The sequence below is a fragment of the Rhizobacter koreensis genome (genome assembly GCF_013366375.1).
In the GTDB taxonomy this organism is placed as follows: Bacteria; Pseudomonadota; Gammaproteobacteria; order Burkholderiales; family Burkholderiaceae_C; genus Schlegelella_A; species Schlegelella_A koreensis.
On record NZ_JABWMJ010000005.1, the window covers coordinates 108,105 to 165,775 of the forward strand.

Here is a 57,671-nt window from a genome sequence, read left to right on the forward strand (position 1 = left end):
CGCGTGCGCAGCTCGAGTGCGTGCTCTTCCTCGATGGTCGCGCGGTCGGCCGGGTCGGGAACGATCGAGGTGTCCTCGCGCAGGTGCTCGGTGGTCTCGCCGGCGTTGCTGAGCAGGTCGTCCTTGAGCGCCTGCAGCTTCGCGCGGAAGAACTCGAGCTGCTTGTCGTTCATGTACTCGGCTTCGGGCATCGCCAGCACTTCGGCCTCGGTGAGCTCACGGCCGGCCTTGCTCTTCCACGCGTTGGCGAGTTTCGGATCGGCCTTGTGCGCCTGGCGCGGCGTGTCGACTTCCAGGTTGTTCATCTGGCGGGTCGGCGGACGCGGCGGCGCGAAGCGGTCGGCGAAGCGCGAGGTCGGCGCCGGCACGGGCGTTTCCGCCTGCGGCACGAAATACTTGGCGGCCGCGCGCGACGGCTTGCGCGGCGTGGGCGGCGTGACACCGGTGAGCGGCGCCTTCAGCGTCTCGGGGGAGACCGGCTCCGGCGCGGGCGCGGCCGCGACCGCCGTCGGTGCGCTCACGTGCTCGTCGGCCGCGGCCTGGGGCGAGGCAACCTTCTTGGCTGCAGGCGTGCTCTTGGGCATGGTGGCGACGTCGGCTTTCTCGTTCAAGGCTTGCTGGAGCGGTTCCGCGCCCGCGGCCGGGCGCCGTTCGGGGTGGCGCGGGAGACCGGCCGGGATTTCGGGAAGCGGCGGATTGTAGTCACGTGGCGCGCGCCGCGGAAACCCGCCGCGCCGCGCCGGAAAACGGCGCGTCGGGGCCGCGTCCGGCGGTCAGACGAGGCACTGGCGCAGGCCCTGCTCGAGGATCTCGCGCGGCAGGTCGATGCCGATGAAGACCATCTTGCTGTTCTTCTTCTCGCCCGCTGCCCACTTCGGACCCATGTCGCTGCCCATCAACTGGTGCACGCCCTGGAAGATCACCTTGCGGTCGGCCCCCTTCATCCAGAGCACGCCCTTGTAGCGCAGCAGCTTGGGGCCGTAGACCTGAAGGATGGCAGCCAGGAAGTCTTCCAGCTTGGCCGGATCGAACGCTTTGTCGGCGCGGAACACGAACGATTTCACGTCGTCGTCGTGCGCGTGATGGTGCGGGTGGTCGCAGTGCTCGCCGTGCTCGTGGTCGTGATCGTGGTGATGGTGGTCGTGATCGGCGTCGGCGTTCAGGAACTCGGGGTCGATGTCGAGCTTGGCGTTGAGGTTGAAGCCCTTGAGGTCGAACACCTCGGCGATCGGCACCTCGCCGAAGTTGACGCGGCGCTGCGGCGCGCGCGGGTTCATGTGCTTGACGCGGTGGCTGAGCGCCTCGACCGACTCGGCGTCGACCAGATCGGCCTTGCTGATGAAGATCTGGTCGGCGAAGCCGACCTGGCGCCGCGCCTCCTGGCGCTCGTCGAGCTGCTGGTCGCCGTGCTTGGCGTCGACGAGGGTCAGGATCGAGTCCAGTGAGTAGCTTTCGGCGACCTCGTCGTCCATGAAGAAGGTCTGGGCGACCGGGCCGGGGTCCGCCAGCCCGGTGGTCTCGATGACGACGCGGTCGAACGAGAGCTCGCCCTTGCGGCGCTTCTCGGCAAGGTCCGAAAGGGTGGTGCGCAGGTCCTCGCGGATCGTGCAGCAGACGCAGCCGTTGTTGAGCTGGATGATCTGCTCCTGGGCGTCCTGCACCAGGATCTCGTTGTCGATGTTCTCCTCGCCGAACTCGTTCTCGACGACGGCGATCTTCTGGCCGTGCGCCTCGCTCAGCACGCGCTTGAGCAGGGTCGTCTTGCCCGAGCCGAGGAAGCCGGTCAGGATGGTGGCGGGAATCAGACTCATGCGAAGGGACCTCGGGGAAAGCGATCGAGCGATCGCGAGATGCGTGAATGGGGATCCCACCGCCGACTGGCGCATGCAAGGCGCGGCGCTGCCGGGCGGGAAGACGCCGCAAATGGGGGCCGAGGACTGTCTTTCAAGCGGCGGGCGGTGTCAAGCAGGGGTGAGGGCGCTTCGAGTAAGCTTGCGGCGCGTGCCGTACCGCTCATCGAACACCCGCTTGCCAGGTCATGGCTGACCCGCACCACGCCCGCGTCGCCCGCGGCGGCGACCGTGCCCCGATGCCGGCGCCCGAGCGCCGCACCCTGCTGCAGAAGCTGATCGAGTTCGTCCTGCCGGGGCCCGATTCGCGCGACCAGCTGATCGAGGCGCTCGCGGACGCCGAGCACAAGGAGCTGATCGAGCCCGAGTCGCGGATGATGCTCGAGGGCGTGATCCGGATGGCCGACATGACGGCGGGCGACGTCATGGTCGCCGCGCCGCACATGGACCAGCTCGACATCGACGCGCCGTACGAGGAGCTCCTGCGCACGGTGATCGCGACCGGCCACTCGCGCTTTCCGGTGTTCGAGGACCGCCGCGACAACGTGATCGGCATCCTGCTCACCAAGGACCTGCTCAAGCTGCAGCGCTCGCCCGGGCTCAACCTGCGCACCCTGCTGCGGCCGGCGGCCTTCATCCCCGAGTCGAAGAAGCTGAACGAGCTGCTGCGCGAGTTCCGCTCGAACCGCAACCACCTCGCGATCGTGATCGACGAGTTCGGCAGCACCGCCGGGCTGATCACCATCGAGGACGTGCTGGAAGAGATCGTCGGCGAGATCGAGGACGAGTTCGACGAGAAGGACGGCGAGTCGGGCATCTACACGCTCGCCGATGGCAGCCAGCGCGTCGCCGGCGACGTCGAGATCGACGCGGTCAACGAGGCGTTCGACGCCAGGCTGCCGACCGACGAGTTCGACACCATCGGCGGCCTCGTGGCCCAGGAGTTCGGACGCGTGCCGCGGCGCGGCGAGGCCGTCACGGTCGGCGGCCTCGTCTTTACGGTGATGCTGACGCGCGGCGGCGCCGTGCGCTGGTTCAAGGTCACCCGCGCACCCGAAGCGGCACTCGGCGCCGACGGCGCTTGAACGCGCCCGGCGCCCGCGCGCTCGCCGCCCCGCTGCAGCGTTCGATCCCGGCCTGGGCCGACGCGCTCGGCGTCGCTCTCGTCGGGGCGCTGCAGACGCTCTGCCACGTCCACACCGGGGCCTGGCCGCTGCACCTGGCCGCGATCGCGCTCCTCGCCTGGCGCGTCGCGGTCGCGACGCCACGCCGTGCCGCGCTGCTCGGGTTCGCGTTCGGCGTCGCCTGGCTCGCCGCCGGAACCTGGTGGCTCTTCGTCAGCATGCACCGCTATGGCGGGCTCCCGGCGCCGCTCGCAATCGCGGCCGTCGCGGCGCTGAGTGCGGCGCTGTCGCTGTACCTGGCGGCCGCGATGGGGCTCCACGCGCGCTGGCGCGCCGGGCCGGCGTGGCGGCGCAGCCTGCTGTTCGCCGCGCTCTGGCTGCTCGCCGAGCTCGCCCGTGGCGTCGTCTTCACCGGCTTTCCATGGGTGGCGAGCGGCTACGCGTATGTCGACGCGCCGCTCGCGGGACTAGCGCCCTGGCTCGGCGTGTACGGCATCGGCTTCGCGGCGGCAGCGCTGGCGGCGTTCATCGCCGAGCACCTGGTGGCGCCGGGTCAGGTCGGGCGCGCAGGCGTGGCGCCGCGAGACCTCGGCGCCGGCGGTGCCGCGGGCGCCGCGGCGCCGCCGGCAGCGGTCGCCGATCCTCGAGCGCGCGCGGCGGCCGCGAGCCGGCCGGCTCCGCTGCGCGCGCGCGTGCTGCCGCCGGTCGTCGCTGGCGTCGGCGTGCTCGCGCTCGGTGTCGTCGCCGGCCTTCCGACCTTCAGCGCGCCGAGCGGTCGCCTGTCGGTGAGCCTGCTGCAGGGCAACGTGCCGCAGGAGGAGAAGTTCGCGCAGGAGCACGTCGGCAATGCGCTGGCGTGGACCGCGCGAGCGCTGCACGCGGCGCGCGGCGAGCTCGTCGTCGGCCCGGAAACGGTGATCCCGCTGCTGCCGCAGCAGCTCGAGCCGGCGTTCTGGGACGAGCTGTTCGCGCCGTTCCGGAGCGGCACGCGCGCTGCGTTGCTCGGCGCGCCGATGGGCAGCGAGGCCGAGGGCTACACCAACTCGGCGCTCGGCGTGTCGATGGCGAGCGCGCGCCAGCCGGGCGGCGTGTACCGCTACGACAAGCACCACCTGGTGCCGTTCGGCGAGTTCATCCCGACCGGCTTCAAGTGGTTCACCCGGCTCATGAACATTCCGCTCGGCGACTTCAACCGCGGCCCGCTCGGCGCGCCGGCGTTCGCGGTCGGCGCCGAGCGCGTCGCCCCGAACATCTGTTACGAGGACCTGTTCGGCGAAGAACTCGCGGTGCATTTCGTCGAAGGCCGCGAGGCGCCGACGATCCTCGCCAACCTCAGCAACATCGGCTGGTTCGGCCGCACCGTGGCGGTCGAGCAGCACCTGCAGATCTCGCGCATGCGCACGCTCGAGCTCGAGCGGCCGATGCTGCGCGCGACCAACACCGGCACCACGGCCGTCATCGACCACCGCGGCGTCGTCACCGCACGCCTCGAGCCGTTCACCCAGGGCGTGCTCGATGCCAGCGTCGAAGGACGTACCGGAACGACGCCGTTCGCGTGGTGGGCGGGGCGTCTTGACCTCTGGCCGCTGTGGCTCGTCGGGGCCGCGCTCGCCCTGCTGCTCAGAGGGCGGAGCTCACGCTGACTGCACCCTAAAATCGCGCCGCTGCTTCGGGTTCGCCGGGGCCGATGGGACACGCGAGCCGATGCTGACCTTCCAGCAAATCATCCTGCGCCTGCAAGAGTACTGGGCGCGCCAAGGCTGTGCCTTGCTGCAGCCGTACGACATGGAAGTCGGCGCCGGTACCAGCCACACCGCGACCTTCCTGCGCGCGCTCGGGCCCGAGCCGTGGAAGGCCGCCTACGTGCAGCCGAGCCGGCGCCCCAAGGACGGCCGCTACGGCGACAACCCGAACCGGCTGCAGCACTACTACCAGTACCAGGTGCTGCTCAAGCCGGCACCAGCCGACATCCTCGACCTCTATCTCGGCTCGCTCGAGGCGCTCGGCTTCGACCTCAAGGCCAACGACATCCGCTTCGTCGAGGACGACTGGGAGAACCCGACGCTCGGCGCCTGGGGCCTCGGCTGGGAGGTCTGGCTGAACGGCATGGAAGTGACCCAGTTCACCTACTTCCAGCAGGTCGGCGGCATCGACTGCCGGCCCGCGAGCGGCGAGATCACCTACGGCCTCGAGCGCCTCGCGATGTACCTGCAGGGCGTCGACAACGTCTACAAGCTGACCTGGACCGAAGGTCTCAGCTATGGCGACGTCTACCACCAGAACGAGGTCGAGCAGAGCGCCTACAACTTCGAGCACAGCGACGTCGAGTTCCTGCTCACCGCCTTCGCGGCGCACGAGCGCCAGGCCAAGGCGCTGATCGAGTCCGAGCTCGCGCTGCCCGCGTACGAGCAGGTGCTCAAGGCGGCGCACGGCTTCAACCTGCTCGATGCGCGCGGTGCGATCAGCGTGACCGAGCGCGCCGCCTACATCGGCCGCATCCGCGCACTCGCCCGGGCGGTGGCGCAGAGCTACGTCGACAGCCGGGCACGCCTGGGCTTTCCGATGGCGCCGCCCGCATGGCGCGACGCCGCGCTGGCGCAGATCGAACAGCGCAAGGTGGCCACGGCATGAGCGCTTCCGCACGGCCGCCCGAAGGAAGCGCGCCCTCCCGCGGGGAGGTGGTTGCGCAGCGACCGGAGGGCTTCGAATGAGCGCCACCCAGAGCTTGCTGGTCGAACTGCAGGTCGAGGAACTGCCGCCCAAGGCGCTGAAGGCGCTCGGCGAGGCGTTCGCGACCGAGCTGGCGCGAGGTCTCGACGAACGACGCCTGCTCGCCGCCGGCTGGGTCGCGACGCCGTACGCGTCGCCGCGCCGGCTGGCGGTGCACGTCACGCAGGTACTCGCGATGTCGGCGCCGCGCGACCGCGTCGACAAGCTGATGCCGGCGAGCGTCGCGTTCGGCGCCGACGGCCAGCCCACCCCTGCGCTGCGCAAGCGGCTCGAGAAAGCCGGCCGCGCCGAGCTCGCCGACCAATGGCCCGGTCCCTGGGCGGGCACCGACCATTTGACGGTCGAGAGCGACGGCAAGACCGAGGTCTGCTTCCTGCACGTCACGACGCCGGGCGAGCCGCTCGCCGACGCGCTGCAGGCCGCGCTCGACGCCGCGATCGCGCGCCTGCCGGTGCCGAAGCAGATGCGCTACCAGCTCGCCGACGGCTGGACCAGCATCGACTTCGTGCGCCCGGTGCACGGCGTGATCGCGCTGCACGACAGCGTCGTGGTGCCGGTGCGCGCGCTCGGTCACGAAGCGGGTCGCACGACGCGCGGCCATCGCTTCGAGGCCGCGCGCCCGACGATCGAGATCCGCAGCGCCGACAGCTACGCCGGGCAGCTGCGCGACGAGGGCGCGGTGATCGCGAGCTTCGCCGAGCGACGCGCCGAGATCGTGCGCCAGCTCACCGCAGCCGCCGAGGTCGAGGGCCTCGCGCCGGTCGACGACGCCGCGCTGCTCGACGAGGTCACCGGCCTCGTCGAACGCCCGCACGTGCTGGTCTGCCGCTTCGAGGACGACTTCCTCGCGGTGCCGCCCGAGTGCCTGGTGCTGACCATGAAGGCGAACCAGAAGTACTTTCCGCTGCTCGACGCGGACGGGCGCCTCACCAACCGCTTTCTCGTCGTCAGCAACATCGACCCGGCCGACCCGAGCCGGGTGATCGAGGGCAACGAGCGCGTGGTGCGGCCGCGCCTGGCCGATGCCAAGTTCTTCTTCGACACCGACCGCAAGAAGACGCTGGCGTCGCGCGTCGAAGGGCTCGGCCGCATCGTCTATCACAACAAGCTCGGCACCCAGCTCGAGCGCACCGAGCGGGTTCGCGCGATCGCGCGCCGGCTCGCCGGGCAGGTCGCCGACGCGCGCGCGGCCGACGGCGCCAGCTTCGTCGGCCGCGTCGACCGCGCCGCCCAGCTCGCCAAGGCCGACCTGCTGAGCGACATGGTCGGCGAGTTCCCCGAGCTGCAGGGCATCATGGGGCGCTACTACGCGCTGCACGATGGCGAGCACCCCGACGTCGCGCAGGCGATCGAGGACCACTACAAGCCGCGTCAGGCCGGCGGCGAGCTGCCGGCATCGGGCGTGGCCGAGATCGTGGCGCTCGCCGACAAGGTCGAGACGCTGACGGGCCTGTTCGGCATCGGCCAGATCCCGACCGGCGACAAGGACCCGTTTGCGCTGCGCCGCCAGGCGATCGGCGTCATCCGCATCCTGATCGCGCGCGCCGATCTCGGCCTTGACGCGGTGCTCGAAGCCGGCCTGTCCGCGTTCGGCGGCAGCGTCGCCGGTCGCGCTGCCGAGCTGCGCGCGTTCATCGGCGAGCGGCTCGCCGGTCTGATGGCCGACGCCGGCTACAGCCGCGCCGAATGCGACGCGGTGCTGAGCGCGGCGCCCGACCAGCTCGCCGAGGTGCCGCGCCGGCTCGCGGCGGTGCAGGCGTTCCAGAAGCTGCTGGAGGCGCCGGCGCTCGCCGCCGCCAACAAGCGCGTCACCAACATCCTCCGGCAGAGCCGGGCCGCAGGCAGCGAGCCCGCCGCCGAGGTGGACGCGAGCCTCCTGGTCGAGCCGGCCGAGCGCGCCCTGGCCGACGCGGTCGCCGAGGTCGGCCCGGTGGCCGAGCGCCTGTTCGCCAGCGGCGACTACACCGGGTCGCTGTCGGCGCTCGCCGCGCTGAAGGTGCCGGTGGACGCCTTCTTCGACGCCGTGATGGTCAACGCCGACGACGCGCGCCTGCGCGCCAACCGCATCGCGCTGCTCGGCCGCCTCGCCGCGGCGATGAACCGCGTCGCCGACCTCTCGAAGCTCGCGGGCTGAGCGTTCCGACGATGCGGCATCTGGACGACGAGCACGGCGATCCCGCGTATCGCGGCGACCGCATGAAGCTCGTCATCCTCGACCGCGACGGCACGATCAACGAGGACCGCGAGGACTTCATCAAGTCGGCCGACGAGTGGGTGCCGCTGCCTGGCGCGCTCGAGGCGATCTCGCGCCTCAACCACGCCGGATGGCACACCGTGATCGCGACCAATCAGTCGGGCCTCGCGCGGGGCTTCTTCGACATGGCCGCGCTCAACGCGATCCACCTCGCGATGAACCAGGCACTCGCGCAGGTCGGCGGGCGCATCGACGCCGTGTTCTTCTGCCCGCACAACGCGAGCCAGGGCTGCCAGTGCAGGAAGCCCCTGCCGGGCCTGTTCCAGCTGATCAGCGAGCGCTACGGCGTGCAGATGAAGGACGTGCCGGTGGTCGGCGACTCGCTGCGCGACCTGCAGGCAGGCGCTGCGGTCGGCTGCGCGCCGCACCTGGTGCGCACCGGCAAGGCAGGCCGCCTCAGCGATGCCGAGATCGCCGAGATCGTCTCGCAGGTTCCGGGCACGCGCGTGCACGCCGACCTCGCCGCCTTTGCCGCGCACCTGATCCAGAGCGAGCGCGCGGCGCGAGGCAGCCTCGCCGAGGCAACCGACTCGTCGTTCGGCGGACTCACCTGATGCGCCACGCCCTCAACACGCTGCGCTCGGCCCTGTTCGTGCTCTTCATGGCGGTGACCGTGGTGCCGTGGGGCACGACCGTGGTGCTGTACTCGGTGGTCGCGCGCGGCGATCGCATCTACTGGCTGTGCGTGGGGTGGCTGCGCCTCGCGATCTGGGGCGCGCGCGTGATCTGCGGCGTGCGGGCGCGCCTGCACGGCGTCGAGAACCTGCCCGACGAGCCGGTGATCCTGCTGCCCAAGCACCAGTCGACGTGGGAGACCTTCGCGTTCCCCACGTTGATGAAGCATCCGCTCTGCTACGTGTTCAAGCGCGAGCTGCTCTACATCCCGTTCTTCGGCTGGGCGATGGCGCGCATGGACATGATCCACATCGACCGCAGCCGGCGCGCCGACGCGTGGAACCGCATCGCCGAGCAGGGCCGCCGCTTCATGCAGATGGGTCATTGGGTGATCATGTTTCCCGAAGGCACGCGCGCGCCGCGCGGCGGCAAAGGCACCTACAAGGCCGGCGGCACGCGCCTCGCGGTCGAGACGGGTCGCCCGGTGCTGCCGATCGCCGTGACGTCGGCGCGCTGCTGGCCGCGCAAGTCGTTCGTGCTGCAGCCGGGCGTGATCGACGTCTCGTACGGCAAGCCGATCCCCTCGGTGGGCCGCGAGGCGGGCGAGCTGATGCGCGAAGTCGAGGTCTGGATCGAGGCCGAGATGCGCCGGCTCGACCCCGAGGCGTATCCGGCCGCGGTGCCGGCCGGCTCGCTGGCCGGCGAGGCGCCCAGCGTGCGATGAGCGCGCGCCCCGCGGGCGGCGGCGCGCTGCAGCGGGAGCTGTTCGAGGGGCTCGCCGAGGCGGCGTCGATCGCGGAGGAAGACCTCCTCCGCTTCGCGGAGGAGGAACTGGCGCCGACCGCTTGGCCGCCGGCGCCCGAGCCCGGCGGGCTCGGCTCGCCTTCGACGGAGTCGGACGACGACGACGCCGATTCGGCCGAGTCCGACGAACTCGACGACCCCGATGTTCCCGCGGCGGCGGCGATCTTCCGCCACCCCGCAGCCAATCGCGAGATCCGCCTCGGCGGCCACGCGATCGGTTATGCCCTGACGCGTGCATCGCGGCGCAGCGTCGGCCTGCAGATTGGCGCCGAGGGCCTCAGCGTGCGCGCGCCGCGCTGGGTCGCGGTCGCTGACATCGAGTCGGTGCTGCACGCCAAGGCGAGCTGGATCGTTCGCAAGCTCGACGAGCAGCAGCAGAGCGCCGCCGGACGTGCGGCGGCCCGCATCGACTGGCACGACGGCGTCGCGATCCCGTATCTCGGCGGCGTGCTGACCGTGCGGCTCGCCGGCGCAGCGGCGCCCGTGCGTCGGGCCCGATCACGCGCCGTGGCAATGGTCGGACCGAACGATGCCGATGCCGCGAACGTCGCGACATCGGCTGCAGCGGCGCCGCAGGGCTCGACCCTGCGGCTGCCGCTGTGCACCGACGCTGCACCCGAGCAGATCGGCGCCGCGGTGCGCACGTGGCTGCGCGAGGCCGCGCGCGAGCTGTTCGAGGCCCGTCTTGCGCACTACGCCCCGCGCCTGGGCGTGCGACCGACGCGGCTCACCCTGTCGTCGGCGCGCACGCGCTGGGGCAGCGCGAGCGCCAGCGGCGCGATCCGCCTCAACTGGCGTCTGGTCCACTTCGAGATCGAAACGATCGACTACGTGGTCGTTCACGAGCTCGCGCACCTGCGCGAGATGAACCACGGGCCTCGTTTCTGGGCCATCGTGGCGTCGGTGATCCCCGACGTCGCCGCGGCGCGCCGTACCCTCAGGACCGACGCGCTGCCGGCGCTCGACTGAGCCGCGCGTCAGCGCCTGGCGAAGCGGTACACGCCGCTTTCGAGGCGGCGCTCGAGCCGGCCGTCGAGCCAGAGCGCGTGCAGGTGAGCGATCGACTCGCCCATCGCGAAGGTGGTCTGGTGCAGGTCGAGCGGGCGCTTGAACAGCAGCATCAGCAGGTCGGCCGCACTCTGCGGTGCGCGCGCACAGGCGTCGAGCACATCGGCGAAGCGCTCGGCATGGTGGCGCTGCAGCTGGTCGATGCGCGTGTGCAGGCCCTTGAACGGCAGGCCGTGCGAGGGCAGCACCAGCGCGTCGGCCGGCAACGCGCGCATCTTCTCGATCGATCCGAGGTAGAGCGCGAGCGGATTGCCTTCGGGCTCGACGTCGATCACGCTGACGTTGGTCGAGATGCGCGGCAGCACCATGTCGCCGCTGATCAGCACGTTGCGCGCGCGGTTGAAGAGCGCCATGTGCTCGGGGGCGTGGCCATAGCCCGCGAAGCACGTCCACTCGGTGCCCTCGGGACCGTTGCCGATGCGGACCACGCCGCCGTCGACGAGGCGGCGGAACGTGGCCGGCACCTGCGGCACCAGCTTCACGTAATAGTCGCTGCGCGCGGCGATCTGTTCGAGCGCGGCCGGGTCCGAGAGGCCGTGGCTCGCCATGAAGGCGGCCGACTCGGCGCCGCCGAAACCGGCCAGGCCTCGGCACGCGAGGAGCGCGGTGTTGTAGTCGGTCGCGCTGATCCACAACCGCGCGTTCCAGCGCTCGGTGAGCCAGTGGGCGAGGCCGATGTGGTCGGGGTGCATGTGGGTCACGACCACGCGCAGCACCGGCAGGCCGCCCAACTCGTTCGCGAACACCTTCTCCCAGGCGGCGCGCGTGGTCGCGCTCGCGATCCCGCAGTCGACCACGGTCCAGCCCTCGCGGACGCGGCCGTCGTCGTCGATGCGGTCGCGCAGCAGCCAGAGGTTGACATGGTTGAGCGCGAACGGGAGCGTCATCCGGACCCAGCGGATGCCGGGCAGCAGCTCGATCGAGCGACCGAGCTCCGGCACGGCCTCGCCGTGCGCGTAGTCGAGTTCGCGTTCGAGTTCGTTCATGCGGGGCATCCCTTACACTTTTCGGCCCTGGTCCCGGGTCGGTCCGAGTGTAGGCATCGGTGCCGTGCGCTGCCGGCGCGGGGGCTTGGTGGAGAACCCATGAGCAACCTGCCCGGACTCGATTTCCAGCTCGGCGACGACATCGACGCCCTGCGCGAGGCGGTCCGCGAGTTCGCCGCCGCCGAGATCGCGCCGCGCGCCGCCGAGATCGATCGCAGCGACCAGTTCCCGATGGACCTTTGGCCCAAGCTCGGCGCGCTCGGCGTGCTCGGCGTCACGGTCGGCGAGGAATACGGCGGTGCCGGTCTCGGCTACCTCGCGCACATGGTCGCGATGGAGGAGATCAGCCGCGCCAGCGCATCCGTGGGCCTGTCGTACGGCGCGCATTCGAACCTCTGCGTCAACCAGATCCGCCGCAACGGCAACGCCGCGCAGCGCGCAAAGTACCTGCCCAGGCTGATCTCCGGGGAGCACGTCGGCGCGCTCGCGATGAGCGAGCCCGGCGCCGGCTCCGACGTGCTGTCGATGAAGCTCAAGGCCTGCGAACGCGGCGGCGTGTTCGTGCTGAGCGGCAGCAAGATGTGGATCACCAACGGCCCCGACGCCGACACGCTGGTCGTCTACGCAAAGACCGAGCCCGAGCTCGGCGCGCGCGGCGTCACCGCGTTCATTGTCGAGAAGGGCATGCCCGGGTTCTCGGTCGCGCAGAAGCTCGACAAGCTCGGCATGCGCGGCAGTCACACCGGCGAGCTGGTGTTCCGCGACGTCGAGGTGCCGGCCGAGAACGTGCTCGGTGCGCTCAACGGCGGCGCCAAGGTGCTGATGAGCGGGCTCGACTACGAGCGCGCGGTGCTCGCCGCCGGGCCGATCGGCATCATGCAGGCGGTGATGGACAGCGTCGTCCCGTACACGCACGACCGCAGGCAGTTTGGCCAGTCGATCGGCGAGTTCCAGCTGATCCAGGGCAAGCTCGCCGACATGTATACCGTGCTGCAGGCGGCGCGCGCGTTCTGCTACACGGTGGGCAAGAACCTCGACACGCTCGGCGCCGAGCACGTGCGCCGGGTGCGCAAGGATTGCGCAAGCGTGATCCTCTGGTGTGCCGAGAAGGCGACCTGGATGGCCGGCGAGGGCATCCAGATCTTCGGCGGCAACGGCTACATCAACGACTATCCGCTCGGGCGCCTCTGGCGCGATGCCAAGCTCTACGAGATCGGCGCCGGCACCTCCGAGATCCGCCGCATGCTGATCGGCCGCGAGCTGTTCGCCGAAACGATGTGACGCCATGAACGAGAACCCGACCCCCACCGATCGCCCGATGAACGACCTGGAAGAGCTGTTCGAGAAGAACCGCGAATGGGCGCGCGAGACCGAGGCCACCAAGCCCGGCTTCTTCTCGCGCCTGCTGCAGCAGCAGGCCCCGCAATACCTGTGGATCGGCTGCGCCGACAGCCGCGTGCCGGCCAACGAGATCCTCGGCCTCTTGCCGGGCGACGTCTTCGTGCACCGCAACGTCGCGAACGTGGTGGTCCATTCGGACCTCAACGCGCTGAGCGTCATGCAGTTCGCGATCGACATCCTGGCGGTCAAGCACATCTTCGTGGTCGGCCACTACGGCTGCGGCGGCGTCACCGCGGCGCTGCACGACCGTCGCGTCGGCCTCGCCGACAACTGGATCCGGCACGTCAAGGACGTGCGCAACAAGCACTGGGACGTCCTCGCCGAGATCACCGACCCGGCGCTGCAGGTCGATGCGCTCTGCGAGCTGAACGTGCTCGAGCAGGTGCACCACGTGTGCAGCACCACGGTCGTGCAGGACGCGTGGTCGCGCGGCGCTGCGCTCATCGTCCACGGCTGGGTGTACGGCCTGCACGATGGCCTGCTGGTCGACCTCTCGATCAGCGCCGGCAACGCCGAGGCCGTCGAGACGGCATACCAGTCGGCACTCGAGGCACTCAGGGAGCGCTACGCGCACGAGCAGCGCACGCCGCAGGAGACGCGGCGGCGCGCCGCGAGCAACGCGGCGCTGAAGGCGATCGGGGCGGTGCGCGCGGCGACGCCGCGCTGACGATGAACGCACGCGCCTTCCCGCCGGCGCTCACCGACACCCGCGCGTCCGAGATCGCGCAGGCGCTGCTCGAGGGCTTCGATCGTCACTACCGCCTGTTCCGGCAGACCGGCGCGGAAGCCAAGCAGCGCTTCGAGCGTGCCGACTGGCATGGCCAGCAGCGCGCGCAGCGCGAGCGGATCGAGTTCTACGACGTCCGCGTCGACGAGGCCGCCGAGCGCCTGCAGAACGAGTACCAGGCGGCGTCGCTCACCGGCGACGTGTGGCAGCAGGTCAAGCTGCACTACATCGGCCTCCTGATCGACCATCGGCAACCCGAGCTCGCCGAGACCTTCTTCAACTCGGTGACCACGAAGATCCTGCACCGCAGCTACTTCCATAACGACTTCATCTTCGTGCGGCCGGCGGTCTCGACCGAGTACATCGAGACCGACGAGCCGGCGGCGCTGCCGACCTACCGCGCCTATTACCCGACGCAGGAGACGATGCGCGAGACGTGGCTGCGCATCTTCGACAACCTGCAGCTCGAGTGCGAGTTCGAGGACCTCGAGCGCGACATCGACGCGGTGCTCGCGGCGATCGCCGACCAGATCGGCGAGTTCCGCATGCGCACCAACTTCCAGATCCAGGTGCTGTCGTCGCTGTTCTACCGGAACAAGGGCGCCTACCTGGTCGGCAAGATCGTCAACGGCTTCAACGAACTGCCGTTCGCATTGCCGATCCTGCACCGGCGCCAGCCCGATGCGGAGACGGCCGCGACGGACGCCCCCGGCACGCGCCGCAGCCGCTGGCAGCCCGGCACGCGGGCCGCCGACGCGCCGCCGACCAAGCTCGTGATCGACACCGCGCTGTTCGGCGCCGACGACCTGCTGCTGCTGTTCAGCTTCGCGCACGCCTACTTCATGGTCGTGATGGAAGTGCCGTCGGCGTACGTGCAGTTCCTGCACTCGATGATGCCGGACAAGCCGCGCTCGGAGATCTACAGCGCGCTCGGCCTGCAGAAGCAAGGCAAGAACGCGTTCTATCGCGACCTGCTCAGCCACATGCGGCATTCGTCGGACCAGTTCCGCATCGCGCCCGGCATCAAGGGCATGGTGATGCTGGTGTTCGACCTGCCGAGCTTCCCGTACGTGTTCAAGGTCATCAAGGACTTCTACCCCGAGCAGAAGGACACCACGCGCGAGAAGATCAAGTCGAAGTACCGGCTGGTGAAGCAGCACGATCGCGTCGGCCGCATGGCCGACACGCTCGAGTACAGCAATGTGGCGTTCCCGCGCGCGCGCTTCGAGCCCGAGCTCGTCGCCGAGCTGCGCCACTTCTGCCCGAGCCTGCTCGAGGACGACGGCGACGCGCTGGTCATCCGGCACGTGTACATCGAGCGCCGCATGGTGCCGCTCAACATCTACCTGCAGGACGCGCGGCCCGAGCAGATCGAGCACGCCGTCGTCGAGTACGGCAACGCGATCAAGGACCTGGTCGCGGCCAACATCTTTCCCGGCGACATGCTGTGGAAGAACTTCGGCGTGACGCGCCACGCCAAGGTCGTGTTCTACGACTACGACGAGATCGAATACCTCACCGACTGCAACTTCCGCAAGGTACCCGAGCCGCGCAACGAGGAGGAAGAGATGTCGGGCGAGGTCTGGTACCGGGTCGGTCCGAAGGACGTGTTCCCCGAGACCTTCGGCCCGTTCCTGCTCGGCAACGCGGCGGTGCGCGAGGTCTTCATGGCGCATCACGCCGACCTGCTCGACGCCGCGTTCTGGCAGGGTCACAAGGAACGCATCCTTGCCGGCGACGTGCACGACGTCTTCCCGTACGACGAGGCGCGCCGCTTCGAGGTGCGCCGTCAGCTCGCCGCCGGCTGACTTCACCGAACCGCGAGGAGATCCGCATGAGCGATTCCATCGTCATCGTCTCGGCCGCGCGCACGCCGATCGGCGGGCTGCTCGGCGACTTCAGCGCGCTCGCCGCGCATCAGCTCGGCAGCGTCGCGATCCGTGCCGCGGTCGAGCGTGCGGGCGTCCCGGTCGACGCTGTCGACGAGGTGCTGATGGGCAACTGCCTGATGGCCGGACAGGGCCAGGCGCCGGCGCGCCAGGCGACGCTCGGCGCCGGGCTGCCAAACTCGGTCGGCGCGGTCACGCTCTCGAAGATGTGCGGCTCCGGCATGCGCGCGCTGATGTTCGCGCACGACATGCTGCTCGCGCAGTCGGCCGAGGTGGTGGTCGCCGGCGGCATGGAGAGCATGACCAACGCGCCGCACCTCACCTTCATGCGGAAGGGCGTCAAGTACGGCGCGACCGCCGCTTACGACCACATGGCGCTCGACGGCCTCGAAGACGCCTACGAGAAGCTGCCCGGCGGCGTCGGCAAGGCCATGGGCGTGTTCGCCGAGGAATGCGTTGCCGAGTACCGGTTCGGTCGCGACGCCATGGATCGCTTCGCGATCACGTCGACCGAGCGCGCGAAGAGAGCCAACGAGGACGGCAGCTTCGACTGGGAGATCGCCCCGGTCGCGCTGCGGGGCAAGGGCGGCGAGACGCTGGTGCGCCACGACGAGCAGCCGTTCAAGGCCAAGCTCGACAAGATCGCGGGCCTGAAGCCCGCGTTTCTGAAGGAAGGCACGATCACCGCGGCCACCGCGTCGAGCATCTCCGATGGCGCGGCCGCGCTGGTGTTGATGCGCGAGAGCCACGCCTCCGCGCTCGGCTGCACGCCGCTCGCCCGCATCCACGCGCATTCGGTGCACGCGCAGGCGCCGAACCGCTTCGCCACCGCGCCCGCGGGTGCGATCCGCAAGGTGCTCGCGCGTGCGGGCTGGAGTGCCTCCGACGTCGACCTCTGGGAGGTCAACGAGGCATTCGCCGCGGTCACGCTGGCCGCGATGAGCGAGTTCGGGCTGCCGCACGACGTCGTCAACGTGCACGGCGGCGCGGTCGCGCTCGGCCACCCGATCGGCGCGAGCGGCGCGCGCATCGTCGTCACGCTGCTTGGCGCGCTGCGCAAGGCCGGCGCCCGCAAGGGCGTCGCCGCGCTCTGCATCGGCGGCGGCGAGGCGACCGCGCTCGCGATCGAACGCCTCTGAATCGATCGCCGCCGGCCACCGGCGCGACGCTTGCCAGGGCCGACGGCATCCCAGCCTCAAAGGTCAGACCATGAACGTTCTCGTCATCGGCGCATCGCGCGGCATCGGCTTCGAATTCGTGCGGCAGTACCGCGCCGAGGGTGCGACAGTCACCGCCAGCGCACGCAACAACGCCGGCCTCGAGCGCATCCGCGGGCTCGGCGCCGACGCCTCGACGCTCGACGTGACCGACCCGGCGAGCGGCAGCGCGTTCGCAGCCGGGCTCCAGGGCCGCCGCTTCGACGTCATCGTGGTAAACGCCGGCGTCATCGGCGGCCGCGTCGATCCGCCGGCGGTGCCCGAGCAGGCCGACTTCGACCACGTGATGCGCACCAACGTGCTCGGGCCGATGCGCATGATCTCGCTGGTCGCGCCGATGCTCGCACCGGGCGGTCGGCTCGCCGTGCTGTCGTCGCGCATGGCGTCGATCGGCAGCCGCACCAGCGCCGCGAACTGGCTCTACCGTGCCTCCAAGGCGGCGCTCAACTCGGTGCTGATGGACGCCGCGCTGGTGCTCGGCGAGCGCGCGACCTGCGTCGCGCTGCACCCGGGCTGGGTGCGAACCGACATGGGCGGGAGCAGCGCCGACATCGACGTCGAGACCAGCGTCTCCGGCATGCGTCGCGTGATCGCCGCGCTGGTGCCGGGCGAGCGCTGCAGCTTCCGCAACTACGACGGCGAGACGATCCCCTGGTAGGCGCGCGTTGTACGCTGGCTTGACGCCGTGTGTACAACGAATCCAATCGGTGATAACGCGGGGTTCCGGCGCGTGCGCCAGGTGGCTACAACCGCTCGGTGACCCCGCGCGCCGCGCGGGCCGAGCCCACGCAACGCGGCTCGCCGACGCCGCGAGGAGACACCGATGACACAGCGATCGTTCCGACACTTCTGCCTCGCCGCGATCGGCGCGGCTGCGCTCGCGGCCTGCGGTGGCGGCGGCGGCGATGACGACGACGGACCGGTCCTGCAGACGCTGTCGTCACGCCCCGAGCTCGTCTCGGGCGGCGACGTGCTCGTCGAGGCCGCGCTCACCGAGCCCTCGCAGCCGCTCAAGGCAACGCTGAACGGCAGCGACGTCTCGGCGTCGTTCAAGGCCGACCCGAGCCGGCCCGGCCGTTTGGTCGCGCTGCTGACCGGGCTCAAGGTCGGCACCAACGAACTCGTCGCGAGCAACGGCGGCGACTCGACGACCCTGCAGCTCACCAACTACCCGATCACCGGGCCGATGATCTCGGGCCCGCACGAGACGCCGTTCGTCTGCAAGACGCAGGACTTCGCGATGCCGACCGGCGGCACCCTCGGGAACGCGCTCGATGCCAACTGCAGCGTCGCGACGCGCGTGCAGTACCTCTATCGCACCAGCGACACCAACCAGTTCGTCGCCCTGCCGACGCCGACCACCCGGCCCGCGAACCTGGCGATGGCCACCACCAACACCGGCAAGCGGGTGCCGTACATCGTGCGACTCGAGACCGGCACGATCAACCGCTCGATCTACCAGACGGCGATCCTGCACGACCCCGTCAACGACCCGGCCCCGGGGCCGCTCGCCAGGCCTGCCGGCTGGAACGGCAAGCTGATCTATCCGCTCGGCGGCGGCTGCCAAGGCGGCTGGTACACGCAGGGGCCGAGCCTCGTGACGCCGCTCAACGACAGCTATCTCAGCAACGGCTACGGCGTCGCGACGGCGACGCTCAACACCTTCGGGAACAACTGCAACGACCTGCTCTCGTCCGAGACCATCCTGATGGTCAAGGAGCGCTTCGTCGAGAGCTACGGCGTGCCGACCTTCACCATCGGCACCGGCAGCTCGGGCGGTGCCTACCAGAGCAACCACACCGCCGACAACTACCCGGGCACCTTCGACGGCATCGTCACCACCAACAGCTTCCCCGACGCGCTCACGGGAATGATCGGGCTCGGCGACGCCCGCCTGCTCGACATCTACTTCAACACCAAGCGCGCCGGGCAGTTCAGCGCCGACCAGCAGCGCGCCGTGTCGGGCTTCCGGCAGCTCAACGAGATCGCCTTCCTGAGCGATCGCACCGGCACCTCCGGCACCTCGGCGCGCCGCATGGACCCGACCGCGGTCTACCAGGACGGCACCCTCAATGCGGGCGTCGGCCGCAACTTCCGCTACGACCCGGCGACCAACCCCACCGGTGCGCGCGCGACGGTGTACGACCACACCGTCAACGTCTACGGAAAGATCGCCGGCACGCCCGGCTTCGCGCAGCGCCCGCTCGACAACGTCGGCGTGCAGTACGGCCTCAAGGCGTTCAACGACGGCGTCATCACGTTCCAGCAGTTCCTCGACCTCAACCAGAACATCGGCGGCTTCGACATCGACTTCAAGCCGACCGCGGCCCGCACGGTGTTCTATCCCGAGGCGACACGGCGGGCGTACGAGTCGGGGCGCGTGCTCTACACCGGCAACGGCATGGCGTCGATTCCCATCATCACGCGGCACGGCCTCGGCGACGCCGTGACCGGCGGCGACATCCACCTCAAGTACTGGGCGTTCTCGATCCGCGAGCGTCTGATCAAGGCCAACGGTCACGCCGACAACCAGGTGATCGTCGGATCGCGCGCGCCGGTCGAGCTGTTGATCGAGCAGATGGATCGGTGGCTGACCGCGGTCAAGGCCGACACCAGCAACCGCACCGCGATCCAGAAGGTCGTCGCCAACAAGCCGGCCGACGCCGTCGATGCGTGCTGGACCGCGGCAGGGCAGAAGATCGTCGAGCCGATGACGGCCTTCGGCAGCGGCCAGTGCAACACGATCGACCCGACCAGCTCGGCGCCCAACCTCGTCGCCGGCTCACCGCTCGCGGCCGACATCGTGAAGTGCCAGCTCAAGCCGGTCGCCGCGTCCGACTACAAGCAGACGCTCACGGCGGCACAGCTGCAGCAGATCGCCGCGGCGTTCCCCGGCGGTGTGTGCGACTGGAGCAAGCCCGGCGTCGAACAGCGGCCCGCCAAGCCGTGGGTCTCGTTCGGCCCGTCGCCGGTCAACCTGATGTTCGATGTGACGAAGTAGCGCGCGAAGCGCCGGCCAGCCCGGCGTCGTTCAGCTGTCGAGCGAGGCGGTCCGCAGCGACCCCCTCGCTTTCTTTTTTGCTGCACGTGCTGGAGTCATCGGCCCGAGAAGGAAGTGACGCTGGAAGCCACTCGCTCTTGCTGTCGGCAACTTTTACACGGACTCGTTTCACAACAACACATCGCGTTACGCATCAACGACTTGGCGCGCTGGCACGGATCTCGCGCCAGCGCGGGCCGCAGGCCGATTCCAACCAACCCCAAGGCCTGTACTACGGAGTTCTTGATGCAACAAAACATTCGTTTCGGGTGCCTCGCTGCGGCACTCTTCTTCGCGGTTCCGCTCGTTCACGCGGCGCCCTACACCCTCAGCACCGGCAGCGGCGACGGCAGCGTGACGCTCGGCGTCGACGGCTACGGCTCGTTCGGCGGCAGCGTGGGTTCCGACGCCACGGATGCGGTCTACAACCCGATCGGCAGCCTCGGCGCAGCCGGAACCTCGTACGAGTCGGCCGTGGCCATTCGCTTCGGCACCACCGGTTCGCGCCAATTCCTGACTTCCGGCGACATCGGCGGAAGCAGCGGTCTGACCAACCCCCTGGTCACCGGATCGGGCACTGCGGGCAGCAGCAGCTTCACGTTCGGCGGGCTGAGCTTCTCGCTCCAGCAGACGCTCGCGACCCTGACCAGCGGTTCGACCCAGACCGGCTCGCTGCTGACCCAGACGTACACGATCACCAACACGGGCAGCGCGGCCAGCGTGTTCGAGATGGTGCGCTACTTCGACGGCGACCTGGACTTCGACGGTTCGCTGATCGACGGCGGCGGTCGCATCATCCTCGATGGGCTGGAGGTGCTGTTCGAGACCGACACTGCAGCAGGAACGTCGACGGAGACCACGTTCGTCGGCATCACCGGCGAGGGCGGGACCAACGCAACCGGCCGCTATCAGGTCAGCGGGTACTCGGGTCTGCGCGGCAGCGTGCTCGCGGGTACGGCGCTCAACAACCTGATCCAGGGCGACAGCGCGGATGCCGACCAGTTCGTCGATGCGGGCGACGGCTACGACATCACGCTCGCGTTGGTCAACCAGTTCAACCTGGCCGCCGGCGGCACGGCGACGTACACCACGCGCACGATCTTCGGCAGCGGCGCGCCGGAAGACATCGTCGTGACCCCGCCGCCGGCCGGCACGGTGCCCGAGCCGGGCACGCTCGCACTGCTGCTCGCCGGCGCGGGCGCGCTGGCGCTGCGTCGCAAGCGCTGACCGGCACGACGGGCGGCAACCGTCCGTCGCGCCTCGGAAGGTGCCTGGCATGCCGGGCGCCTTCTTGAAAACCCGCGCGGCCCGCGCTGCGGTTCGCGTTAGGCTCGCCGCGGCGGGCAGCACTGCCCGCGCTCGGCCGCCGCTCGTGCGGCCGTTCGAACCGAGGTGTCCTCGATGAATGCTGCGCAGGCGATCGACTTCTACTTCGACCTCTCGTCGCCGTACTCGTACATCGCGTCCGAGTGGATCGATGCGGTCGCGGCGCGCCACGGTCGCACCGTCGAGTGGCACGCGATCCTGCTCGGTGCGACGTTCCAGGCCGCCGAGCTGAAGAGCCCCGTCTCCTACCCGCTCAAGCGCGAGTACTCGCTGCGCGACTTCGAGCGCTCGGCGCGTTTCGCCGGCGTGCCGATGACGATCCCGGCCAGGTTCCCGATCCCGACGCAGAACGCGGCGCGCGTGTTCTGGTGGCTCAAGTCGAGCGACCCGGGGCGCGCCAACGCGTGGGTGCGCGAGTGCATGCGCGCCTACTTCACGCGCGCGGTCGACCTCAGCGACCCTGCGGCACTCGAGCAGCTGGCCGGCCAGTTCGGTCTCGATGCCGAAGCCTGCGCGGCGGCATGGAACGACCCGACCTGGAAGGTGGCGCTCAAGAGCGCCAACGACGCCGCGATCGCGCGGGGCGTGTTCGGCGCGCCGTTCTTCGTCGTCGACGGCGAGCCGTTCTGGGGCAACGACCGGCGGGCGCAGATCGAGCGCTGGCTCGAGGCGGGCCCGTTCTGAACGCGCACGGGCACTCCGCCTGCCGGTGCGCGCGATCCGCGGCGCCGCCGCGCGCGACCGCTCGACGCCCATGAACCTCGACACCACTCAGCTGCTCGCCATCGCCGCCGCCATGGGCTGGGCCAGCGGCCTCAGGCTCTACGCGGTGCTGTTCCTCACCGGCCTCGCGGGCATGCTCGGCTGGGTCGAGCTGCCGCGCGGCCTCGTCCTGCTGCAGAACCCGTGGATGCTCGGCGCGAGCGGGTTCATGTTCGCGGCCGAATTCTTCGCCGACAAGATCCCGGTGGTCGACACGATCTGGGACGCGGTGCACACCTTCGTGCGCATTCCGGCCGGTGCCGCGCTTGCTGCATCGGTGTTCGGCGCCGACCAGGCGACGTGGGCCGGGGCCGCCGCGCTGCTCGGTGGCTCGCTCGCCGCCAGCAGCCACGTCGCCAAGGCGACCACGCGCGCGGCGGTCAACACCTCGCCGGAGCCGTTCTCGAACATCGGCATGTCGCTGCTGGGCGACGCCGCGGTCCCGGCGATGCTCGGCCTCGCGTTCACGCACCCGTTCATCGCGCTCACGGTGCTCGGCTTCGTGACGCTCGCGAGCCTGATCGCGATCGTCGTGCTGTTCCGTTTCCTGCGGGCGCGGCTGCGCCGCTGGCGTCGCCGCGGCCGCGCGCCGCAGCCGACCGACGCGGCGCCGCCGAGCCAGGTGGTCGGCTGAGCGCGCCGCTCGGAGCTCGAGTCGCGCCCTCGCGACGATCCGACGGCTTACTTCTCGACGAAGGCGCGCTCGATCACGTAGTGGCCGGCCTGGCCGATGCCGGCCGAGACGACGAAGCCGAGCGAGTCGAGCACCGAGCGCGTGTCTTTCAGCATCGCCGGGCCGCCGCAGATCATGGCGCGGTCGTGCTCGGGGTCGAGCTGCGGCAGGCCGAGGTCGCTGCACAGCTTGCCGTTGCCGATGAGGTCCGGCAGGCGCCCCTGGTTGCGGAACGGCTCGCGCGTGACCGTCGGGTAGTAGAGCAGCTGGTCGCGCACCTGCTCGCCGAGGTGGTCGTGCTGCGGCAGTTCGTGGGCGATCAGGTCGGCGTAGGCGAGCTCGTCGACCTTGCGCACGCCGTGCACCAGCACGACCTTCTGGAAGCGGTCGTAGGTGTCGGGGTCGCGGATGATGCTGAGGAATGGGGCGAGGCCCGTGCCGGTCGCGAACAGGTAGAGGTTGCGGCCGGGCAGCAGGTCGCTCAGCACCAGCGTGCCGGTGGGCTTGCGGCCGATCAGCACCGGGTCGCCCACCTGCAGGTGCTGCAGGCGCGAGGTGAGCGGGCCGTTCTGCACCTTGATGCTGAAGAACTCGAGGTGCTCCTCGTAGTGCGCGCTCGCGATCGAGTAGGCGCGCATCAGGGGCTTGCCGTCGACCTCGAGGCCGACCATCACGAAGTGGCCGCTTTCGAAGCGCAGGCTCGCGCCGCGGGTGCACGTGAACGTGAAGAGCGATTCGTTCCAGTGGTGAACGGAAAGGACTTTTTCGGTATCGAATGCCGCCATGCAGCGATGTTCCTGTGTAAGCCGGCCGGTCGGCCAACCCGCGATTGTCGCGCGGCTCGGCCGCCGGGGCAGCGCGAGGGCCAACGCGGCCGCCGCGACGCCACGCGGCAGCGCCGGCAAGCCCCACGACGAGCCCACCCGCCCTCGCAGCGCGCGAGCGCGCCGAGCAGCGACAATCGCGCGCCAGAGCGGCAGGGCGCTTGCAAGCCCCGCGCGGGCGATCGCTCGACGGCCGCCCGGATCGACAGGCATTCCAGGGAGTTCGTGAGATGACCAGAGGAATCGTTGCCGCCGTCGCGGCCGTGCTGTTCGCCGCCGTCGCGGCACCGAGCCAGGCGCAGGGCACGATCAGGATCGGCGAGCTGAACAGCTACAAGGCGCAGCCGGCATTTCTCGAGCCGTACCGCAAGGGCTGGGAGCTCGCGCTCGACGAGGTCAATGCCGCCGGCGGCGTGCTCGGCCGCAAGCTCGAGGTCGTTTCGCGCGACGACAACGGCAACCCGGGCGACGCGGTCCGCGTCGCCGAGGAGTTGGTGTCGCGCGAGGGCGTCGCGCTGCTCACCGGCACCTACCTCTCGAACACGGGCCTCGCGGTCACCGACTTCGCCAAGCAGCGCAAGGTGTTCTTCCTCGCCGCCGAGCCGCTGACCGACAAGATCACCTGGCAGAACGGCAACCGCTACACGTTCCGCCTGCGCCCCAACACCTACATGCAGGCGGCGATGCTGGCTCCCGAGGCGGCGAAGTTGAAGAAGAAGCGCTGGGCCCTGGTCTATCCGAACTACGAGTACGGGCAGTCGGCGGTCGCGACCTTCAAGGCGATGCTCAAGCAGCTGCAGCCCGACGTCGAGTTCGTCGCCGAACAGGCGCCGCCGCTCGGCCGCATCGAGGCGGGTGCGGTGGTGCAGGCGCTCGCCGACGCGAAGCCCGATGCGATCTTCAACGTGCTGTTCGCGGCCGACCTCTCGAAGTTCGTGCGCGAGGGCAACACGCGCCAGCTGTTCAAGGGCCGCGAGGTGGTGAGCCTGCTCACCGGGGAGCCCGAGTACCTCGAGCCGCTGAAGGACGAGGCGCCCACCGGCTGGATCGTCACCGGCTACCCCTACTACGCGATCACGACGCCCGAGCACAAGGCCTTCCACGACGCCTACGTGCGCAAGTACAAGGAGCCGCCGCGCCTGGGTTCGGTGGTCGGCTACGCGACGATCCGCTCGATCGCCGAAGGCATCCGCGCCGCGAACTCGACCGACCCCGAGAAGCTGATCGCGGCGTTCCGCGGCCTGGCGGTGACGACGCCGTTCGGCCGCATCTCGTATCGCGCCATCGACCACCAGTCGACCATGGGTGCCTACGTCGGGCGCACCCGCCTCGTCGACAGCAAGGGCGTGATGACCGACTTCACCTACATCGACGGCGCGCGCGTCCTGCCGGACGACGCCGAAGTCCGAAAGCTCCGCCCGGCCGAGTGAGCCGCGCGGGCGAGCGCCCCGGCGTGACGCCGGCTCCGCACGGCATGCCGGCGCGCGCCGCATGAGCGCGTCGGCGCTGCTCCTGCAGGTCCTCACCGGGCTCGCGTCGGCATCGACGCTGTTCCTCGTCGCGAGCGGGCTGTCGCTGATCTTCGGCGTGACGCGCATCGTCAACTTCGCGCACGGCTCGTTCTACATGCTCGGCCTCTACGCGGCCGTGTGGCTTGCCGAGCGCCTCGGCGGCGGGCCGCTCGGCTTCTGGGGCGGCGTGCTGCTCGCCGCGCTCGCCGTCGCGCTGCTCGGCGCGCTGCTCGAGGCGCTGATCCTGCGCCGGCTCTACGCCGCGCCCGAGCTCTACCAGCTGCTCGCCACCTTCGCGCTCGTGCTCGTCGTCAAGGACGCGGCGCTGTGGGCCTGGGGCCCCGAGGACATCCTCGGGCCGAAGGCGCCCGGGCTCGGTGGCGTCGTGATGCTCTTCGAGCGGCCGTTCCCGACGTACGACGTGTTCCTGATCTTCGTCGGGCCGCTGGTGCTGGGCGCGCTCTGGCTGCTGCTGACGCGCACGCGCTGGGGGCTCCTGATCCGCGCGGCGACGCAGGACCGCGAGATGGTCGGCGCGCTCGGCGTCAGCGAGCGCTGGCTCTTCACCTCGGTGTTCGCGCTCGGCACCTTCCTCGCCGCGCTCGGCGGCGCGCTGCAGATGCCGCACGAGCCCGCCAACCTCAACCTCGACCTCGCGCTGATCGGGGAGGCGTTCGTGATCGTCGTGGTCGGCGGCATGGGCTCGATCGTCGGCGCCTTCGTCGCCGCGCTGCTGATCGCGATGGTCAAGGCGTTCTGCATCGCCGCCGGAACGGTCGACCTGTTCGGGGCCCCGTTCCCGCTCAGCCGCCTCACGCTGGTGGCCGAGTTCCTGGTGATGGCGGTGGTGCTGGTGTGGCGCCCCTGGGGCCTGTTCGGGCGCGCGCAGGCGGCGGTGCGTCTGGCGAGCGCGGCCGAGGCGCCACTGCGCCGCGTGCCGGCGCCCTGGCGCCGCGTCGGCTTCGTCGGCCTTGCGCTGCTGTTCCTGGTGCCGCTGTTGCAGCCGGTCGCGCCATACGCGGTGGTGCTGATGATCGACGTGCTGATCGCGGTGCTGTTCGCTGCCAGCCTGCACTTCTCGATGGGCCCGGCCGGCCTGCACTCGTTCGGCCACGCGGCCTATTTCGGGCTCGGCGCGTACGGCGCCGCGCTGTTCTTCCAGGGCCTGGCGCTGCCGATGGAAGCGGCGCTGCTGCTCGCGCCGCTGCTCGCCTTCGCGGGTGCGCTGCTGTTCGGCTGGTTCTGCGTGCGCCTGTCGGGCGTGTACCTCGCGATGCTGACGCTCGCGTTCGCGCAGATCGTCTGGTCGGTGGTTTACCAGTGGGACCCGGTCACCGGCGGCAGCAACGGCCTCCTGGGCATCTGGCCGGCCGACTGGCTCGCGGCCAAGCCCGCGTACTACCTGCTGACGCTGGTGTTCACGATCGCCGGCTGCGGCCTGCTCGTGCGCATCGTCCACGCGCCGCTCGGGCTTGCCTTGCGCGGCAGCCGCGACTCGCCGCTGCGCGCGGCGGCGCTCGGCCTCGACGTGCCGCGCCTGCAGTGGCTCGCGTTCGTCGTCGCCGGCACGCTCGGCGGCGTCGCCGGCGCGCTGTTCGCGTTCGCCAAGGGCACCATCTCGCCGGAGACGCTCGGCATCGGCCGTTCGGTCGACGCGCTCGTGATGGTGCTGCTTGGCGGCGTGCAGGCGATCTCGGGCCCGTGGGTCGGCGCGGCGGTGTTCACCTGGCTGCAGGACAGCGTCGCGCGCCAGACCGACTATTGGCGCGCACTGCTCGGCGTGGTGATGCTTGCGCTCGTGATGCTGTTCCCGCTCGGCATCGCCGGCGGTCTGCGCCGCCTGTTCATGAGGGAGCCGGCGTGAGCGCGCCCTCGGCCACCGCGTCGCCTGCGCGTCCGCTGCTCGAGGTGCGCGGCCTGGCCAAGTCGTTCGGCGGCGTCGTCGCGGTGAAGGACGCGAGCTTCGACCTCGCGGCCGGCGAGATGCTGGCGCTGATCGGCCCGAACGGCGCCGGCAAGACGACCTGCTTCAACATGGTCGGCGGCCAGCTGCGCCCCGACGCCGGGTCGGTGAAGCTCGACGGCAGCGAGCTCGTCGGGCTGGGCCCCACGGCGATCGGCCGGCGCGGCGTCGCGCGCACCTTCCAGATCGCCGAGACCTTCGGCTCGCTCACGGTGCTCGAAAACGTGCAGCTCGCGCTGCTTGCGCAGTACGGCGAGGCGTGGCGTGGCTGGGGCCGCGCCGAGCACCGCCATCGCGACGAGGCCCTCGCCCTGCTCGAGCAGGTCGGCATGGCTGCGCAGGCGGGGCGCGCGATGCGCGTGCTCGCCTACGGCGACGTCAAGCGCGTCGAGCTCGCGCTCGCGCTGGCGATGCAGCCGCGCCTCCTGCTGATGGACGAGCCGACCGCCGGCATGGGCCCCGCCGAGCGCGGCGCGCTGATGGCGCTGACGCGGCGCCTCGCCCGCGAGCAGTCGATCGGCGTGCTGTTCACCGAGCACAGCATGGACGTCGTGTTCGCGCATGCCGACCGCCTGATCGTGCTGGTGCGCGGCGAGCTGATTGCAGCGGGGCCTCCCGCGGTCCTCCGCGAGGATGCGGCGGTGCGCGCGGCGTATCTCGGCGGCGCCGACCTCGCGTCGGCCGCGCAGCCGGCGCCCGCGGCGGCGCGCCCTGATCCGGAGCCGGCACCCGCGGCGATCGGGCGCATCCATGCCGACCGAGCACCGGCCGGTGCTCGAGCCGCCGCCGTCGACGCGGCCGGCACGGCCGCGCCGCTGCTCGACGCCGCCGACCTCGCCGCCTGGTACGGCCAGGCGCAGATCCTGTTCGGCGTCTCGCTGCAGGTCGCGGCGGGCGAGTGCGTCGCGCTGATGGGCCGCAACGGTGCCGGCAAGTCGACCACGATGAAGGCGATCATGGGGGTGGTCGCGAGGCGGCGCGGGCAGGTCCGCTTCGCCGGTGCCGACCTCGTCGGGCTGCCGCCGCACCGCATCAGCCGGCTCGGCGTCGGCTGGGTTCCCGAGGACCGGCGCATCTTCGGCGACCTCACCGTGGCCGAGAACCTGGCGCTCGGCGCACAGCCGCGCCGCGCCGATGCGCCGCACTGGACCGAAGCGCGCGTCTTCGAGCTGTTCCCGCACCTCGCGAGCCTGCGCGATCGCCTCGGGGCGCAGATGAGCGGCGGCGAGCAGCAGATGCTCACCGTCGCGCGCACGCTGATGGGCCAGCCGCGGCTCATCCTGCTCGACGAGCCGTCCGAAGGCGTCGCCCCGCTGGTCGTCGAGCAGATGGCCGAGACGATCGCGAGTCTCAAGCGCGAGGGTCTGGCGATCCTGCTCTCGGAGCAGAACTTCGCCTTCGCGCGCGGTGTCGCCGACCGCGCGGTGGTGCTCGAGAAGGGTCAGGTGCGCTACAGCGGGTCGATGGCCGAGCTCGACGCCGACGCGGCTGCGCAGCAGGCCCTGTTCGGGGTCTAGCAGCCAGGTGACGCGGCGCTCGGGGCCGCGGCCGAGCTGCATGCGAACGCCTCCCGGGCCGCTGTGGGACGATCGCAGCCGATGCAGAACCCGCCATCCCTGAAGCCCGCGCCCATCGCCAGCCCCTGCACCGGCGTCTGCCGCATCGACCCGGCGAGCGGCTGGTGCGAGGGCTGCGCGCGCACGCTCGACGAGATCGCCGCGTGGGGCAGCCTCGACCCCATGGAGCGGCGGGCCGTCTGCAAGCAGTTGCCGGCGCGTCGCGCCGCGCTCGCCACCACGTTGCGGCCGCTGCGATGAACCGCATCGACTTCTGGTTCGACCCGGTCTCGCCGTACGCGTACCTCGCGTTCGAACGCTTGCCCGAAGCGCTGGTCGGGCTCTCGTACGAGGTGCGCTACCGGCCGCTGGTCTTCGGGGCGCTGCTCAAGCACTTCGGCCAGAAAGGGCCCGCCGAGATCGAGCCGAAGCGGCAGTGGACCTTCCGCCACGTGCACTGGCTTGCAGCACGCGACGAGGTCGAACTGCAGACGCCCGCGGTGCACCCGTTCAATTCGCTCGCGCTGTCGCGCCTGGCCTGGGCCTGTGCGAAGGAGGGCGCGACACCGAACCGCCACGTCTGCGAGATGATCCTGCGCCACGCGTGGCGTGGCGGCGGTTCCGACGCGGCCGATCCGCAGCGCGTCGAGGCGCTGACCGAGCGCCTTGCGCCGCCCGTCGATCCGGGCGGCGAGGCGGCAAAGCAGCGCCTGCGCGACTCGACCGAGGCGGCGCTCGCGGCCGGGGTGTTCGGCGTGCCGACGCTCGGCGTCGCCGGCAAGCTGTTCTGGGGCTTCGACGCGCTGGAGATGGTTGCGGGGTGCCTGCGTGGCGACCCCTGGTTCACCGGCGGCGACTGGGAGCGCGAGGGCGCACCGCGACCCGGCGTGCGGCGCGCCGGCAGCTGATCCGCGCGGCGCGGAGCGCCGGCTCGCCGGGAGCGACGACGCGCCGCAGGCGTGCCACGAACAGCAGCGTCGCGCGGGCCGTAACGCACATCGCAGTGCCTGTGTCTCCGGGTTTCACCCAGTGTGAGCGCGGCCGTCGGCTCGGGCATCCCCGGGGCAGAGCACGCGGCGCATTCCCTCAACATAGCGGTGGCCTCGCCGCCCGGCGACAACACCCATACGAGGAGGTTTCTACATGGTTGCATCTGCGGTGCCCGCAAACCCGGCGGTCCCACGACCCATGACCAGCGAAGAGAAGAAGGTCATCTTCGCGTCGAGTCTGGGGACCGTGTTCGAGTGGTACGACTTCTACCTGTACGGGTCGCTGGCGGCGATCATCGGCCGGCAGTTCTTCGCCGCGCTCGATCCCACGGCCGCGTTCATCGCCTCGCTGATGGCGTTCGCGGCGGGCTTTCTGGTGCGACCGTTCGGGGCCATCGTGTTCGGGCGCCTGGGCGACATGATCGGCCGCAAGTACACCTTCCTCGTCACCATCCTCTTGATGGGCCTGTCGACCTTCATCGTCGGCATCCTGCCCAACTACGCCGCCATCGGCGCAGCCGCGCCGATCATCCTCGTGGCGCTGCGCCTGGTGCAGGGCCTGGCGCTCGGCGGTGAGTACGGCGGTGCGGCGACCTACGTGGCCGAGCACGCCCCGCACGGCAAGCGCGGCGCGTACACCTCGTGGATCCAGACCACCGCGACGATGGGCCTGTTCCTCTCGCTCATCGTCATCATCGCCGTCAAGGCCATGGTCGGCGACGAGGCCTTCAACGCCTGGGGCTGGCGCATCCCGTTCCTGATCTCCATCGTGCTGCTGGGCATCTCGGTGTGGATCCGGCTCAAGCTCAACGAGTCGCCGGCGTTCGCCAAGATGAAGTCCGAGGGCAAGACCTCCAAGGCGCCGCTGTCGGAGTCGTTCGCCAACTGGAAGAACGGCAAGATCGTGCTGCTGGCCCTGCTGGGCCTCACCGCCGGCCAGGGCGTCGTCTGGTACACGGGCCAGTTCTACGCGCTCTTTTTCCTCACCGCGCAGCTCAAGGTCGAGGCCACCACCGCGCAGCTCATGATCGGCGCGGCGCTCCTGCTCGGCACGCCGTTCTTCATCGTGTTCGGCGCCTTGTCCGACCGCATCGGCAGAAAGCCCATCATCATGGCCGGCTGCCTGATCGCGGCGCTGACCTACTTCCCGCTGTTCGGCGCGCTCACGCAGGCGGCCAACCCCGAGCTTGCCGCCGCGCAGGCCAACAACAAGGTCGTCGTCCACGCCGACCCGAGCCAGTGCTCGTTCCAGGGCAGCCCGATCGCGCGCGAGATCGACTTCCGCACCTCGTGCGACATCGCCAAGCGCTTCCTCGCGCAAAGCTCGGTCAGCTACGACAACGCCGACGCGCCGGCCGGCACGCCCGCGACCGTCACGATCGGCAACACCACCATCACGCCGCCGGCGGCCAACGTCGTCAACCAGAAGTTCGACGCCGACAGCACCGCCAAGATTGCCGCGTTCAAGAAGGAGATCGGCAGCGCGCTCAGCGCCGCGGGCTACCCGGCCAAGGCCAAGCCGATCGAGTTCATGGGCGGGCAGTGGTGGAAGATCGTCGCGATCCTGTGGATCCTCGTCATCTACGTGACGATGGTCTACGGCCCGATCGCCGCGGCGCTGGTGGAGCTCTTCCCCACGCGCATCCGCTACACGTCGATGAGCCTGCCGTACCACGTGGGCAACGGCTGGTTCGGCGGGCTCCTGCCGACGACGACGTTCGCGATCGTCGCCTCCACGGGCAACATGTACAACGGCCTGTGGTACCCGATCGTGATCGCGGTGATGACCTTCATCATCGGCACGCTCTTCATCCGCGAGACCAAGGACGTCGACATCTACGCGAACGACTGAGGCTCGTGATGCCGCCGACCCACGGGTCGGCGGGCGTCAGAACGAAAGCCGGCGTGGTCGCGAGACCCGTCGGCTTTTTCGTCGAGGCTTCGCCGAGGCCGCCTCCCGTCGACGCGGTCCAGCCGCGTGACGAGGCCGCCTGCGACGCACCGCTAGCGGGTCGCCCCGAACAGGTCCCGATGCTGCTCGCGCAGCAGGTTCTTCTGCACCTTGCCCATCGTGTTGCGCGGCAGCTCGTCGACGATGAACAGGTGCTTGGGCACCTTGAAGCCGGCGATGCGCGTCTTGAGCTCGGCGACGAGGCGCTGCGGGTCGAGCGTCATGCCCGGGCGGGCGGTGACGACGGCGATCACGCCCTCGCCCAGGTCGCGGTGCGGCACGCCGACGACGGCGCTCTCGGCCACTCCGGGCAGCTCGTTGAGGTAGCCCTCGACCTCGGCCGGGTAGACGTTGTAGCCGCCGCTGATGATGAGGTCCTTGCTGCGGCCGACGATGGTGAGATAGCCGTCGGCGTCGAAGCGGCCGACGTCGCCGGTCTTGAACCAGCCGTCGGCGGTGAACTCCTCGCGGGTGCGCTCGGGCATCCGCCAGTAGCCCTTGAACACGTTCGGCCCGGTGACCTGGATGTTGCCGACCGCGCCCTGCGGCACCGCGGCACCGCTGTCGTCGCAGATGCGCAGGCCGACGCCGGGCAGTGCGAATCCGACGGTGCCGCCGCGCCGTTCGCCTTCGCTTTCGCGATACGGGTTCGACGTCAGCATCGCCGTCTCGCTCATGCCGTAGCGCTCGAGAATGGTATGACCCGTGCGCTCGCGGAACGCGTTGAAGGTGTCGATGAGGAGCGGCGCCGACCCGCTGATGAAGAGCCGCATCGTGCGGCACGCCTCGCGCGTGAGCCCGGGTTCGGCGAGCAGCCGCACGTAGAGCGTCGGCACGCCCATGAACACGGTGGCTTCGGGCAAGTGCTCGACCACCACCTTCGGGTCGAACTTGGCGAGCCACAGCATCCTGCTGCCGTTGAGCAGCGCGCCGTGGGTCGCGACGAACAGGCCGTGCACGTGGAAGATCGGCAGCGTGTGGATCAGCACGTCGCCCGGCACCCAGCCCCAGTAGTCCTTCAGCACCCGCGCGTTCGAGAGCAGGTTGCCGTGGCTCAGCATCGCGCCCTTGCTGCGCCCGGTGGTGCCGCTGGTGTAGAGAATCGCGGCCAGGGTGTCGGCGTCGACCTCGACCGGCTCCTGCGCCGCCGGGTGGTGCTGGGCGCGGTCCAGAAGCGTTCCGGTGCGGTCGGTGTTCAGCGTGAACACGTTCTGGCAGCCGGCCTTGAACGCGATCGTCGACACCTCGGCGAAGTAGGTCGACGAGCAGACCATGACGCCGGGTTCGGCGTTGCCGACGAAGTATTCGATCTCGGCGGCACGGTAGGCGGTGTTGAGCGGCAGGTAGACGAAGCCGGCGCGCAGCACCGCGAGGTACAGCATCAGGGCCTCGACCGATTTCTCGACCTGCACCGCCACGCGGGTGCCGGGCTCGAGGTCGAGCGCCTGCAGCAGGTTCGCCATCATCGCGCTGCCGGCATCGAGGTCGCGCCACGTGTAGGCATGCGATTCGGTGCCGCCGATGGTCTGGATCGCGATCGCGTCGAGGTCGCCCGGAAAGCCCGCGCGCAGGGCGGCGAACAGGTTGCCGTCGTCGCTCACCGCAGCCATGCACACGCCTCCGGGTTCAGGACATGCGACGCTGCCACGCGGCCGGCGTGCCGCGCGCTCGCGGCGCGCTCGAGGGTGGTGCGGCTGCCACCCGGCAGCAGGCCGAGGGGCGCGGGGAAAGGTCTCGTCATGGGTCGGGGTTGCGAGGGGCGCGGCGATCATCCGGGCAATCGGCGCGCCGCGGAGACGCCGAAAACCCGCACGGATGATGCGTCACCCGCGCGTACCCCACGACAGCCACGTCGCTAGGCGCGCCGAATGCACGTTTTCGAGCGCCCGGCGGAGCGACCCGGTCGGGATAATTTCGTCGCATGCCGCTATGCGCCGCCCCGCCTCTCGTACGTGCGGGCTGCATCGTGTCGGCGACGATCGCGCTGGCGGCGCTGCCGGCCGCCGCATCCGCGCAAGGCGCTGCGGCGCCGGCGTCGGGGGAGGGGTCCGCCCCGCCGGCACCGTCCGCGCCGGCCAACGCCGAGGCCCCGGCCGCCGCGCCGGCCACGCTCGAGAAGATCGTGATCACCGGCTCGCGCATCGACGAGACCACCGAACGCCGTGAGTCGACCGCGGCGAAGATCGTGGTCGGGCGCGACGAGATCGAGCGCCACGGCGACACCACGCTCGGCGACGTGCTCAAGCGCCTGCCGGGCATCACCGTCGACGGCCGCCCCGGCCGCGGCGGCGCGATCCGCATGCGCGGCCTGGGCGCCGGCTACACGCAGATCCTGCTCGACGGCGAACGCGTGCCGCCGGGCTTCTCGATCGACTCGCTGTCGCCGCAGCAGGTCGAGCGCATCGAGATCCTGCGCGCGCCGACCGCCGAGACTGGCGCGCGCGCGATCGCCGGCACCATCAACATCATCACGCGCGACGGTGCGAGCCGGCGCATCAACGACCTGCAGGTGGCGACCAGCGTCGAGGACGGCCGCGCGCAGGCGCGGGTCGCCTGGACGCGCAACGACCGGCTGGGTCCGCTCACGTTCAATCACTCGCTGTCGGCGTTCCGGCAGAGCCTCGCGACCGACAGCACGACACGCACGCGCGCGGTCGACCTCGACGGCGGCGCGACGCTGCTCGACCAGCGGCTCGACGCGACCGCGCGCGAGCATCGCAGCGGCCTGCACGCGACCGGCCGCCTGCAGTGGCGCGGCAGCGAGCCCGGCCACAGCGTGGTGCTGACCCCGTTCCTCGTGGTCGGGCGCGGCGACACGCGCCGCACGGGAGCGCTCGCGCAGGCCGTGCCGACGCGCGACTGCAGCGCGGGGCCGTCGCCGCCCGAAGATCCGACGCCGCTCTGCCCCTACGACGAGAGCCGCAGCGACGGCAGCGGGCGCTACGCCTTCGGCCGTCTCAACGGCGCGTGGCTGCGCCGCCTGACACCCGACGCGCGCATCGAGCTGCGCAGCGGCATCGGCCTCTTTCGCAACACGCTGGAGCGCGTCGCGACCGAGCGCACCGACGGGCTGCAGACGCGCCGCGTCGACGACGACGCGACGACCCGCGACCGCAACCTCACCGCGAGCGGCAAGGTGATCGCGCTGCTCGCGGCCGATCACAACGTGGTCGCCGGCGTCGAGGCCGAGTCGAACCGGCGTCTCGATCGGCGCACCACGCTGCAGAACGGACGCCCGCTGCTGGTCGAGTTCGGCGACGACGTCGAGGCGTCGGCCACGCGCCTGGCCGCCTACGCGCAGGACGAGTGGAACGTGACGCCGAACTGGGCCGCGCACGTCGGGCTGCGCTGGGAAGGCATCGCGACGCGCAGCAGCGCCAGCGCGGAAACGCCGCGAGCGACCAACCGGAGCAGCGTCTGGTCGCCGCTGTTGCACGCGCTGTGGAAGCCCGACCCGAAGAGTCGCGATCAGGTGCGCATCAGCCTGACGCGCAGCTACCGCTCGCCGGGGCTCGCCGACCTCATCGCGCGCCCGGTGCCCAACGCGCGCTACCCGATCGACGGCCGCAACACCGCGACCCAGCCCGACCGCGCTGGCAATCCCGAGCTGCGGCCCGAGCTCGCGACCGGCGTCGACGTCGCGCTCGAGCGCTATCTCGACGGCGGCGGCGTGCTGAGCGCGAGCGTGTTCCAGCGCTGGATCCGCGACTTCATGCGCAGCCAGACCACGCTCGAGACGGTGCCGTGGTCGAGCCAGCCGCGCTACGTGGCCCGGCCGCGCAACATCGGCGACGCGGTCACGCAGGGCATCGAGCTGGAGGCCAAGTTCCGCCTCAGCCAGCTCGTCGACGGCGCGCCGCGCACCGACCTGCGGCTCAACGCGAGCGCGTTCCGTTCGCGCGTCCGATCGGTGCCCGGTCCCGACAACCGGCTCGATCGCCAGCCGACGTACGTGCTCAACGCGGGCGCGGACCATCGCTTCACCGCGGTGCCGCTCGCGGTCGGGGGCAACATCAACGGGTCGCCGGGCTATCGCACGCGGATCAGCGAGCTGCAGACGGTGCGGCAGGGTCGCAAGCTCGTGCTCGACGCCTACGCGCTGTGGATCGTCAGCCCGAGCCTGCAGCTGCGCATGAGCGCGAGCAACCTGAACCCGCTGGATGAGGTCACGGGCTCGGTGTTCGACGACGTGCGCAGCATCGACGGCCGCGCGCGCTCGGTGCGCGAGACGTCGACCACCACGACACCGTCGTCGCTCAACCTGCAGCTGCGACTCGAAGCCAAGCTGTGACGCAGGTGCGGCGCGCCACGTGCCGCGTTGCAAAAGGGTGATCCGCGCGTGTTCGCGCGTTCAGCATGCTGAACGCCGTCCGATAGGCGTGAAAACCCGCGCGCAAGCTCAGCGTTAAACCTACTGTCGGCGAAGCCCGATTTCACGTCTCATCACGCCTTTGCCGCATGCGCCGCGTCGAGCCGCGCGCCCGCGGCCCAAACACCCTGAAGGACACGTGACATGACCGAGCCCTCGATCTCCCGCGCCGCACGCCTGGCGCCGCGCCGCGCCGTGCTGCGGGCACTCGCCGCGGTGGTGGCGTTCGGCGCCGCGCTGCCGGCGATCGCGCAGAACAAGGGCGAGATCCGCATCGCCCACGTCTACAGCAAGACCGGCCCGCTCGAGGCCTACGGCAAGCAGACGCAGACCGGCCTGATGATGGGCCTCGAATACGCGACCGGCGGCACCATGACCGTCGGCGGGAAGAAGCTCACGGTGATCGAGAAGGACGACCAGGGCAAGCCCGACGTCGGCAAGAGCCTGCTCGCCACCGCCTACGCCGACGACAAGGCCGACGTCGCGGTCGGCCCGTCGTCGTCGGGGGTCGCCCTCGCGCTGCTGCCGGTGGCCGAGGAGTACAAGAAGATCCTGCTCGTCGAGCCGGCGGTCGCCGACGCGATCACCGGCGAGAAGTGGAACCGCTACATCTTCCGCACCGGCCGCAACAGCTCGCAGGACGCGATCTCGAACGCGGTCGCGCTCGACAAGCCCGGCGTCACGATCGCGACGCTCGGCCAGGACTACGCGTTCGGGCGTGACGGCGTGAAGGCATTCAAGGACGCGATCAAGAAGGCCAAGGTCGTCCACGAGGAATACCTGCCGCCCAACACCACCGACTTCACCGCCGGCACGCAGCGCCTCATTGACGCGCTCAAGAACCAGCCGGGCCGCAAGGTGGTGTGGATCATCTGGGCCGGTGCGAGCAACCCCTTCAAGATCGCCGACGACCTCAAGCGCAACAACATCGAGGTCGCGACCGGCGGCAACATCCTCCCGGCGATGGTCGCGTACAAGCAGCTGCCGGGCATGGAAGGCGCGGCCTACTACTACTTCGGCATGCCGAAGAACCCGGTCAACGAGTGGCTGGTCGCCAACCACTACAGCAAGTTCAAGTCGCCGCCCGACTTCTTCACCGCCGGCGGCATGGCCGCCGGCATCGCGCTGGTCGAGGCGCTCAAGAAGACCGCGGGCGACACCAGCACCGAGAAGCTCATCCGCACCATGGAAGGCATGAGCTTCGACTCGCCCAAGGGCAAGATGACGTTCCGCAAGGAAGACCATCAGGCGATGCAGTCGATGTACCACTTCCGCATCAAGAACGACCCGGCGTTCGCCTGGGGCGTTCCGGAGCTGATCCGCGAGATCAAGCCGGAAGAGATGCAGGTGCCGATCAAGAACAAGCGTTAGGCCGGACCTTCGGCCGTCCTGACTCGGCGGGTTCGAACGGCTTGCGCCGTCCGACCCGCCGCCGCACGCCTCATGCTCGAAACCCGAGAGCTCACGATCCGCTTCGGCGGCCACGTCGCGGTCGACCGCGTGACCTGCGCGTTCGCGCCGGGCACGCTGACCGCGATCGTCGGCCCGAACGGCGCCGGCAAGACGACCTACTTCAACCTCGTCTCGGGCCAGCTCCGCGCGAGCGCCGGGTCGGTGCATCTGGATGGCGCCGACATCACGCGCGAGCCGGTGGCCGTGCGCGCGCGACGCGGGCTCGGCCGGGCGTTCCAGCTGACCCAGCTGTTCCCCAACCTCAGCGTGCTCGAGAACGTGCGCCTGGCCGTGCAGTCGCGGCACCGCGTCGGTCTCGACCTCTGGTCGGTGTGGCTCGACCATCGCCGCACGCTCGAGCACGCGCGTTCGCTGGTCGCGCGGGTGCGCCTCGACGACCGCGCCGACCTGCCGGCGAGCAGCCTGCCGCACGGCGACCAGCGCAAGCTCGAGGTCGCGATGCTGATCGCGCTCGAGCCCAGCGTCTACATGTTCGACGAGCCGACCGCCGGCATGAGCGTCGACGACGTGCCGATCATCCTCGACCTGATCCGCAGCCTGAAAACCGAGCGCGACAAGACGATCCTGCTGGTCGAGCACAAGATGGACGTGGTGCGCGAGCTCGCCGATCGCATCGTCGTGCTGCACAACGGCCAGCTCGTCGCCGATGGCGAGCCGGCCGCGGTGATCGCCTCGCCAATCGTGCAGCAGGCCTACCTCGGCGTCGCGCCGGAGACCGAGGCCGTGGCGTGAGCACCTTTGCGTTTTGGTCCGACCATTCCGCCGCCGCGGGGCGCGGCACGGGAGCGGCGCGGTGAGCGACCTCCTCGAGCTGAAGGGCGTGCACACGCACATCGGCGCGTATCACATCCTGCATGGCGTCGACTTCGCGGTGCCGGCGGGGCAGGTGACGATGCTGCTCGGGCGCAACGGCGCCGGCAAGACGACGACGCTGCGCACGATCATGGGCCTGTGGGCGGCGTCGCAGGGCTCGATCACGTTCGACGGCGTGCCGATCGGCGGGCCGGCGGCCGGCGAGGCGGCGCGCGGGCGTCGCGGCACTCCGGACATCGCGCAGCTCGGCATCGCCTACGTGCCCGAGAACATGGGCATCTTCGCGGACCTCACCGTCAGCGAGAACATGCTGCTTGCCGCGCGGGGCGCGCGCAGCGTCGCCGGGCTCGACACGGCGCGGCTCGAGTGGATCTTCGGCCTCTTTCCGGCGCTGAAGAAGTTCTGGCTCTACCCGGCGGGCAAGCTCTCGGGCGGCCAGAAGCAGATGCTCGCGATCGCGCGCGCGATCGTCGAGCCGCGCCGCCTGCTGCTGATCGACGAGCCGAGCAAAGGCCTCGCGCCGGCGATCGTGCAGAACCTGATCGCGGCGCTGCGCGAGCTCAAGTCGACTGCGACGACGATCCTGCTCGTCGAGCAGAACTTCGCGATGGCGCGCGCGCTCGGCGACAGCGTCGCGGTGATGGACGACGGGCGCGTCGTCCACCGCGGCTCGATGGCCGAGCTCGCCGGCGACGAGGCGCTGCAGCAGCGCCTGCTCGGCCTTTCGCTGGCGGTGCATCAATGACGAACGCCGTCCTGCATCAACGGTCTGGCCGATCCGCCGCAACCTGCCGGAGCACGCAGCCGTGACCACTGCCGCCACCACCGCGCCGCCGGCCGCGACCGCACCCGACGCGCTGCCGCGCACCCGCTTCGACGCGCTGCCGGTCGCGCTCGCGCTCGCGATCGCGCTCGTCGCGTGGCCCGCGGTCGGCTCGACCTCGACCTGGCTCACGCTCACGTTCGCCGGCCTCGCGATGGGGATGATCGTGTTCATCGCCGCGTCGGGACTCACGCTGGTGTTCGGCCTGATGGACGTGCTGAACTTCGGCCACAGCCTGTTCATCGCGCTCGGCGCGTACGTCGCGAGCAGCGTGTTCGGCGCGATGCTCGGCTGGACCAGCGTGCCGAGCATGGGTCCCAACGTGGCAGCGGTGGGGGTCGCGGTGTTCGCCGCGATGGCGCTCTGCGGCGTCGCCGGGCTCGGCTTCGAACGCGTGATCGTGCGGCCGGTCTACGGGCAGCACCTCAAGCAGATCCTGGTGACGATCGGCGGCGCGATCGTCGGCGAGGAGCTGATCAAGGTGGTCTGGGGCCCGCAGCAGATCCCGCTGCCGCTGCCCGAGGCGCTGCGCGGCTCGGTGCTGGTCGGACCGGCTGCGGTCGAGCGCTTCCGCCTCGTCGCCGTGGTGGTCGGCCTTGTCGTGCTCGCGGGGCTGCTCTACACGCTCAACCGCACCAAGATCGGCCTCCTGATCCGCGCCGGCGTGCAGGACCGCGAGATGGTCGAGAGCCTCGGCTACCGCATCCGCCGCCTCTTCGTCGGCGTGTTAGCCGCCGGCTCGGCGCTCGCGGGCCTCGGCGGCGCGCTCTGGGGCATGAACCAGCAGATCGTCACGCCGCAGATCGGCGGCACCGTCAATGTCCTGCTGTTCATCGTGATCATCATCGGCGGCCTCGGCTCGACGCTCGGCTGCCTGGTCGGCGCGCTGCTCGTGGGCCTGCTCTCGAACTACGTCGGCTTCCTGGCGCCCAAGCTCGCGATGTTCTCGAGCATCGGCCTCATGGTCGCCGTGCTGGTGTGGCGGCCGCAGGGGCTGTATCCGGTGGCGAACCGCTGATGAGGCTCGACGCTGCCTTCGTTCGCGCCGCCTCCGCCGCACTGCATGCGCGAGGCCGCTGACCCATGCTGACGCGCCTTCTCTCGCACGACCTGCCGCGCAACCGCCTGCTCTCGGTGGTGCTGCTCGTCGTCCTCGTCGCGCTGGCCGCTGCGCCGTTCCTGTTCGCGTCGACCCGGGCGCTCAACGTCGCGGCCAAGGTGATGGTCTTCATCGTGCTGGCGGCGAGCTTCGACCTGCTGCTCGGCTACACCGGCATCGTGAGCTTCGCACACACCATGTTCTTCGGCATCGGTGCGTACGGCGTCGCGATCGCGTCGACGCACTGGGGGCCGGGCTGGGCCGCGGTCGCGGTCGGCGCGCTGGCGGCGCTGCTGCTCGCGGCACTGCTGTCGTTCGTGATCGGCCTCTTCAGCCTGCGCGTGCGGGCGATCTTCTTCGCCATGATCACGCTCGCGGTGGCGTCGGCGTTCCTCACGCTGGCCTCGCAGCTCTCGGCGTTCACCGGCGGCGAGGACGGGCTCACGTTCAGGGTGCCCGAGGCGCTGCAGCCCGGCACGCAGTATGTCGACGACCCGGTGCTCGGCGCGTCGGTCGACGGCCGCTTCGTCACCTACTACCTGCTGTTCGTGGTGTCGCTCGGGCTCGTGCTCGCGATGCTGCGCATCGTCAACTCGCCGTTCGGGCGCGTGCTGCAGGCGATCCGCGAGAACGACTTCCGTGCCGAGGCGATCGGCTACCGCACCGTCGTCTACCGCACCCTCTCGAACGTGCTCGCCGCGCTGTTCGCCGCGCTCGCCGGCGTGCTGCTCGCGCTCTGGCTGCGCTACAACGGGCCGGACACCACGCTGTCGTTCGAGATCATGCTCGACGTGCTGCTGATCGTCGTGATCGGCGGCATGGGCACGATCTACGGCGCCGTGGTCGGCAGCGTGCTGCTGGTGCTCGCGCAGAACTACCTGCAGGACCTCATGAAGGTGGGCGCCGGCGCGGTGGAAGGCGTGCCGGTGCTCTCGCAGCTGATCTCGCCCGACCGCTGGCTGCTCTGGCTCGGCATCCTGTTCGTGCTGTCGGTCTACTACTTCCCGAGCGGGGTGGTGGGGCGACTGCGCGCGTGGCGCGCGCGGCGCCGCTGAAGCCCGCTCGGGGCCGGGCGTGCCCGCCGGCCCGACGAGTCAGTGGTTGATGATCAGGTCGGCGATCACGCCGCTCGCGATCGCGACCAGCAGGTAGTCGGACCCGTGCTGCACCCAGTGGTAGCCACGCGGCGGTTGGCGCAGGCGGTGGCCGCGCCAGTCGTCGACCACGTAGTGGCGGGTGCGGTACTCGGGCGGCAGCCGGCCGCCGCGGTGCCACTCGCGGCGCTGCTCGAATCTCCGCTGGTCCGACCAGTTGTCGCGGCGCGCTTCGCGCCAGCGATCACCGTCGCGGCCGCGGCGGTCGCCTCGGTCGTCGCGGTCGCGCGTGTAGCTGCGGCCGCGATCGCCACGGTCATGGTCGCCGCGGTCGTGATCGCCGCCCCGACGCATGTCGCTGCCGCGGTCGCGGCCGCCGCGATCGTGGTCGCCGCGGGGCTGGGCCAACGTCGCCGCACTGCCGAGCATCAGGGCCAGTGCCGCGATGGAGCTGACGATCTTGCGGGTCTTCATGGCGTGCCCCCTTGAGCTGAACGAGGGCCGATGTTCGGCGCGGGGGCGCGTCGCTTACGTAGGAAAAGGGGTCACCGGCGCGTCGGCCGTTTGCGCGTGGCGGACGCGGGGTTTGGATGTCGATGCGTGGGGTCTCGAGCGCGGGGCACGATCGGACGAGCGTCGCACGACACCGCGATTGCCGACAGCGGCTTGGCCGACGATTGCGGCCGCAGCACGCGCGCGTCGCCTCCTTCGGTGGCGCCCCCACCGGCACGACCCACTCGTTCGCCGGCTCGGTTCGAACGGCCGCCCGCGCGCTGCGATCGGTTCTCGAGCCGCGGGCTACAGCTCGCGAGCGCCGGCTGCGTGCGGGACCGTCGACCGGGGTGTCGCCCAGATGCCCTTGCGAGGGTCGCCGACCTGCAAAGGTCGCGCCGATTCATACCAAAAGCCGGATCGATGGATCAGAAGAAATTATCGATTGGACCGTGGCCCTTGCGATGCCAATACTGCGCGCCCATCGGAACCTGCAGTCAGCAGGAGCCGCAACGATCGGAGACGAGACCATGATTCGACGCACCCTGCTGGCGCTGACCGCCGCCACCCTCTGCTCGGGAGCCCTCGCGCAGGCGTACCCGGCCAAGCCGATCCGCCTCGTGGTGCCGTTCCCGCCGGGCGGGGGCACCGACATCATCGCGCGCGAGGTGTCGCAGAAGGTCGCCTCCAGCACGGGCTGGACCTTCGTCATCGAGAACAAGCCGGGCGCCGGCGGCAACCTCGGCGTCGACTCGGCGGCCAAGGCACCGCCCGACGGCTACACGCTCGTGCTTGGTCAGACCAGCAACCTCGCGATCAATCCGTCGCTCTACAGCAAGCTGCCGTACGACCCGCTGAAGGACCTGGCGCCGATCGGCCTCGTCGCCACCGCGCCGCTGGTCATCGTGGTTCCGGTCAACTCGCCGTACAAGACCCTGGCGGACCTCGTCGCGGCTGCCAAGGCGAACCCGGGTGGCGTCAACTTCGCGTCGCCCGGCAACGGCACCGTCGCCCACCTCACCGGCGAGCAGTTCCAGAGGACCGCCGGCGTCAAGTTCCAGCACGTGCCCTACAAGGGCGCGAACCAGGCCCTTACCGACGTGATCAGCGGCCAGGTCCAGCTGTACATGTCGTCGGTGCCTTCGGTGCTCGGGCAGATCAAGCAGGGCAAGCTGCGCCCGCTCGCGGTCACGTCGGCCAAGCGCGTCGGCGACCTGCCGCAGACGCCTGCCGTCGGCGAGTCCGGCTACAAGGGCTTCGACGCGGTGACGTGGTTCGGCCTGCTCGCGCCGGCCGGAACCCCGAAGGACGTGATCGCGCGGCTGAACACCGAATTCAACAAGGCACTCCAGCAGCCCGACCTGCGCAAGCGCCTCGACGACGAAGGAGCCGAGCCCGCGGGCGGTTCGCCCGAGCAGTTCGCGGCCCTCATCAAGGAGGACATGGCGCGCTGGGGCCGGACCGTCAAGGAATCCGGCGTCCGCATCGACTGATCGATCGCTCGCGCCGCACCCCGCCCGCGGGGTGCCCGCCTGCCGCGCATGCGCGGCTCCCCGACACATCCTGGAGACCTTTCATGAGTCAAGCCGCTGCATTGCCGGACGTCATCCGAGACATCGAACGCACCCCCGCCCACGTCGTCGAGCAGGCGGCACAGTTCCCGTCGTCGATCCTGGCCGACGTGGCCGGGCGGCGCGGCGCGCTGAGCGGCCGCATCGCGCCCCTGGCGCCCTCGATGCGCTTCGCCGGCACGGCGATCACGGTCGAGGTCCGCCCCGGCGACAACCTGATGATCCATGCGGCGATAGCAATCGCGAAGCCCGGCGACGTGCTCGTCGTCGACGGCAAGGGCGACCTCTCGAGCGCGCTGATGGGCGAGATCATGACGCAGCAGTGCATCGCCCTCGGCATCGTCGCGGTCGTGATCGACGGCGCGGTGCGCGACAGCGAGGCAATCCGCGGCCTGGGCTTCCCGATGTACGCGGCCGGACTGAACCCGAATGGTCCGACCAAGTTCGTCCCGGGTCGCCTCAACCACCCGATCTCCATCGGCGGCGTCGCGGTCAGTGCGGGTGATCTGATCGTGGGCGACGCCGACGGCGTGTTCGCGGTCGAGCGCGCGCGCGCCGAATCGCTGCTGCCGCTGGCCGCCGAGAAGCTCGCCGCCGAGACCAAGCGCATCGCGGGCATCAAGAGCCGGGAAGCGCTGACCCCGCCATGGCTCGACGGTGCGCTGCGCGCCGCCGGCGTGCTCAAGGCCGGGGAGACGCTGTGAGCCGCGCCGTCGTTCTGGTCACCGGCGCCGACCTGGCCGCCGAGGCGCTCGCGCTGCTGGGCGACTACGAGGTCGTCTTCGCCGGCAAGACGCCGACCGAGGACGACATCGTCGCGCTCTGCCAGCGCCACGACCCGAGCGCGATCATCGTCCGCTACAGCAAGGTCGGGGCCGCCGCGATGGACGCCGCGCCGAGCCTGAAGGTGATCTCCAAGCACGGCAGCGGCACCGACACGATCGACAAGGTCGCCGCGAAGGCGCGCGGCATCGAGGTCGTCGCGGCGGTCGGCGCGAACGCCGCCGCGGTCGCCGAGCAAGCCGTCGCCTTGCTGCTCGCCTGCGCCAAGTCGGTGGTCACGCTCGACCATCGCATGCGCACCGGGCATTGGGACAAGGCGACCCACAAGAGCGTCGAGCTCGAAGGCCGAACCGTCGGCGTGATCGGGCTCGGCGCGATCGGCCTGCGCTTCGCGAAGGTCGCCGACGCGATGGGCATGCGCGTCCTCGGCTTCGACCCCTTCGCGAAGGACCTGCCGACCCACATCGAGGCGGTCGATCTGGACACGATCTGGCGCAGCGCGGACGCGATCTCGTTGCATTGCCCGTTGACGCCCGACAACGCGAGGCTCCTCGATGCGTCGACCCTGAGCGCCTGCAAGCGCGGCGTCATCGTCGTGAACACCGCGCGCGGCGGTCTCATCGACGAGGCCGCGCTGCTCGACGCGGTGCGGTCGGGTCAGGTCGCCGGCGCCGGGCTCGACAGCTTCGCGGTCGAGCCGATGACCGCGCCGCACCCGTTCCACGACGAGCCGCGCATCGTGCTGAGCCCGCACATCGGCGGCGTCACCGCCGACGCCTACGTGAAGATGGGCGTTGCGGCGGCGCGCAACGCGCTCGCTGTGCTGGCGAAGGGCGCGACCGGGTCGCGAGCGCCGGCGGCAGCGGCTGCGACCGGGGCACCCTCCTGATCCAGGGCCTTCGCAAGGCGCCTGGCGCCGTTCCGCGCCGATCTCCGCTCCGTGCACCCCCGGTTGCGAACCGCTTCCGCGGTCACGTGCTTCCACACCCTGCATGCTCGAAGGATCCTCGATGAGCACCCTCTCCTCCTCGTCCGCTTCGCGTCGCGCGTTCGTCGCGGCACTGGCTCTGGCTGCCAGCTCTCTCGCTCAGGCCGCGTGGCCGGAGCGCCCCATTACCTTCGTCGTGCCGTATGCGCCCGGTGGAGCTGCCGACGCACTGGCGCGCGTGCTCGCCGCCAAGGTCGGACCGAAGCTGGGCGCCACGGTCATCGTCGACAACCGTGCCGGCGCCAGCGGCACCATCGGCGCGTCGTCGGTCGCGAAAGCCCCGGCCGACGGCTACACGGTGCTGTACGACGCGACGCCGTACTCGATCAACCCGCACCTGTTCGCGAAGATGCCGTACGCGGCCGGCGCGCTGCAGCCGCTGTCTCTGGTATCGCTCGCGCCCAACGTCATCATCGTCAAGGCGGATTCGCCGTACAAGGACGTCAAGGACCTGATCGCCAAGGCGAAGGCGGAGCCCGGCATGGTGAATTTCGCGTCCGGCGGCGCCGGCACCGTGCAGCGCCTCGCGGCCGAGCTGTTCCGGCAGCAGCTCGGCCTCGACATGGTGCACGTGCCGTACAAGAGCGGTGGACCTGCGATCACCGACGTGATGGGAGGCCAGATCGACTTCATGTTCGGCACGGTCGCCGCGTCGGCCCCGCTGATCGGTGCGGGAAAGCTTCGCGGTCTTGCGGTCTCGGCTCCTCAGCGCTCGCCGCGCCTGCCGGGGGTGCCCACCATCGCGGAAACGGTGATTCCGGGCTACGAGGTCTACGAGTGGAACGGAATGTTCATCCCAGCCGGCACGCCGCCGGACGTCGTCGGCCGTCTCCAGAAGGCGGTCGTCGAGTCCTTGCAAGACGAAGAGATCCGCAAGCGGTTCACCGATCTGGGGGCGCAACCGATCGGCTCCACGGCCGCTCAGTTCGCCGACTACCTGAAGAAGGAAGATGCGAAGTGGCGCGAGGTCGTGCGCAAGGGCAACATCACGATCGATTGACGTCGAACACGCTGGTAACGCCAGCGGGCGAGGAAGCGCACGCAGACAGGAGGCGCTGGAACGCGCGACTGCAGCGCGTGCGGCCGCACGGATCGATGCCCGGCGCCTTGTCGACTGACCGACAATCCTCTCGCGTCGAGGGGTCCACAGCGGATCGTCCGAACCATGTTCTTGCTGCAACCGCCCAAAGTCTGCGAGCTTGCGCTCTTCACCTCGTTGCCGCAGCGCTTTCGCAAGCGCGTCGACAGCGTGTGGGCCGCTGCCAATCGTGGCGGTCAGCCCACCGACTCGTTTCTCGAGGGCCCGGTGTTCGATCGTCACGGAAACCTCTACGTGGCCGATATTCCCTTCGGGCGGGTGTTCCGGATCGACGCGGCCGGTGACTGGACTCTGGTGGCCGAGTACGACGGCGAGCCCAATGGCCTGAAGTTTCTCGACGACGCCACGCTGCTCATCGCCGACTACAAGAACGGCCTGATGCAGCTCGATCTCGCGAGCGGGAACGTGCGCGGCTACCTGGACCGTCGCAACACGGAACGCTTCCGCGGGCTGAACGACCTGGTGTTCGATGGCGCCGGCGCGCTGTACTTCACCGATCAGGGGCAGACGGGCCTGCACGATCCCACGGGGCGGCTGTACCGCCTTCGGCCCGACGGCAAGCTCGACCTGCTACTCGCCAACGTACCCAGTCCGAACGGCGTGTGCCTGTCCCCGGACGGTCGCGTCCTCTATCTGGCAGTCACCCGCGCGAATGGCGTGTGGCGCGTTCCGCTGCTACCGGACGGCAGCGTCGCCAAGGTGGGCCAGTTCTTTACCTCCTACGGCCCGAGCGGGCCGGATGGGCTCGCCATCGACGAGCAAGGGCGGCTCATCGTCGCCAACCCGGGGCTCGGCTATGTCTGGGTTCTGAACGCCCGCGCGGAACCTGAATGGATCCTTCGTGGGCCAGCGGGCGCCTCGACGACGAACATCGCTTTTGGAGGCGAGGGACGGCGCACGCTGTTCGTGACCGACTCGACCCATGGCAACGTGCTCTGCGCGCGCCTGGACACGGCCGGCCCGCCGCTGCACCAGGGCCGTTCGGCGCCATAGGCGGGCGTCGTCGACGTCCGAGCAAAGCGTTGCGGCTCGGACTCTGATGCGGCAAGGCCCTGCTACGGTCGCGTCGTCGCTTGAATGGTGTCAGGCGCGATCGCTCGGGCTCCCGACAGCCATCCGGTTCGCGTGAGTCACGCTCTCCACGCACCGGCCTTCACGCATCAGGCAGCGTTCTGGTCGGCTCTGCCGACCGGACCCCGGACGTGCAAGCCGTTGCCCAACGCTCATCGCACCTCGGTTCGAGTCTCATTCGAAAAAGGCCGTTCAAATGGATCTCCGTGATCTCAGGTATTTCGAGACGATTGCGAAGCTCCAGCACATGGGCAAGGCGGCCGCAGAGCTGCATCGGACCCAGCCTGCGCTCACGAGTGCTGTCCGCCGTCTCGAAGCCGACTGCGGCTCGCCCCTGTTCGAACGCTCGGGGCGAGGCATACGACTGAGTCCGGCGGGCGAGGTGCTGCTGAGGTGGGCCCAGCGCCTGCGGACGGATACCGAGGATGCGCAGCGCGAACTCGCTGCCATCGGCCAGGGACTGGCCGGAGACGTGCGGGTGGGGATCGTCCCGACGGCGGCCGAGTTCCTCCTGCCGGCGGCGGCTCGAGAGCTCCTGCAATCGGCGCCCAACGTGACGCTGCGAATCGTCGTCGGGCTCATCGACACGCTCAAGCCGCTGCTTCGGGATGGAGAGATCGACCTGATGGTCGGCACCGAGAGCTCGCGCGAGCCTGGCTACACCAGCCGAATCATCTCGGAGGACGCGATTGTCGTCGCCGCGAGTGCGGACCATGAGGTCTTCAGGAAGACCGCGACATTGAAAGATCTGGGGTCGTACCGTTGGGCGTTGCAGCCGCCGGGCGCGCCGACGCGCGATTGGCTGGACCACGCCTTCGACCGCAAGCGGTTGCCACGCCCGCAGGTTCAAGTGGAAACCACGATGCTCTTGATGCTGCCGTCGTTGATTGCGGAAACCGGCCTGCTGAGCTTCATTTCGCGGCACCACCTCGGCGCGCCGCGGGGCGGCCCCAGGCTCAAGGAGGTTCCGATCCGCGACGCAACCATGCTGCGGCGCCTCGTCGTTGCGCATCGACAGGGAGGTTATCTGTCTGCCGCGGCGTTGACGCTCATCGAGCTGCTCGGTCGGCAAGGATCTGGCGGAGGCTGACGCAACCTTCCGCGCCTGACCGGGGCTCGACCCCGAGACGCCTTCTCGAAATCATCGACCGCAGCTATGAGTTGCAAGAAAGAATCGATTAGACGCCGTGCGACGTGAAGCCGAGACTCCCGTGAGCGTCCAGTCGGACCTGCGCGTGGATAGGTGCACCACCGCTGCCATGCATCTCGAGGAGAACCTCATGAGGCCGAAGTTGAGAGTCTTTCTGCAATCCACGGCGCTGGCGATCGCGGCGGCCGTGGCCGGCGTCAGCGGCGCGCAAGCGCAAAGCGAAAAGGACATCCATCTGGACGCTGCGACGCGGAACACGGGCGGCGACAAGTTCCTGAAGGACTGGACCCGCGACCGCTATTGCATGTACGTCGACAACCCGGCACTGCTGGCGGAGATCCGGACGCACACCGCGCCGGTGGCGCCGATGCAGATCTTCGACGACGTGTGGTACGTCGGCTTCGAGAACGTCGGGCAGTTCGTCGTCAAGAACGCCGGCGGTTACGTCCTGATCGACGCGCTGAACCGCGCCACCGACATCGACAACTACACGATTCCCACCCTGCAGTCGCTGGGCCTCTATCCGCAGGCCTCCCTGCTCGGCGTGTTTCTGACCCACGGCCACTTCGACCACGACGGCGGCGCGCCGCGCCTGCGCGACATCTACGGCTCGGGCTTTCCGATCTATCTCGGCTCCGGCGATGCAGGCGGCAAGACGTACTCGCCGACTCTGCTCGACTCGGCCAATCTCGGGTACCAGCAGCTCAGCCTCGGCGGCCGTCCGATGACGGTGATCTCGTCACCCGGACACACGCCGGGGACGACGTCGTCATTCATTCCCGTGCGCGAGAACGGCAAGGAGCATCTGCTCCTCATCGTCGGCGGAACGGCGATACCGACGACCGTGGCAGCTTCGAGGAGCTATGTCGCGTCCGTCGAGCGCATGTACGCGGCGGCGAAGGATCTTGGCGCGGTCGGCACGCTCCATCCGCACCCGATCATCGACGGCGGCAATCAGCACATGGCGGACATCGCCGCGCGCGGCTCGCGCACTCCGAACCCGTACATCCTCGGCAAGGAGAAATTGCTTCGGACGGTGGCGATCATGCGCGAATGCGGCGCGGCGCAGGTCGGGCAGGTCGATGCCACTGCCAAGACTCCGGTCTGGCGCGTGACGAGCGTGGCGTTCGATGCGCAGAGCCCTTCGCCGAGCCGGCTCGCGGCTCGGGTCCAGAGCGACTGGGGTCCGGTGGTCGGGCAGGAGGTGAAGTTCAGCGTGGGCACATCCGGCGCGGCATGCGTGGCCGTGACCGACTCCACCGGCCTTGCGACGTGCGCCTCTCTCCCGACGCTGCGCGCGCGCGACGAGGTGACTGCCAGCTATGCGGGAAGCTCGTCGGCAGACTTCGTGAACCTGCCCGGCTCCCGAACGGCCCTGGTCGCGAGCCTCGCATGCGACATCGATGGAAACGGGTCGGTCGACCGCAACGACATCGGCGCGATCGTCGCGGCGATCGGCAAGCCGGTCGCCGCCGGAGACGCGCGTGACGCGGATGGAGACGGCAGGACGTCCATCAGCGACGCGCGGATGTGCACGCTGCGATGCACCAAGGAGCAGTGCGCGCCCTGAACATGCTGAGCCGGCCCGTCGATATCCAACCAACGCCAGGAAGAACCATGTCACTTCGTGCTGACCGACATCTCCTCCGCTCGCTCATCGGTGCAGCGGGCGTCGCGATGGCTGCCTTTGCCCATGCCGATGCGACGCTCTATGTCTCGCCGGCGTTCGCGGTTACCCCGCCCTCGACGACGGTCGTCAACATATCGGCCGTCAACCGCGCGGCAGGCAGTGCAATCGGCAGCTTCGATTTGGGGCTCGCCTACAACGCGTCGGTCTGGGCGCCCGCGAGCGTGTCGTTCGGGCCGTTCCTCGGCGACGCGGCCGCGTTCGAGGCGCTCACGGCCTTCGACTTCTCGACACCCGGCATCGTGAAGCTGCTCGAGGTTTCGCTGCTCGGGCCGTTCGATCCGCTGCCGCTCACCTCGATTCAGCCGGGCGTCGGCTCGCCCTTCTCGCTTGCGAGCGTGACGTTCGATGCCATCGGTTCGGGCGGCGGAGCGTTCTCGATCGTGGGAGCCCAGCTGACCGATCAGTTCGGGGTCGCGATCAATGTGGTTCCGGAGCCCGGAACGCTGGCGCTGCTTGCCCTCGGCATGATCGGTCTGACCAGCTCCCGGCTCCGTCGCTCGCGGCTTCATCGTTAGACGAGTCGCGTTGACCCAGGCGCGGCGGCGCATGACGCGCGTCCGATCAAGGGCTAACGCCTGTCGGCGTGGTCGCCGTCGGCGGGCGGGTTCCGGATCAGGATCGTGGTCGGCAGCAGGATGGGATCGCCTCGCAGGTCGCCCGGGAACGTGACCACCACCGGTTGCCCGTGCGACTCGGCATCTTCCCCGTCGTGTCCGTGATCGTCCACGAGCTCACAGGTGGCGCTGCCGTCAGCCCGAGCGGTCGCCGTGCAGCCGGAGTGCGGCAGTTGCGAGAACGTGACGCTGGCGCCGGCGAGCGGGCCGGTCTCATCGAAGATCCGCGCGGACACGAGGGACTTCCTTGCGGCATTTGTTTCGCGCGGCTGCAGCATCACGAGCCGCCAGCTCGGCAAGGTGCGGCGTGCGGCTTCGGGTAGTGCGGCCAGCGCACACGCGCGTTGCCGCGCAATGCTTCGAAGCGCTTCGGGCTGCGAGACAAGCGCGCTGTCCTCGCAGTCGGCGGCAGGGGAAGGCACGCAATAGCGGGCGGCCGGATCTTCGCGAAACGCCAGCGTGTAGAGATACTCCTGCGCTGCCAGCTCCATCTTCGGGTTCGGCTCCGTGAGTCCTGGCGGCGCGAGCGAATGGAGCGTCACACGTGTCGGCCCCTCGTTTGATCGATCGGCCATGACCGCCGCCACGGCACGGGGCTCACCGCCCGGCGGCATGTACGCCACGATCGAAACGGAGCGTCGATTCCACTCCACCGTGTCGACCGACAGGGGGACGTCGGCGCGCACGAGCGCGGACCCCGACGTGGAGCGGGTGGCCGTCAGCAATGGTGGCGCCTTCGACGCCGGGCCGACCGGCGCCGGAGCTCGCATGCCGCTCGGAACGATGATCGCGGCGAACGGCTGGCGGTCCCACCGCTGCAGGGCCTGTGCAGACAGCGGCAGACCGAGATCCTCCGCGCCGGTCCGCAGTGCAAGGAAGCCGTCATGCGTGGCAGCGCTCGCCGCCACGCACGCCGGGGGCTCGAGCGGCTGCGCATGCGCATGGGGAGCCAGGCCGATCGAGCAGATCAGACCCGCCCGCCACCAGTCAGCCATCGTGGACGCAGAAGAGAACCCATTGGGCGGGCGGCCTCGGCGACCCTTGCAGGTCGCGGGGCGGCCGTCGAACGGGGCGACTCAGCGCTGGAGCCAATCGCGTTGCAACCAGTCGGGGAACCCGGGCGGGAACACGGCGGTAGCGGTGCTGCTGGGCAGGTTGACGAACTCGGCGGTCGAGTTGCCGGCGAACGTTGCCGTCACGCGCTGGAACGGCAGCAGCTTCTGCGCGGTCGTGCAGGTCGCGACCCCCTCGCTGTTCGTCACGGCCGTGCACACCGGCGAGCGATCGACGCTGAAAGTCACGGGCTGGCCGATCACCGGACCCCACCCCGACGCTGCATCGGGATCCGTGCGGCCCCACCCGGTCGTGAGCTGCGCCGTCAACGCGTTCGTGAGCTGCTTCGGTTCCGTCACGGCGAGCGTGGTCACGCGCCAGACCGGCTCGTTCGCGGTCGCGTCGCGGGTCGCCAGCCAGGCGGCCGCGCACTCGCGCCAGATGGCAGCCGCGCGACGGGTCCTGTCGTTGCCGATGACGAAGGGATTCGGGTTGCGGCTGCCCGTGTGCTCGATCTGCTGCATGTGCACGGTCGAGCCGTCCGAGGTGGGGTGCGTGAGGAAGGTGCCCTCGAGTCCGTACTTCGACACCAGCGCGTACGAACGCTCGGTGCCGGTCAGGTAACCCCGCGCCGACGCCACCGCGGTCGGGTGACCCTGGCGCCCGCCCATCATCAGCTTGTACTCCTTGCCGCTCTGGTGAACCGGAACCGCCAGGTTCATCATGCCCGGGGTGTGGCCCGGGATGGACTGAAAGACGAACTTGATTCCAGCGATGGTCCGTTCCTGGGGCTCCGCGACGCTGGAGGGGATCTGCACCGGGTTGTAGGTCTTGCCGGCCGCATCGCCCGAACCGAGATAGATCTCGAGGTTTGGCCCGAAGATGGCACGAAGCCGGTTCGCTCCACCGTCGTGGTCGAAGTGCCCGTGGGTGAGGATCACCGCTTGCAGGGGCTGACTGGCACTGAGGCCCAACGACTGCAGCGCCGGCATCGTGTACTGGTCCACCTCGGCGCTGTTGTTCAGTGCATCGATCAGGATGAAGCCGCCGGTCGGCGTCTTCATGATGTACTGGCCCACGTACATGTCGCCGATGTACCAGACGTCGTCGAAGACCTGCGTGAGCGGGACCCGGGTCGCACGGCGCTCACGACTCGAACGGTCGTACATCGTCGGATCCTCCACCGCATCGCAGGAGTAGGTCCGGTAGTGGTTGACGAGCGCCAGGTCTCCACCCGCGTTCTTCATCGCTGCCCTGAGATGCCGTTGAGTCTCGGCCGAGAAGGACTGGGCACGTGCGTCCGGACTCAGCGTGGAGGCCAGACCGGCAATCGCCAATGCGATGACGAACATCGACGACCGTTCCGAGCCGCGCCTCGCGCCCGGTGACTCATGGCCAACGTGTCCACTCCCGACTTCCGTGCCAGCCTTGCTCATCATGGATAACCCCAGTCTCCGAAGAATAATTAGAAGAAGCAGATGTGCCGTCGAGAAGCCCCGAGCGGGGCCGCGGCGCATCGCCGAACGAAGCCTCCGCCGGCCGCGACCGAAGAACGCTGCGGGCATTCTGTTGGTGGGCAGTTGCTGCGGTCCAATAGATTCTTTTTTCGCACTCATAAACCGCGGCGGCGCCCGGCGAAGGCGGGCCGCGGCTCTCATGGCGGAGAGCCGTTGCTTATGAGATCCGGTCGATGCGTGCGTCGACGACGGCAGGGCCGCGACGCGGGCGGACTTCGGCGCTCTTTGGTGCCCAATCGAAATTGGGCGCCCCGCGACCTCTGCCGTTGCCGAACGCGCGAGTGCCGACCGTAAAGGTCGGACCAACGATGTCGAACCGCTCGGCTATGTCAGGGGACTGTTCATGTCGGTCGCGTCGCGAGCTTGCGTGCCGGCCGCGTCACTCGTGCAGGACTCGGTTCGTGCGCCGGACCAACGCGCAGGCGAGGCGAGGCCGCACGTCACGGCGCGGATGCCGCTCGACGCTGCTCGTTGCGGACTCACGTCGCCGGTGCGCGAAGAGCGGTGAACGGTGCCCGGCACCTCGGGAGCTCGCCCGCTGGATGACGCGCGCGCGAAGGGCCGCCGCGCGCGTCGATGCGTCACTCGATCCTGATGTCTGCCTGCTTGATCACCTGCGCCCACTTCGCGGTCTCGCTGCGGATGTAGGCGGCCATCTCGTCGGGCGTGCTGGCGATCGGTTCCACGCCGGCGTCGACCAGCTTCTGGCGCACTGCAGGGTCCTGCACGGCCTTCGCGAACTCGGCGTTGAGGCGGGCGATCGCATCGCGCGGCGTGCCGGTCGGTACCGCGAGGCCTTGCCACGCCCACGCCTCGAAGTTGGGGATGCCCTGCTCGGCGAAGGTCGGCACGTTCGGCAGGGCGGTGATGCGGCGCGGGCTCGCGACCGCCAGCACGCGCAGCCGGCCCGCCTTGATCATCGGGGAGCCCGCGGCAAGGTCGACGAACATCACCGGCACCTGCCCGGCGACGACGTCCTGGATCGCCGGGCCGGCCCCCTTGTACGGGACGTGGCTGAGCTTGATCCCGGCACGCTGCTGGAACAGCTCCATCGTCAGGTGGTGGGTGGTGCCGGCGCCGACCGAGGCGAAGCTCATCTTGCCGGCTTCGCGCTTGGCTTCGTCGATGAACTCGCGCACCGTGGTCGCCTTCGACAGGTTCGGGTTGACCACCAGCAGCATCGCGAACCGCGCGGTCAGCGACACCGGAGCGAAGTCCTTCACCGGGTCGTACGGTAGCTTCTTGTAGAGGCTCGGGTTCACCGCCAGCGTGGTGCTGTCGGCGAGCAGCACGGTGTAGCCGTCGGCAGGCGAGTGCGCCGCGGCTTCGGCGCCGATGATGGTCGCGGCGCCCGGCTTGTTCTCGACGACAATGGTCTGACCAAGCTGCTCGCCGAGCTTGCCGCCCACGGTGCGGGCGAAGAAGTCGGTGCCGCCGCCGGCCGCGTAAGGGACGATCAGGCGGACGGGCTTGGTCGGGTAGCCCTGCGCTACGGCGGGCGTCGTGCCGAGGGTCGAGGCGAGCGCAAGGGCGGCGGGCAGGAGCAGGGTCAGCCGGCGGCTTGACGAGAGCATGGGACGGTCTCCGTTGGTGTGGGTGTGAAGGGTCGGTCAGAGTTCGATCACGAGCCGCTCGCCGCAGGCGCGCGAGCAGCAGGTCATCATCTTGGCGTTGGCTTCGCGCTCGGCGCGCGTCAGCACGACATCGCGGTGGTCCACCTCGCCGGCGAGCACGCGCACCTCGCACGACCCGCAGAGGCCCTCTTCGCAGTCGCTCTGGATGTCGATGTTGGCGGCGCGCAGCGCGGCGAGCACGGTCTGGTCGGCGCGCACGTTGACGACGATGCCCGAGTCCTTGAGCTCGACGTCGAACGCGTGCTCCTTCGCCGGGTCGAGCGTGCCCAGGGTCGATTCGAAGTGCTCGATGCGCAGCGCGTCGTCGGGCCAGACCGCGCAGATGCCTTCGAGCGCCTCGAGCATGCGCAACGGCCCGCAGGCATAGACGCGGGTCTCGGGCTGCGGCGTGCCGAGCAGCGCCACCAGGTCGTTGCGACGTCCCTCGTCCTGTGCGTAGAGGTGCAGGCGGTCGCCGTGCAGCGCGCGCAACTCGTCGACGAACGCCATCGTCCGTCGGCTGCGCCCGCTGTAGTGCAGCTCGTAATCGATGCCGAGCGCCTTGGCTCGACGTGCCATCGCGGCGATCGGCGTGATGCCAATGCCGCCGGCGACGAACACGATGCGGCGCGCGCCCTCGTCGAGGCGGAAGTGGTTGCGCGGGCCGCGGATCTTCAGCACGTCGCCGACGCGGGCGTTGGCGTGGATCCATGCCGAGCCGCCGCGCCCGGCGTCCTCGCGCAGCACCGCGATCTCGTAGGCATGCGCGTCGGCCGGGTCGCCGCACAGCGAGTACTGGCGGGTCGTGTCGGGTGATCCGCACTCGACGTCGATGTGCGAGCCCGGCGTCCAGCGCGGCAGCACGCGGCCGTCGGGCGCCACCAGCCGCAGGCGCACGATGCCATAGGCGACCGGCGTCATCTGCTCGACGCGCAGCGGCCGCGTGATCGCGTGCGCCGACGGTTCGCCGATGCGCACCGGCACCTGCGCGTCGCGGAGGGAGGGGTCGCGCCGTTCCGGATTCAGCGCCGGGTCCCACTCGACCCACAGGTGCTCGGGCCCGCGGAACGACGTGTTCGGCACGTAGCTGAAGGTCTGCTCCGCCAGCCGCATGTGCGGCAGGCGCCGGCTGAACGCCTCCAGGAAGATCTGCAGCTCCATGCGCGCCAGGTTCTTGCCCATGCACTGGTGCGCGCCGTAGCCGAAGGTGAGGTGGTCGCTCGCGTTGGCGCGCCGGATGTCGACGCCGTCGGCATCGGCGAAGTGGTGCTCGTCGTGGTTGGCCGACGAGGTCACGATCAGCAGCTTCGACCCCGCCGGGATCGCGATGCCGTCGATCACGACGTCCTTCGTCGCGAGGCGCCGCCACGCCGCGACCGAGCCGTTGTGGCGCAGGCACTCCTCGACCGCGTTCGGGATCAGGCTCGGGTCGTCGCAGATCTCGCGCCACACCTCGGGGTGCTGCAGCAGCAGCTTCATCGCGTTGGCGGCGGCGTTGGCGGTGGTCTCGTGGGCGGCGACGATGCCGGCCATCATCATCGAGTGCAGGTAGGAGTCGGTCACCACCTCCGGATGGTCCTTCTGCTTGCGAAGGCCGTACTGCATCCAGCCCGGGCCCGACGGGTCCTGGCGCATCTTGTCGAGCACCTGGCCGGCGAACTGCCAGAAGTTGCCGACCGCGTGAGCCACCGCCACCTGTTCCTCCGGCCTCGGCCGGCCCCAGGTGTTGACGGTGTGCGCGATCGAGTACTTGCGGAGCGTCGCCATGTCTTCCTCGGGCACCCCGAGGAAGTGCAGCGCCACCGTGAGCGGCACCTCCCACAGCATCTGGTCGACGAGGTCGGCGCGGCCGTCGTCGATAAAGCGGTCGATGTACTCGCGCGTCAGCTCGCGCACCAGCGGCTCGTGGTGCTTCAGCGCCTCGGGCGTGAACGGCTCCATCAGCACGCGGCGGCGCGGCATGTGCGCCGGCTCGTCCTCGTTGACCAGCGTGCGATTCATGCCGTAGTTGTACGAAGCCAGCACCGCGTTGGCCTCGGGGCCGGTCGGGGTGATCTTCTCGAGCGCGATCGAGGGGCTGAACGTGAGGTTGTCCCGGAAGATCGCCTTGATGGTCTCGTAGCGCGTCACCACCCAGTAGCCGAGCTGCGGGCTCCAGAAGGTCGGCTCCTGCTCCCGCGCCCAGCGCACGTAGTCGGGCGGGTCCTGCTGGTACGCGTCGCCGAACGGGTCGAACTCGGCGGCAAGCGGGCTGACCGGGCAGCCGTTCGGCGCCGTCGGGCCGGTGACCGGGCACGTGCGGTTTGCGGCCGGGGAGAGGGAGCTGGACATCGTGTCGCGCGGTGCAGGAACAGGCCGTCGATGATGCACGCCCCGCCATGGTGCGCAACGCGGGCTAACCGCGACCTGCGCGTCGACGTAGCTTTGCCAGCCGGGCCGCCGCGCCTTATTCGCGCCGGAGCTGCAACGCGCCGCCGGCGCCGTCGACCGTGAAGCGCGCGCCGGCCGCCGGCGTGACCGGCGCCGAGCCGGCGAGCGCCAGCGGCTCGGGCGTGCAGATCGTGTGGGTGCGCGTCACGCGGGGCGCCAGGCGGTACGTCTGCTCGCCGAGTCGATAGCCGACCTCGCGGCCGCTCTGGTTGGTCACCGTGAAGCGGATCTGCTCGGCCTCGGGCCGCGCGAACACCTGCACGCCGTAGAAGCGCTTCGAGCGCGCGCTCTGCGCCACGCCGACGCCGATCTCGGCGACGTCGGTGCTCAGCAGGTTGCGACGGTGCGGCGGCGAGTTCTTCCAGCCCTCGACGAACGTCGTCGCGAGCTCGGCGGTCGCGAAACCGGCCGTGTTCAGCGCGAAGCCGATGTTCTCGGCGACCGCGCAGAACGCGTAACCACGCGAGCCGATGCGCTGGGCAGGCGTACGGCCGTCGGCGTCGTGCGCGTAGCGGTCGGTCTTCGCCATGTAGTCGGCGAAGCCCTGCGCGGCGGCGGCGAGCGTGGCGTCGGCCCGCAACGGCTCGAGTCCTTCGGCGCGCCGGAACGCATTGCTTTGTTCGACCATCAGGCGCGCGGCCGCGCCGAGGTCGGGGCGTGCCTGGGCGG

48 protein-coding genes (2 of these 48 cut by a window edge) are annotated in these 57,671 nt (G+C 70.1%); 36 read left to right on the forward strand and 12 right to left on the reverse strand.

What is annotated here, in order from left to right; all coding sequences use genetic code 11:
* Both dksA and HQN59_RS12055 read right to left on the reverse strand, forming a co-directional pair.
* A protein-coding gene (gene dksA, locus HQN59_RS12050; protein ID WP_246294875.1) for an RNA polymerase-binding protein DksA crosses the window boundary here: on the reverse strand, nt 1–611 show its 5' portion. The gene continues 190 nt to the left of window position 1, outside the view; only the first 611 of its 801 coding nucleotides appear in the window; the start codon lies at nt 609–611; the stop codon falls past the left edge of the window.
* Nucleotides 612–773: 162 nt separating this feature from the next.
* Nucleotides 774–1,811, reverse strand: coding sequence for a CobW family GTP-binding protein (locus HQN59_RS12055; protein WP_176069348.1), 1,038 nt, complete (start codon nt 1,809–1,811; stop codon nt 774–776).
* Nucleotides 1,812–2,038: 227 nt separating this feature from the next.
* Between HQN59_RS12055 and HQN59_RS12060 the strand changes: the two genes are divergently transcribed.
* From HQN59_RS12060 to HQN59_RS12090, 7 genes are all read left to right on the forward strand, one after another.
* Nucleotides 2,039–2,935, forward strand: coding sequence for a CorC family transporter (locus HQN59_RS12060; RefSeq protein ID WP_176069349.1), 897 nt, complete (start codon nt 2,039–2,041; stop codon nt 2,933–2,935).
* Entirely contained in the window at nt 2,932–4,617 is a 1,686-nt protein-coding gene (gene lnt, locus HQN59_RS12065; protein WP_246294876.1) for an apolipoprotein N-acyltransferase, read from the forward strand. The genes HQN59_RS12060 and lnt overlap by 4 nt, the downstream gene beginning before the upstream one ends.
* A gap of 61 nt (nt 4,618–4,678) precedes the next feature.
* Entirely contained in the window at nt 4,679–5,605 is a 927-nt protein-coding gene (glyQ, locus tag HQN59_RS12070; protein WP_176069350.1) for a glycine--tRNA ligase subunit alpha, read from the forward strand.
* Between the two features lie 76 nt (nt 5,606–5,681).
* Entirely contained in the window at nt 5,682–7,838 is a 2,157-nt protein-coding gene (glyS, locus tag HQN59_RS12075) for a glycine--tRNA ligase subunit beta (RefSeq protein WP_176069351.1), read from the forward strand.
* 62 nt (nt 7,839–7,900) lie between these two features.
* The gene (gene gmhB / locus HQN59_RS12080) at nt 7,901–8,512 is read left to right on the forward strand and encodes a D-glycero-beta-D-manno-heptose 1,7-bisphosphate 7-phosphatase (RefSeq protein WP_176069576.1); all 612 of its coding nucleotides are present in this window, start codon (nt 7,901–7,903) and stop codon (nt 8,510–8,512) included.
* Entirely contained in the window at nt 8,512–9,297 is a 786-nt protein-coding gene (locus HQN59_RS12085; protein WP_176069352.1) for a lysophospholipid acyltransferase family protein, read from the forward strand. Before gmhB ends, HQN59_RS12085 begins: the two co-directional genes overlap by 1 nt.
* Entirely contained in the window at nt 9,294–10,346 is a 1,053-nt protein-coding gene (locus HQN59_RS12090) for a M48 family metallopeptidase (protein ID WP_176069353.1), read from the forward strand. Before HQN59_RS12085 ends, HQN59_RS12090 begins: the two co-directional genes overlap by 4 nt.
* A gap of 8 nt (nt 10,347–10,354) precedes the next feature.
* Here HQN59_RS12090 and HQN59_RS12095 read toward each other — a convergent pair whose 3' ends face one another.
* Nucleotides 10,355–11,431 (reverse strand): MBL fold metallo-hydrolase, encoded by a 1,077-nt coding sequence (locus HQN59_RS12095; RefSeq protein ID WP_176069354.1) that lies wholly within the window; start codon nt 11,429–11,431, stop codon nt 10,355–10,357.
* A gap of 99 nt (nt 11,432–11,530) precedes the next feature.
* On the opposite strand from HQN59_RS12095, the gene HQN59_RS12100 reads away from it, so the two are divergent.
* From HQN59_RS12100 to HQN59_RS12140, 9 genes are all read left to right on the forward strand, one after another.
* The gene (locus tag HQN59_RS12100; RefSeq protein ID WP_176069355.1) at nt 11,531–12,712 is read left to right on the forward strand and encodes an isovaleryl-CoA dehydrogenase; all 1,182 of its coding nucleotides are present in this window, start codon (nt 11,531–11,533) and stop codon (nt 12,710–12,712) included.
* 4 nt (nt 12,713–12,716) lie between these two features.
* Nucleotides 12,717–13,499, forward strand: a complete 783-nt coding sequence (gene can, locus HQN59_RS12105; RefSeq protein WP_246294877.1) for a carbonate dehydratase — start codon at nt 12,717–12,719, stop codon at nt 13,497–13,499.
* Between the two features lie 2 nt (nt 13,500–13,501).
* Entirely contained in the window at nt 13,502–15,367 is a 1,866-nt protein-coding gene (gene aceK, locus HQN59_RS12110; protein ID WP_176069356.1) for a bifunctional isocitrate dehydrogenase kinase/phosphatase, read from the forward strand.
* Nucleotides 15,368–15,393: 26 nt separating this feature from the next.
* A complete protein-coding gene (locus HQN59_RS12115; protein WP_176069357.1) occupies nt 15,394–16,587 on the forward strand; it encodes an acetyl-CoA C-acyltransferase in 1,194 nt (397 codons plus the stop codon).
* A gap of 70 nt (nt 16,588–16,657) precedes the next feature.
* Nucleotides 16,658–17,323, forward strand: coding sequence for an SDR family oxidoreductase (locus HQN59_RS12120; protein ID WP_176069358.1), 666 nt, complete (start codon nt 16,658–16,660; stop codon nt 17,321–17,323).
* Between the two features lie 165 nt (nt 17,324–17,488).
* Nucleotides 17,489–19,666 (forward strand): DUF6351 family protein, encoded by a 2,178-nt coding sequence (locus HQN59_RS12125; protein WP_176069359.1) that lies wholly within the window; start codon nt 17,489–17,491, stop codon nt 19,664–19,666.
* A 114-nt stretch (nt 19,667–19,780) separates the two neighbouring features.
* The gene (locus tag HQN59_RS12130) at nt 19,781–20,932 is read left to right on the forward strand and encodes a PEP-CTERM sorting domain-containing protein (protein WP_176069360.1); all 1,152 of its coding nucleotides are present in this window, start codon (nt 19,781–19,783) and stop codon (nt 20,930–20,932) included.
* 174 nt (nt 20,933–21,106) lie between these two features.
* On the forward strand, nt 21,107–21,715 hold the full coding sequence (locus HQN59_RS12135; protein WP_176069361.1) for a 2-hydroxychromene-2-carboxylate isomerase: 609 nt from the start codon (nt 21,107–21,109) through the stop codon (nt 21,713–21,715).
* 70 nt (nt 21,716–21,785) lie between these two features.
* Nucleotides 21,786–22,427, forward strand: coding sequence for a DUF4126 domain-containing protein (locus tag HQN59_RS12140; RefSeq protein ID WP_176069362.1), 642 nt, complete (start codon nt 21,786–21,788; stop codon nt 22,425–22,427).
* A gap of 47 nt (nt 22,428–22,474) precedes the next feature.
* Here the strand turns inward: HQN59_RS12140 and HQN59_RS12145 are convergent, their stop codons facing one another.
* Nucleotides 22,475–23,251: a ferredoxin--NADP reductase gene (locus HQN59_RS12145; protein ID WP_176069363.1), complete on the reverse strand. Its 777-nt coding sequence runs from the start codon at nt 23,249–23,251 to the stop codon at nt 22,475–22,477.
* Nucleotides 23,252–23,520: 269 nt separating this feature from the next.
* On the opposite strand from HQN59_RS12145, the gene HQN59_RS12150 reads away from it, so the two are divergent.
* The 6 genes from HQN59_RS12150 (at nt 23,521) to HQN59_RS12175 (ending at nt 31,161) form a co-directional block, all read left to right on the forward strand.
* Entirely contained in the window at nt 23,521–24,720 is a 1,200-nt protein-coding gene (locus HQN59_RS12150) for an ABC transporter substrate-binding protein (protein WP_176069364.1), read from the forward strand.
* A gap of 61 nt (nt 24,721–24,781) precedes the next feature.
* On the forward strand, nt 24,782–26,665 hold the full coding sequence (locus HQN59_RS12155) for an ABC transporter permease (RefSeq protein WP_176069365.1): 1,884 nt from the start codon (nt 24,782–24,784) through the stop codon (nt 26,663–26,665).
* Entirely contained in the window at nt 26,662–28,281 is a 1,620-nt protein-coding gene (locus tag HQN59_RS12160) for an ATP-binding cassette domain-containing protein (RefSeq protein ID WP_342451188.1), read from the forward strand. Before HQN59_RS12155 ends, HQN59_RS12160 begins: the two co-directional genes overlap by 4 nt.
* An 81-nt stretch (nt 28,282–28,362) precedes the next feature.
* Nucleotides 28,363–28,581: a DUF1289 domain-containing protein gene (locus tag HQN59_RS12165; protein ID WP_176069367.1), complete on the forward strand. Its 219-nt coding sequence runs from the start codon at nt 28,363–28,365 to the stop codon at nt 28,579–28,581.
* Nucleotides 28,578–29,228: a 2-hydroxychromene-2-carboxylate isomerase gene (locus tag HQN59_RS12170; protein ID WP_176069368.1), complete on the forward strand. Its 651-nt coding sequence runs from the start codon at nt 28,578–28,580 to the stop codon at nt 29,226–29,228. Before HQN59_RS12165 ends, HQN59_RS12170 begins: the two co-directional genes overlap by 4 nt.
* A 235-nt stretch (nt 29,229–29,463) precedes the next feature.
* A complete protein-coding gene (locus tag HQN59_RS12175; protein WP_425342717.1) occupies nt 29,464–31,161 on the forward strand; it encodes an MFS transporter in 1,698 nt (565 codons plus the stop codon).
* A 152-nt stretch (nt 31,162–31,313) separates the two neighbouring features.
* On the opposite strand, the gene HQN59_RS12180 is transcribed toward HQN59_RS12175, so the two are convergent.
* Nucleotides 31,314–32,870 (reverse strand): malonate--CoA ligase, encoded by a 1,557-nt coding sequence (locus HQN59_RS12180; protein ID WP_176069370.1) that lies wholly within the window; start codon nt 32,868–32,870, stop codon nt 31,314–31,316.
* Nucleotides 32,858–33,001: a hypothetical protein gene (locus HQN59_RS12185; protein WP_176069371.1), complete on the reverse strand. Its 144-nt coding sequence runs from the start codon at nt 32,999–33,001 to the stop codon at nt 32,858–32,860. The genes HQN59_RS12180 and HQN59_RS12185 overlap by 13 nt, the downstream gene beginning before the upstream one ends.
* Nucleotides 33,002–33,181: 180 nt before the next feature.
* Between HQN59_RS12185 and HQN59_RS12190 the strand changes: the two genes are divergently transcribed.
* The 6 genes from HQN59_RS12190 (at nt 33,182) to HQN59_RS12215 (ending at nt 40,892) form a co-directional block, all read left to right on the forward strand.
* On the forward strand, nt 33,182–35,551 hold the full coding sequence (locus HQN59_RS12190; protein WP_176069372.1) for a TonB-dependent receptor plug domain-containing protein: 2,370 nt from the start codon (nt 33,182–33,184) through the stop codon (nt 35,549–35,551).
* Between the two features lie 222 nt (nt 35,552–35,773).
* Nucleotides 35,774–37,000, forward strand: a complete 1,227-nt coding sequence (locus tag HQN59_RS12195; RefSeq protein ID WP_176069373.1) for a substrate-binding domain-containing protein — start codon at nt 35,774–35,776, stop codon at nt 36,998–37,000.
* Between the two features lie 72 nt (nt 37,001–37,072).
* Nucleotides 37,073–37,834, forward strand: coding sequence for an ABC transporter ATP-binding protein (locus HQN59_RS12200; RefSeq protein ID WP_176069374.1), 762 nt, complete (start codon nt 37,073–37,075; stop codon nt 37,832–37,834).
* Nucleotides 37,835–37,895: 61 nt separating this feature from the next.
* A complete protein-coding gene (locus HQN59_RS12205) occupies nt 37,896–38,660 on the forward strand; it encodes an ATP-binding cassette domain-containing protein (RefSeq protein WP_176069375.1) in 765 nt (254 codons plus the stop codon).
* Between the two features lie 61 nt (nt 38,661–38,721).
* On the forward strand, nt 38,722–39,756 hold the full coding sequence (locus HQN59_RS12210; protein WP_425342718.1) for a branched-chain amino acid ABC transporter permease: 1,035 nt from the start codon (nt 38,722–38,724) through the stop codon (nt 39,754–39,756).
* Nucleotides 39,757–39,821: 65 nt separating this feature from the next.
* A complete protein-coding gene (locus HQN59_RS12215; RefSeq protein WP_176069376.1) occupies nt 39,822–40,892 on the forward strand; it encodes a branched-chain amino acid ABC transporter permease in 1,071 nt (356 codons plus the stop codon).
* A gap of 39 nt (nt 40,893–40,931) precedes the next feature.
* On the opposite strand, the gene HQN59_RS12220 is transcribed toward HQN59_RS12215, so the two are convergent.
* Nucleotides 40,932–41,405 carry an RcnB family protein gene (locus HQN59_RS12220; protein ID WP_176069377.1) on the reverse strand — a complete coding sequence of 158 codons (474 nt, stop codon included), beginning with the start codon at nt 41,403–41,405 and terminating at the stop codon, nt 40,932–40,934.
* A gap of 548 nt (nt 41,406–41,953) precedes the next feature.
* Between HQN59_RS12220 and HQN59_RS12225 the strand changes: the two genes are divergently transcribed.
* The 8 genes from HQN59_RS12225 (at nt 41,954) to HQN59_RS12260 (ending at nt 50,290) form a co-directional block, all read left to right on the forward strand.
* Complete coding sequence (locus HQN59_RS12225) at nt 41,954–42,916, forward strand: Bug family tripartite tricarboxylate transporter substrate binding protein (protein ID WP_176069378.1); 963 nt, start codon at nt 41,954–41,956, stop codon at nt 42,914–42,916.
* A gap of 83 nt (nt 42,917–42,999) precedes the next feature.
* Nucleotides 43,000–43,698 (forward strand): RraA family protein, encoded by a 699-nt coding sequence (locus HQN59_RS12230; protein ID WP_176069379.1) that lies wholly within the window; start codon nt 43,000–43,002, stop codon nt 43,696–43,698.
* Nucleotides 43,695–44,666 carry an NAD(P)-dependent oxidoreductase gene (locus tag HQN59_RS12235; protein WP_176069380.1) on the forward strand — a complete coding sequence of 324 codons (972 nt, stop codon included), beginning with the start codon at nt 43,695–43,697 and terminating at the stop codon, nt 44,664–44,666. The genes HQN59_RS12230 and HQN59_RS12235 overlap by 4 nt, the downstream gene beginning before the upstream one ends.
* 121 nt (nt 44,667–44,787) lie before the next feature.
* Entirely contained in the window at nt 44,788–45,765 is a 978-nt protein-coding gene (locus tag HQN59_RS12240; protein WP_176069381.1) for a tripartite tricarboxylate transporter substrate binding protein, read from the forward strand.
* 165 nt (nt 45,766–45,930) lie between these two features.
* Nucleotides 45,931–46,857, forward strand: coding sequence for an SMP-30/gluconolactonase/LRE family protein (locus tag HQN59_RS12245; RefSeq protein WP_176069382.1), 927 nt, complete (start codon nt 45,931–45,933; stop codon nt 46,855–46,857).
* Between the two features lie 274 nt (nt 46,858–47,131).
* Nucleotides 47,132–48,025 (forward strand): LysR family transcriptional regulator, encoded by an 894-nt coding sequence (locus HQN59_RS12250; protein WP_176069383.1) that lies wholly within the window; start codon nt 47,132–47,134, stop codon nt 48,023–48,025.
* Between the two features lie 190 nt (nt 48,026–48,215).
* Nucleotides 48,216–49,655 (forward strand): MBL fold metallo-hydrolase, encoded by a 1,440-nt coding sequence (locus HQN59_RS12255; protein ID WP_176069384.1) that lies wholly within the window; start codon nt 48,216–48,218, stop codon nt 49,653–49,655.
* Nucleotides 49,628–50,290 (forward strand): PEP-CTERM sorting domain-containing protein, encoded by a 663-nt coding sequence (locus HQN59_RS12260; RefSeq protein WP_176069385.1) that lies wholly within the window; start codon nt 49,628–49,630, stop codon nt 50,288–50,290. Before HQN59_RS12255 ends, HQN59_RS12260 begins: the two co-directional genes overlap by 28 nt.
* Before the next feature lie 53 nt (nt 50,291–50,343).
* Here HQN59_RS12260 and HQN59_RS12265 read toward each other — a convergent pair whose 3' ends face one another.
* The 5 genes from HQN59_RS12265 to HQN59_RS12285 form a co-directional block, all read right to left on the reverse strand.
* A complete protein-coding gene (locus tag HQN59_RS12265) occupies nt 50,344–51,384 on the reverse strand; it encodes a hypothetical protein (protein ID WP_176069386.1) in 1,041 nt (346 codons plus the stop codon).
* An 81-nt stretch (nt 51,385–51,465) separates the two neighbouring features.
* Entirely contained in the window at nt 51,466–53,007 is a 1,542-nt protein-coding gene (locus tag HQN59_RS12270) for an MBL fold metallo-hydrolase (RefSeq protein WP_176069387.1), read from the reverse strand.
* 533 nt (nt 53,008–53,540) lie between these two features.
* Nucleotides 53,541–54,533, reverse strand: coding sequence for a Bug family tripartite tricarboxylate transporter substrate binding protein (locus HQN59_RS12275; protein ID WP_176069388.1), 993 nt, complete (start codon nt 54,531–54,533; stop codon nt 53,541–53,543).
* Nucleotides 54,534–54,569: 36 nt separating this feature from the next.
* Nucleotides 54,570–56,903, reverse strand: a complete 2,334-nt coding sequence (locus HQN59_RS12280; RefSeq protein WP_176069389.1) for a cytochrome P450/oxidoreductase — start codon at nt 56,901–56,903, stop codon at nt 54,570–54,572.
* Between the two features lie 115 nt (nt 56,904–57,018).
* Nucleotides 57,019–57,671: the 3' portion of a CAP domain-containing protein gene (locus HQN59_RS12285; RefSeq protein WP_176069390.1), read on the reverse strand. 58 nt of this gene lie beyond the right edge of the window; 653 of the gene's 711 nt are visible here — the last part of the coding sequence; its start codon lies off the right edge, out of view — the gene reads right to left on this strand; the stop codon is at nt 57,019–57,021.

Coding starts and splice junctions, on each gene's coding strand:
- HQN59_RS12150 (WP_176069364.1), top strand. CDS start 23,521: ATGACCAGAGGAATCGTTGCCGCCGTCGCGGCCGTGCTGTTCGCCGCC.
- HQN59_RS12100 (WP_176069355.1), top strand. CDS start 11,531: ATGAGCAACCTGCCCGGACTCGATTTCCAGCTCGGCGACGACATCGAC.
- HQN59_RS12125 (WP_176069359.1), top strand. CDS start 17,489: ATGACACAGCGATCGTTCCGACACTTCTGCCTCGCCGCGATCGGCGCG.
- HQN59_RS12095 (WP_176069354.1), bottom strand. CDS start 11,431: ATGAACGAACTCGAACGCGAACTCGACTACGCGCACGGCGAGGCCGTG.
- HQN59_RS12225 (WP_176069378.1), top strand. CDS start 41,954: ATGATTCGACGCACCCTGCTGGCGCTGACCGCCGCCACCCTCTGCTCG.
- HQN59_RS12185 (WP_176069371.1), bottom strand. CDS start 33,001: ATGACGAGACCTTTCCCCGCGCCCCTCGGCCTGCTGCCGGGTGGCAGC.
- HQN59_RS12140 (WP_176069362.1), top strand. CDS start 21,786: ATGAACCTCGACACCACTCAGCTGCTCGCCATCGCCGCCGCCATGGGC.
- HQN59_RS12255 (WP_176069384.1), top strand. CDS start 48,216: ATGAGGCCGAAGTTGAGAGTCTTTCTGCAATCCACGGCGCTGGCGATC.
- HQN59_RS12270 (WP_176069387.1), bottom strand. CDS start 53,007: ATGCCCGCAGCGTTCTTCGGTCGCGGCCGGCGGAGGCTTCGTTCGGCG.
- HQN59_RS12180 (WP_176069370.1), bottom strand. CDS start 32,870: ATGGCTGCGGTGAGCGACGACGGCAACCTGTTCGCCGCCCTGCGCGCG.
- HQN59_RS12090 (WP_176069353.1), top strand. CDS start 9,294: ATGAGCGCGCGCCCCGCGGGCGGCGGCGCGCTGCAGCGGGAGCTGTTC.
- HQN59_RS12190 (WP_176069372.1), top strand. CDS start 33,182: ATGCCGCTATGCGCCGCCCCGCCTCTCGTACGTGCGGGCTGCATCGTG.
- glyQ (WP_176069350.1), top strand. CDS start 4,679: ATGCTGACCTTCCAGCAAATCATCCTGCGCCTGCAAGAGTACTGGGCG.
- HQN59_RS12265 (WP_176069386.1), bottom strand. CDS start 51,384: ATGGCTGACTGGTGGCGGGCGGGTCTGATCTGCTCGATCGGCCTGGCT.
- HQN59_RS12220 (WP_176069377.1), bottom strand. CDS start 41,405: ATGAAGACCCGCAAGATCGTCAGCTCCATCGCGGCACTGGCCCTGATG.
- HQN59_RS12170 (WP_176069368.1), top strand. CDS start 28,578: ATGAACCGCATCGACTTCTGGTTCGACCCGGTCTCGCCGTACGCGTAC.
- gmhB (WP_176069576.1), top strand. CDS start 7,901: ATGAAGCTCGTCATCCTCGACCGCGACGGCACGATCAACGAGGACCGC.
- HQN59_RS12240 (WP_176069381.1), top strand. CDS start 44,788: ATGAGCACCCTCTCCTCCTCGTCCGCTTCGCGTCGCGCGTTCGTCGCG.
- HQN59_RS12215 (WP_176069376.1), top strand. CDS start 39,822: ATGCTGACGCGCCTTCTCTCGCACGACCTGCCGCGCAACCGCCTGCTC.
- HQN59_RS12060 (WP_176069349.1), top strand. CDS start 2,039: ATGGCTGACCCGCACCACGCCCGCGTCGCCCGCGGCGGCGACCGTGCC.
- HQN59_RS12120 (WP_176069358.1), top strand. CDS start 16,658: ATGAACGTTCTCGTCATCGGCGCATCGCGCGGCATCGGCTTCGAATTC.
- HQN59_RS12245 (WP_176069382.1), top strand. CDS start 45,931: ATGTTCTTGCTGCAACCGCCCAAAGTCTGCGAGCTTGCGCTCTTCACC.
- HQN59_RS12195 (WP_176069373.1), top strand. CDS start 35,774: ATGACCGAGCCCTCGATCTCCCGCGCCGCACGCCTGGCGCCGCGCCGC.
- HQN59_RS12055 (WP_176069348.1), bottom strand. CDS start 1,811: ATGAGTCTGATTCCCGCCACCATCCTGACCGGCTTCCTCGGCTCGGGC.
- HQN59_RS12165 (WP_176069367.1), top strand. CDS start 28,363: ATGCAGAACCCGCCATCCCTGAAGCCCGCGCCCATCGCCAGCCCCTGC.
- HQN59_RS12280 (WP_176069389.1), bottom strand. CDS start 56,903: ATGTCCAGCTCCCTCTCCCCGGCCGCAAACCGCACGTGCCCGGTCACC.
- HQN59_RS12155 (WP_176069365.1), top strand. CDS start 24,782: ATGAGCGCGTCGGCGCTGCTCCTGCAGGTCCTCACCGGGCTCGCGTCG.
- HQN59_RS12200 (WP_176069374.1), top strand. CDS start 37,073: ATGCTCGAAACCCGAGAGCTCACGATCCGCTTCGGCGGCCACGTCGCG.
- HQN59_RS12250 (WP_176069383.1), top strand. CDS start 47,132: ATGGATCTCCGTGATCTCAGGTATTTCGAGACGATTGCGAAGCTCCAG.
- HQN59_RS12085 (WP_176069352.1), top strand. CDS start 8,512: ATGCGCCACGCCCTCAACACGCTGCGCTCGGCCCTGTTCGTGCTCTTC.
- can (WP_246294877.1), top strand. CDS start 12,717: ATGAACGAGAACCCGACCCCCACCGATCGCCCGATGAACGACCTGGAA.
- HQN59_RS12145 (WP_176069363.1), bottom strand. CDS start 23,251: ATGGCGGCATTCGATACCGAAAAAGTCCTTTCCGTTCACCACTGGAAC.
- HQN59_RS12230 (WP_176069379.1), top strand. CDS start 43,000: ATGAGTCAAGCCGCTGCATTGCCGGACGTCATCCGAGACATCGAACGC.
- HQN59_RS12275 (WP_176069388.1), bottom strand. CDS start 54,533: ATGCTCTCGTCAAGCCGCCGGCTGACCCTGCTCCTGCCCGCCGCCCTT.
- HQN59_RS12175 (WP_425342717.1), top strand. CDS start 29,464: ATGGTTGCATCTGCGGTGCCCGCAAACCCGGCGGTCCCACGACCCATG.
- HQN59_RS12135 (WP_176069361.1), top strand. CDS start 21,107: ATGAATGCTGCGCAGGCGATCGACTTCTACTTCGACCTCTCGTCGCCG.
- HQN59_RS12260 (WP_176069385.1), top strand. CDS start 49,628: ATGCACCAAGGAGCAGTGCGCGCCCTGAACATGCTGAGCCGGCCCGTC.
- glyS (WP_176069351.1), top strand. CDS start 5,682: ATGAGCGCCACCCAGAGCTTGCTGGTCGAACTGCAGGTCGAGGAACTG.
- HQN59_RS12115 (WP_176069357.1), top strand. CDS start 15,394: ATGAGCGATTCCATCGTCATCGTCTCGGCCGCGCGCACGCCGATCGGC.
- aceK (WP_176069356.1), top strand. CDS start 13,502: ATGAACGCACGCGCCTTCCCGCCGGCGCTCACCGACACCCGCGCGTCC.